General features: G+C 54.2%; 37 protein-coding genes and 1 pseudogene (1 of these 38 running past the window's edge). 20 read left to right on the forward strand and 18 right to left on the reverse strand.

Annotated features, from left to right (window positions below):
* From AAF465_09750 to AAF465_09770, 5 genes are all read left to right on the forward strand, one after another.
* The coding region (locus AAF465_09750; GenBank protein MEM7083006.1) for an aspartate dehydrogenase at nt 1-524 on the forward strand (524 nt) is incomplete at its 5' end.
* A 126-nt stretch (nt 525-650) separates the two neighbouring features.
* The gene (locus AAF465_09755; protein MEM7083007.1) at nt 651-1,496 is read left to right on the forward strand and encodes a tryptophan 2,3-dioxygenase family protein; all 846 of its coding nucleotides are present in this window, start codon (nt 651-653) and stop codon (nt 1,494-1,496) included.
* A gap of 435 nt (nt 1,497-1,931) precedes the next feature.
* Nucleotides 1,932-3,845, forward strand: a complete 1,914-nt coding sequence (locus AAF465_09760) for an EAL domain-containing protein (protein MEM7083008.1) — start codon at nt 1,932-1,934, stop codon at nt 3,843-3,845.
* 86 nt (nt 3,846-3,931) lie between these two features.
* Nucleotides 3,932-5,341 carry a TonB-dependent receptor gene (locus tag AAF465_09765; protein MEM7083009.1) on the forward strand — a complete coding sequence of 470 codons (1,410 nt, stop codon included), beginning with the start codon at nt 3,932-3,934 and terminating at the stop codon, nt 5,339-5,341.
* Nucleotides 5,342-5,640: 299 nt separating this feature from the next.
* Entirely contained in the window at nt 5,641-6,078 is a 438-nt protein-coding gene (locus tag AAF465_09770; protein ID MEM7083010.1) for a TerB family tellurite resistance protein, read from the forward strand.
* A gap of 73 nt (nt 6,079-6,151) precedes the next feature.
* On the opposite strand, the gene AAF465_09775 is transcribed toward AAF465_09770, so the two are convergent.
* From AAF465_09775 to AAF465_09795, 5 genes are all read right to left on the reverse strand, one after another.
* Nucleotides 6,152-6,586, reverse strand: a complete 435-nt coding sequence (locus AAF465_09775) for a hypothetical protein (GenBank protein MEM7083011.1) — start codon at nt 6,584-6,586, stop codon at nt 6,152-6,154.
* Nucleotides 6,587-6,791: 205 nt separating this feature from the next.
* Nucleotides 6,792-7,382 carry a PEP-CTERM sorting domain-containing protein gene (locus tag AAF465_09780; protein MEM7083012.1) on the reverse strand — a complete coding sequence of 197 codons (591 nt, stop codon included), beginning with the start codon at nt 7,380-7,382 and terminating at the stop codon, nt 6,792-6,794.
* 282 nt (nt 7,383-7,664) lie between these two features.
* A complete protein-coding gene (prsT, locus tag AAF465_09785) occupies nt 7,665-10,505 on the reverse strand; it encodes an XrtA/PEP-CTERM system TPR-repeat protein PrsT (protein MEM7083013.1) in 2,841 nt (946 codons plus the stop codon).
* Between the two features lie 86 nt (nt 10,506-10,591).
* Complete coding sequence (locus tag AAF465_09790; protein ID MEM7083014.1) at nt 10,592-11,299, reverse strand: alpha/beta fold hydrolase; 708 nt, start codon at nt 11,297-11,299, stop codon at nt 10,592-10,594.
* Nucleotides 11,300-11,338: 39 nt separating this feature from the next.
* Nucleotides 11,339-12,376, reverse strand: a complete 1,038-nt coding sequence (locus tag AAF465_09795; GenBank protein ID MEM7083015.1) for an ester cyclase — start codon at nt 12,374-12,376, stop codon at nt 11,339-11,341.
* Nucleotides 12,377-12,837: 461 nt separating this feature from the next.
* Between AAF465_09795 and AAF465_09800 the strand changes: the two genes are divergently transcribed.
* Together AAF465_09800 and AAF465_09805 are read left to right on the forward strand one after the other, a co-directional pair.
* Nucleotides 12,838-13,839 (forward strand): zinc-dependent alcohol dehydrogenase family protein, encoded by a 1,002-nt coding sequence (locus AAF465_09800; protein ID MEM7083016.1) that lies wholly within the window; start codon nt 12,838-12,840, stop codon nt 13,837-13,839.
* Between the two features lie 92 nt (nt 13,840-13,931).
* Complete coding sequence (locus AAF465_09805; protein ID MEM7083017.1) at nt 13,932-14,879, forward strand: MBL fold metallo-hydrolase; 948 nt, start codon at nt 13,932-13,934, stop codon at nt 14,877-14,879.
* 29 nt (nt 14,880-14,908) lie between these two features.
* Here the strand turns inward: AAF465_09805 and AAF465_09810 are convergent, their stop codons facing one another.
* From AAF465_09810 to AAF465_09825, 4 genes are all read right to left on the reverse strand, one after another.
* Entirely contained in the window at nt 14,909-15,967 is a 1,059-nt protein-coding gene (locus tag AAF465_09810) for a putative sulfate exporter family transporter (GenBank protein MEM7083018.1), read from the reverse strand.
* A gap of 252 nt (nt 15,968-16,219) precedes the next feature.
* The gene (locus AAF465_09815; protein ID MEM7083019.1) at nt 16,220-17,233 is read right to left on the reverse strand and encodes an amidohydrolase family protein; all 1,014 of its coding nucleotides are present in this window, start codon (nt 17,231-17,233) and stop codon (nt 16,220-16,222) included.
* Nucleotides 17,230-20,391, reverse strand: coding sequence for a patatin-like phospholipase family protein (locus tag AAF465_09820; protein ID MEM7083020.1), 3,162 nt, complete (start codon nt 20,389-20,391; stop codon nt 17,230-17,232). The genes AAF465_09815 and AAF465_09820 overlap by 4 nt, the downstream gene beginning before the upstream one ends.
* A 302-nt stretch (nt 20,392-20,693) precedes the next feature.
* A complete protein-coding gene (locus AAF465_09825) occupies nt 20,694-21,089 on the reverse strand; it encodes a MerC domain-containing protein (protein ID MEM7083021.1) in 396 nt (131 codons plus the stop codon).
* A gap of 179 nt (nt 21,090-21,268) precedes the next feature.
* Here AAF465_09825 and AAF465_09830 point away from each other — a divergent pair, with 179 nt between their 5' ends.
* From AAF465_09830 to AAF465_09845, 4 genes are read left to right on the forward strand one after another with little or no spacing between them, the layout of a single operon-like run.
* Nucleotides 21,269-22,150: a DUF2796 domain-containing protein gene (locus tag AAF465_09830; protein MEM7083022.1), complete on the forward strand. Its 882-nt coding sequence runs from the start codon at nt 21,269-21,271 to the stop codon at nt 22,148-22,150.
* 10 nt (nt 22,151-22,160) lie between these two features.
* Nucleotides 22,161-22,799 (forward strand): DUF3299 domain-containing protein, encoded by a 639-nt coding sequence (locus tag AAF465_09835; GenBank protein MEM7083023.1) that lies wholly within the window; start codon nt 22,161-22,163, stop codon nt 22,797-22,799.
* Nucleotides 22,789-23,496 carry an ABC transporter ATP-binding protein gene (locus AAF465_09840; GenBank protein MEM7083024.1) on the forward strand — a complete coding sequence of 236 codons (708 nt, stop codon included), beginning with the start codon at nt 22,789-22,791 and terminating at the stop codon, nt 23,494-23,496. Before AAF465_09835 ends, AAF465_09840 begins: the two co-directional genes overlap by 11 nt.
* Nucleotides 23,493-24,764, forward strand: a complete 1,272-nt coding sequence (locus tag AAF465_09845) for an FtsX-like permease family protein (protein MEM7083025.1) — start codon at nt 23,493-23,495, stop codon at nt 24,762-24,764. The genes AAF465_09840 and AAF465_09845 overlap by 4 nt, the downstream gene beginning before the upstream one ends.
* Nucleotides 24,765-24,814: 50 nt before the next feature.
* Here AAF465_09845 and AAF465_09850 read toward each other — a convergent pair whose 3' ends face one another.
* Nucleotides 24,815-25,126, reverse strand: a complete 312-nt coding sequence (locus AAF465_09850; GenBank protein MEM7083026.1) for a hypothetical protein — start codon at nt 25,124-25,126, stop codon at nt 24,815-24,817.
* A 163-nt stretch (nt 25,127-25,289) separates the two neighbouring features.
* On the reverse strand, nt 25,290-26,996 hold the full coding sequence (locus AAF465_09855) for a hypothetical protein (protein ID MEM7083027.1): 1,707 nt from the start codon (nt 26,994-26,996) through the stop codon (nt 25,290-25,292).
* 154 nt (nt 26,997-27,150) lie between these two features.
* On the opposite strand from AAF465_09855, the gene AAF465_09860 reads away from it, so the two are divergent.
* The 4 genes from AAF465_09860 to AAF465_09875 all read left to right on the forward strand — a co-directional run bounded on the left by AAF465_09860 (nt 27,151) and on the right by AAF465_09875 (nt 33,575).
* Nucleotides 27,151-27,873: a hypothetical protein gene (locus AAF465_09860; protein ID MEM7083028.1), complete on the forward strand. Its 723-nt coding sequence runs from the start codon at nt 27,151-27,153 to the stop codon at nt 27,871-27,873.
* 126 nt (nt 27,874-27,999) lie between these two features.
* A complete protein-coding gene (locus tag AAF465_09865; GenBank protein MEM7083029.1) occupies nt 28,000-30,126 on the forward strand; it encodes a TonB-dependent receptor in 2,127 nt (708 codons plus the stop codon).
* Between the two features lie 12 nt (nt 30,127-30,138).
* A complete protein-coding gene (locus AAF465_09870) occupies nt 30,139-30,987 on the forward strand; it encodes a hypothetical protein (GenBank protein MEM7083030.1) in 849 nt (282 codons plus the stop codon).
* Nucleotides 30,984-33,575: a fused MFS/spermidine synthase gene (locus tag AAF465_09875; GenBank protein ID MEM7083031.1), complete on the forward strand. Its 2,592-nt coding sequence runs from the start codon at nt 30,984-30,986 to the stop codon at nt 33,573-33,575. The genes AAF465_09870 and AAF465_09875 overlap by 4 nt, the downstream gene beginning before the upstream one ends.
* 141 nt (nt 33,576-33,716) lie before the next feature.
* Here the strand turns inward: AAF465_09875 and AAF465_09880 are convergent, their stop codons facing one another.
* Complete coding sequence (locus AAF465_09880; protein ID MEM7083032.1) at nt 33,717-34,661, reverse strand: thrombospondin type 3 repeat-containing protein; 945 nt, start codon at nt 34,659-34,661, stop codon at nt 33,717-33,719.
* Between the two features lie 257 nt (nt 34,662-34,918).
* Here AAF465_09880 and AAF465_09885 point away from each other — a divergent pair, with 257 nt between their 5' ends.
* Together AAF465_09885 and AAF465_09890 are read left to right on the forward strand one after the other, a co-directional pair.
* Nucleotides 34,919-35,395 carry a transcriptional repressor gene (locus AAF465_09885; protein ID MEM7083033.1) on the forward strand — a complete coding sequence of 159 codons (477 nt, stop codon included), beginning with the start codon at nt 34,919-34,921 and terminating at the stop codon, nt 35,393-35,395.
* 250 nt (nt 35,396-35,645) lie between these two features.
* Nucleotides 35,646-36,155 (forward strand): class I SAM-dependent methyltransferase, encoded by a 510-nt coding sequence (locus tag AAF465_09890; GenBank protein MEM7083034.1) that lies wholly within the window; start codon nt 35,646-35,648, stop codon nt 36,153-36,155.
* Between the two features lie 200 nt (nt 36,156-36,355).
* Here AAF465_09890 and AAF465_09895 read toward each other — a convergent pair whose 3' ends face one another.
* Both AAF465_09895 and AAF465_09900 read right to left on the reverse strand, forming a co-directional pair.
* Entirely contained in the window at nt 36,356-39,151 is a 2,796-nt protein-coding gene (locus AAF465_09895) for a hypothetical protein (GenBank protein MEM7083035.1), read from the reverse strand.
* Between the two features lie 277 nt (nt 39,152-39,428).
* Entirely contained in the window at nt 39,429-40,121 is a 693-nt protein-coding gene (locus AAF465_09900; protein MEM7083036.1) for an aspartate/glutamate racemase family protein, read from the reverse strand.
* Nucleotides 40,122-40,335: 214 nt separating this feature from the next.
* On the opposite strand from AAF465_09900, the gene AAF465_09905 reads away from it, so the two are divergent.
* A complete protein-coding gene (locus tag AAF465_09905) occupies nt 40,336-41,640 on the forward strand; it encodes an alpha/beta hydrolase (protein ID MEM7083037.1) in 1,305 nt (434 codons plus the stop codon).
* 240 nt (nt 41,641-41,880) lie between these two features.
* Here the strand turns inward: AAF465_09905 and AAF465_09910 are convergent.
* Nucleotides 41,881-43,034, reverse strand: a protein-coding gene (locus tag AAF465_09910) for an IS3 family transposase (GenBank protein ID MEM7083038.1) whose coding sequence is annotated in 2 segments (ribosomal slippage) — nt 41,881-42,794 and nt 42,794-43,034 — 1,155 coding nt in all. Because the reading frame shifts where the segments join, the coding sequence is not laid out codon by codon here.
* Between the two features lie 303 nt (nt 43,035-43,337).
* Between AAF465_09910 and AAF465_09915 the strand changes: the two are divergent.
* Nucleotides 43,338-43,556 (forward strand): annotated as a pseudogene (locus AAF465_09915) (transposase).
* 153 nt (nt 43,557-43,709) lie between these two features.
* On the opposite strand, the gene AAF465_09920 reads toward AAF465_09915, so the two are convergent.
* The 3 genes from AAF465_09920 to pip all read right to left on the reverse strand — a co-directional run bounded on the left by AAF465_09920 (nt 43,710) and on the right by pip (nt 56,566).
* On the reverse strand, nt 43,710-44,255 hold the full coding sequence (locus AAF465_09920) for a hypothetical protein (GenBank protein ID MEM7083039.1): 546 nt from the start codon (nt 44,253-44,255) through the stop codon (nt 43,710-43,712).
* Nucleotides 44,256-44,272: 17 nt separating this feature from the next.
* Nucleotides 44,273-54,907 carry a SpvB/TcaC N-terminal domain-containing protein gene (locus tag AAF465_09925; protein ID MEM7083040.1) on the reverse strand — a complete coding sequence of 3,545 codons (10,635 nt, stop codon included), beginning with the start codon at nt 54,905-54,907 and terminating at the stop codon, nt 44,273-44,275.
* A gap of 630 nt (nt 54,908-55,537) precedes the next feature.
* Complete coding sequence (gene pip / locus AAF465_09930; protein MEM7083041.1) at nt 55,538-56,566, reverse strand: prolyl aminopeptidase; 1,029 nt, start codon at nt 56,564-56,566, stop codon at nt 55,538-55,540.
* Between the two features lie 541 nt (nt 56,567-57,107).
* Here pip and AAF465_09935 point away from each other — a divergent pair.
* A protein-coding gene (locus AAF465_09935) for a response regulator transcription factor (GenBank protein MEM7083042.1) crosses the window boundary here: on the forward strand, nt 57,108-57,671 show its 5' portion. 111 nt of this gene lie beyond the right edge of the window; 564 of the gene's 675 nt are visible here — the first part of the coding sequence; the start codon lies at nt 57,108-57,110; the stop codon falls past the right edge of the window.

Genomic DNA, 57,671 nt, shown 5'->3' on the forward strand with positions numbered 1-57,671 from the left:
CCGTCGGCGCACTGGCAGATGACACGCTGCGCCAGTCGCTTCGAGACCAAGCGGCGCAGCACGCCACTCAACTCCAGGTCGTGTCCGGTGCGGTGGGGGCGCTGGATGCCTTGAGCGCCGCTCGTGCCGGCGGTCTTCGCTCGGTGCTTTATCGTGGAATCAAGCCGCCGGTGGGTTGGCTTGGGTCACCGGCCGAAGAGCGGCTTGATTTGGCAAACCTTAAAACGGCTTCGACGCATTTTCGAGGTACCGCCCGTGACGCGGCGTTGGCGTATCCCAAGAACGCGAATGTCGCGGCGGCCATTGCCTTGGCCGGTGCCGGTTTTGATGAGACGCAGGTTGAATTGATCGCCGATCCTCGCGCTCATCTCAATCGCCATGAGATCAATGTCAGCGGTGAATTCGGCCGATTTTCGTTTGTGATCGATGGTCAAGCGCTACCAGACAACCCCAAATCATCGGCGCTGACCGCTATGAGTGTGGTTAGCGCCTTGGGTCGACTCAATGCCGCAATCGTCGTCTAAACGCACCGGCCAGCGGTCGAAACCGTGACCTTGGCCACTTGTACTTCACTGTAAAGACACTAAGATAGCGTCCATACGCCGCCACGCGAAGCACGTCAGTGCGGCGATCATCGATGGAGAAGAACCGTGAGCGAGCGACGCGGCAATTATCGCGAAGTAGAAGATACCGTTCATACGGACCTCAAAGGCCGCATGAATTATGGCGATTATCTCGATCTTGATCGCATTCTAAATGCTCAGCATTTGCTCACCGATGAGCACGACGAAATGCTATTTGTCATCATCCACCAAGCCAGCGAACTGTGGCTCAAGCTGGCCGGGCACGAAGTGGCGTGCGCGATACGTCACGTGGACAACGAGCGATATGGGCAATCGTTCAAAGTTATTTCTCGAGTGAAGCTAATATTCAATCAGCTCACTCAATCGTGGAATATATTGTCGACGTTAACACCGGTGGATTACCTGAAATTTCGCAAAAAGCTGGGTCCGGCGTCCGGACTCCAATCCTATGAATATCGAAATATGGAGTTTCTACTCGGCAATAAGAACGCCCGACTCGTTGAATTGCATCGGCGTGATGAGGGCATCTATTCCAAACTCCGCGACACGCTTGAAGCACCGAGTCTGTACGACGTCGTTATTCGTAAGCTTGCACAGAGTGGGTTTGACATCGATCACGATAAACTAGAGCGAGATTTCACCCAACCTTACGAACCCAATGAAAGCGTTAAACAAGCGTGGTTAACTGTCTACCGTAACGCTGATACGTATTTTGATTTTTACGAGTTGGCCGAAAAGCTTGTTGATATTGAAGATGCCTTTCAGCAGTGGCGGTTCAAGCATATGTATACGGTTCAGCGAATCATCGGCACACGTATGGGCACTGGCGGCTCTTCGGGTGTCCCATTCTTGCGTAAGGCTCTCGATATCAGTTTTTTTCCTGAGCTACTGGATTTACGTTCCGACTTGTAAGCCTAAGGATGACGCCAAGGCGCCAGGAAACGATGGGATTGGCCGGAATAAAGACCCCATAGTCACGGTGATCCCATCCAGCCGGCAACGCGCTGCCGCCGGCTGCCGGTTGTTGCCACGCCGCGCAGTGGCTCGGTCGCGGTTTTGGATATCCCACGACTGGCTTTTTGACGATAATCGGCCCAATCGTCAAATGACCCGCACAAAAAGTAGTCAATACTCTTAGATCTATCTGCCATGAGGCGGCAAACGTGTGGCGGCCATGCCGAAGATGGCGAGTTGGCGTGCGGTTTGCGGCATACCGGTTCGGCAATTTCTCCCAAAAGTGTCGACCCGGTCTCACTTTCACCACCCAAACCACCACGATCGGTCAGTCTGCGCCCGAGTTGGCGTCCTTTTTGCACCATGGGTACCAAACAACCTAAGGAGTAACCCGTGAGCGCAGTACTGGAGCATTACAAAAATCCTGAAACGAACGTCGTTGATTCGTTCAGGAACACGCCTGTTGGCCGCTATGAAATGGACAGGCCTGGCACGGAATGGCCAGGTGATCTGCGCCAAGCGGCGCTCAATTATGGACAAGATAAAATGGAAGTGTTGTTGGTCGACGACGACTCCCGTTACGCTGAGCTGGTTGAGCGAGCGCTCTCTCGCCATAAACACTTGCCCATAAACATCACGCGCGTGACCACTCTCGCTGCGGCGCTGGCCCGCCTAGGTTGTGAGCGCTTCGATGTGATTCTCATGGACCTCAATCTCCCGGATACCAAGGGCATCGAGTCAATTGAAGGTATAACACTCTCTCACAATCGGATTCCGGCCATTGTGATGAGCGACGACAGCGACGAGCATCTCGCAATCAAAGTCATTCAAGCCGGTGCTCAGGACTTTTTAATGAAAGGTCCCGAGGGGCTGGCGAGCCTCCATCGGACCATTTGTTACGCCATTGAGCGAAAGTCCGCGGAATTTCGTCTGCGACAGCTGGCGTCTTATGACAGCTTGACCAATCTTGCCAATCGACAAGAACTGTACTTTCAGTTGGAGAAAGCCTGTGCACACGCGGATCGCCATGGCGATATGGTCGCGCTGTTCTTATTCGATTTGGACCGTTTCAAACAGGTCAATGATCGCCACGGACACCATGCCGGCGATGCGGTTCTTCGCGCATTCGCCCGTCAGCTGCAAAAGTCTATTCGTACCGGTGATACGGCAGCGCGTTTAGGTGGAGACGAGTTTGCGGTGGTGCTGGAGGGCATTCCCAATGCCGCGTCTGCGATCGCCTGGTCCGAAAAAATACTCAAGCGCCTCGACAAACCGTTTCTATTTGATGGCCATGAGTTTTCATTGTCCGCGAGCATCGGAGGTGCCTTCTATCCAGCCCACGGCGGCGACGTCAAGACCCTCATGCACAGCGCCGATTTAGCGATGTACAAAGCCAAAAAAGGGGGTCGACGTGCGGTTGAATTTTATGATGAGCAACTCGAGCAGAGTGTGATTCGCAATCGTAAACTTGAAGAGTCCATGAAACAGGCACTTGATAACAATGAGTTTCAACCGTTTTTCCAACCTAAAGTCTGCTTAAAGACGTTTGACGTAGTGGGCTATGAGTTGTTTTGCCGCTGGGTCAAACCGTGTGGTGATGTGGTGATGCCCAGCGAATTCTTGCCCATTGCACAGAAGCTCCGCTTAATGTCAAAGATTGGCGATCAAATGCGCTATGGCCTCATACGTGCGGTGAAACATTGGGAAATTGATCTAGATCGCGCTTTGCCGGTGTCGATTAATGTGTGCGCAGAGGAACTGACTAAAGAGGACTACTGGTCACGGGTCGTCACTGATTTGCACCTGGCCAACATCGATACATCGTTATTGCGTATTGAAGTCGCTGAAACGCTACTGCTTGAGAAAACACCGACCACGCTGCGCAACATTAATAAACTCAGAGCGCACGGTATCCGAGTGGATCTCAATGGCTTTGGCGCAGGCCATGCCTCGCTCTACTACCTCAAGAAGTTCTCGATCGACGGACTAAAGCTCGATCATTCCTTGGTTCGCTCGCTCGGAGAAGACAAAGACGGCCAGGTGATCTCGCGAACAATCGTCAGCTTGGCAAATGAGCTTGGTCTGAACGTCATTGCAAAGGGTATCGAGACAGCGCACCAACTTCGTTTATTAGCAGACATGGGATGCGCAACGGGACAAGGTTATCTCATCGGTAGACCGATGCCATTTGACGCCATCTGCGACTGGCTCCAGGGTCCGGCCCAGCGCCTGCAGTTGCGACTCGATGAATTTACCGGTGCACATAAAATACTGGAGGAGCCGGCACGCCTGACATCAATCGGTTAATAACGAATTCGGCAGGACGGATTGACCACATCGTTCCCACTAGCTGTTGCTAATCCGTTGCGCCCGGAGAGTGTGCCAAAATCACTATGCTGACGACACTGGATAAAGCCCGACAAATCAACGTCGATACGAAACGTTACGGTACGTTTGCGGAGATCGGCGCTGGTCAAGAAGTGGTGAGGTGGTTCTTTCGTGCCGGGGGTGCAGCCGGCACGGTGGCCAAGAGTATTTCCGCGTACGATATGGAGGTCAGCGACGCGATTTATGGTGACTGCGACCGATATGTGAGTCGTGAACGACTCGACGCGATGCTCATACACGAGCAAGCCCTTAATCGAGAGCGACTCGCCGACCAACGTGGCTCAGATCACAGTTTCTTTACCTTTGCCGACACGGTATCAGCACGCAATTATCTGGGCACTAATGAATGCCACGCGTGGATGGGGATGCGTTTTCAAGCGCGACCCGGCGCGGAAGACAGCGTCATCATTGTGCACGCGAGGATGCTTGACGACACCAATCCTGCTCAGCAGGAGGCCCTCGGTATTGTCGGTGTAAACCTCATTCATGCGGCGCACACGTGGTCCGACAATGTGTATAAGCTTGTCGAATCACTGGTCGAGAACCTCGGGCGTGATCGAATTGAAATCGATATGATCGATGTGAGCGGAGCGGCCTTTGAAGACATCGACAATCGTGTTTTGAGTCTGTATCTGGTTCAACTGGGGTTGACCGGTGCGGCCATGTTCTCGGCCAGCGGCAAAATGCTTCAGCCATCAGCGGTACTGCGAAAACGACCTTTATTGGTTCAGCGCGGGCGTTTCCGTCCGATTACGCACGTGAATGTCGATATGATGCGTGCCGCTCGAGATCAGTTTGAGCCACATTGCGCCCCATCCGAGAATGGCCTGCTGCCGATCATGGAGATTTCAATGCACAATCTGACGGACACCGACACGGTGTGTCTCGAAGATTTCGTGAGTCGCGCCGAAGTCATTGCGTCCACGGGCAGCGTCGTCATGGTGTCCGATTTCCAGGAGTATCACCGGCTGGCTGCGTACCTAACGCGCTATACAGATCGGCAAATAGGGTTGTGCATGGGCCTTGCGGCGCTGCAAGGATTGTTTGATGAATCCTACTATCGCGATCTGGACGGTGGCCTGCTGGAAAGCGTGGGGCGGTTGTTTAAAAAACAAATCAAGCTGCTCATTTATCCCTATAAGTCGACCAATACGGGTCAAGTACAGTGCCTACGCAACGTGGGGTTTGACGACGCTCGACAGCATCTCATCGACTTCCTGACCGCTCGACGTTCACTCATTTCGCTCGAGAATATCTGCTACGACTACCTCGATATCCACTCGCCAGCCGTACTCGACATGATCGAACGCGGCGACAACAACTGGTCGGCACTCGTACCAAAGAGTGTCGAGATGATTATTCGAAGCAAGCGTCTGTTTGGCTATCAGTCGAGTAGCCGATCAGCGACCGTTTAACGGACTCAGAACCGGGCAAGAAGGACATGGCGCCCCCCCGGGGACGGGTCCTCGACACGCGACTCAACGGCAATTGTCCGGTGTGGTGATCAAACTTTACCCAATAAACGTGCCCTTAGCCGGCTGGAATGACTCAACTGGCTGCCAGGTTTAACGCAATTGAGGCGCATTCGGCTGGTGAGACGTGTTCCACAACGAATTCTGTCGTATGATTAGGCACTTAACTGCGCTATCATGCGGTTTAGCTAGGGCACGACGAGCCAGTCCGGCCGTCCATTTACGAAAAATTGGGGAATTCGATGAGTAACGAAATTTTTTCAATGGTATCCAGAATCTTTGGTGGAAGAACCATCAGCGAAGATCAGGAGAGCGAACTGTTCAAGGAAACGCTCATTATGGCGCTGTCGCGCATGACGCGTGCTGACTTGACCATCGAGCCCATTGAAGTGCAATCGGTCATCGAATTTGTCAAACACGCGACCGGGGCGGAAATCAGCGACAACACCATTCGGGTGGCCGCCTCATCGGAGCTTTTCGAATCGGATCCGCTCGAAAAACACCTAAAGAAAGTCTCTAAGCATCTGAGCGCCGAGCATCGCGTCAAGATCATGGAGGGACTGAAGCACATCATCGGTAGTGACGGCAAAGTGACGTCCAATGAGGCGGATTTTTTCAATTCGCTTATCGACGCGCTGGGCCTGTCCGCAGCACAAATTGCGGGTCTGACGGTCGAGTAAATCCGCTCACGCACCAGGCGAAATGTCCGCGTTCAATCGGGCCAGAGGCCGAAGATCCGATTGAATGTTGTCGTTATCGCTCGCCCGTAATTTTCTTGGCCAGTTCATCGAGCTGATTCTTGGAGCGTTCCGACAGCTTGCCCCGCGTTTCGGGATCCAGTAACGATTTCTCAAGCCGTTTAACCAGCGAGTCAAAGTCGATGGGATTGGCGCTGTCTTCGCCTTTCTGATCAGTCGCGGGCTCCTCATCGTGTTCGTAGGCGGCTGAAAACAAACCCAGCCACCGTTCAAAACGCTTCCCCAAGCGCAGCAGTTCGTAAAGCGGTACGCCAGGATTCCCTCGGCTGAACAAGATACCGACCAAACCCGCCAGTAGCGAAAGCGGGCTCAGTAAAATGTCCTTGATGCCGTCGGTAAACAGTTTTACCTGAAAAACCAATGCATCGCGTGCTACTTTGCGGCGATCGGCATGCGGGAATGGGGGGTCATCATGGAACGGCTTGCTCATGGCGGATTCCTGAAGAAGCGGGTGATCCATAGTCTAATCAACCGCGTCACGCATTGAAACGCCACCGCACGGTCGCTACCGGCGCTGAATCACGTTTCAATTTGGTGTGATCAATGTGCCACTAGCGGCACGCGAAAAAATCGCCAACAAAAAAGGCCCCCGACGAGAGTCGAGGGCCTGCTTGTTCATGGCTGTCGGCGTGGTGCTACGAACGCTTCAGACGTCGTACACCGATCAACAGCATGCCCATACCGATCAGCGCAAGGGTGGCCGGCTCCGACACGGCCATGGCAGCGGCTCGGCCAGATAGCACGATGTTGTCAAGAAACGCGCGCTCGCTGCTCGTGCTGACGCTTGTGTAAAAGCGAAATTCGATGTTGGCCTGATTGGCCGCAGCAAAACCGAGACTCAACACGTTGTTGACCAAGCTCGAGCCCCCAAGCGCGTGTTCAACCAGTTCCGTCCAGGTCGACGAACCCGATACACGCCACTCGACGAACAGTGAGTCGTTGCTTTCGGTGTTGTTAGACGCACCCCAATCGTAGGAGAGGATAATGTCGGTGAGCCCGATTGTGCTGAAGCCGCCCAGCTGGGACGCCGCGGCGTCGATACCGTTTTGGGTATCGCGCAGTCGCAGCACGCCATTGTGGACAGCCACGTCATTGTGATCGTCTTCAATTTCGGACCAGCCGTTCCCGACGGTGTTGCGGTTTCCACCGCTGAAATCGTCCGAGAAAATAATGACCGCGGAAGCTGACGGTGCGGCGAGGCCGCAAATCAGCACGAGTATTGGCATTAAGTGTTTCATTTTCATTGTTTTGCTACTTACTTCTACGGGTAATTACCCATTATAAAGCAAATCTCATGCCAATCTAATAATCCTATTATATACAACAGGTTATGAATCGTAGCTGACGCTCTATCCCGATGACTGTAAGAAAAGCCGACGCACCCATGGCGAGAACCTATCGAACGTGCGTTCCGGTATCGATTTGCACGCGAAGCCAACGGCGCGACCTCGGACGATGGAATGGCGTGTTGCCGGGTGCAGGCCCTTGGCCAACGGGCGCCTAGGGTCCTACTCTCGATCGACGGTAATCGTGTCGAGTAAGGATTGCGCCGCACGGCGGCTCGGAAAACGTCCTTCGGTGCGCAGCGCATTTTCTAGAACCGACTGTGCGGTGGTCCAGGCGCCATCGTGCGCCAGCACCGACGCGTAGTGAAACGCGATTTCAGGGCTGCCGGTTGCGGTGACTTGATCAAATGCATCACGCAGAACATGGCGGCTATCGTCAATCTGTCCGGTTTGAAACAACAACCAACCGTAGGTGTCAGCCACGCCGGGTGATTCGTCCGATAATTCAAAGGCCGTTCGCGCCAGCTCGATGGCACGGGTTTGGTCGCCGCTTTGGTTACGCTGGAAGGTAAGCCACGCCAAATTGTTGTGCGCAATGATGGAATTGGGATCGATGTTGAGCAGATGCTCGTATTCGCGGATCGCGCGAACATGGTCACCTTGTTCGTGGTGATATTGTGCGATTTTTAACTGGGGCCGACTGTCTTCGGGAAAGCGCTGTTGCCAGCCCACCAGTGTTTGGGTTGGGTCATCGAGTTCATGCGCCTTTCGCACCGTGAACAAGGCCTGGGCCACCGCCCAGGAGGGCCCCAATGCCTGAGCGGCCTCAAACGCTTCAATGGCCTCCAGCGCCTTGCCCTGTGCCGCTCGAATTTCACCGACCGCCACCAAGGCCGGTCGATTTTTGCCAAAATTTTCCTCGATGTCGTCGACGAGCTTATCGGCTTGGATGGTTTTACCCGCATTGGCCTGCAGTACGCCCATTGAGCGCCGCGCCGGTAGGTGATTATCATCGTTGCGAATCACCGTGGCAAAACTGGAGCGTGCCAAGAAAAACTGACCGCTCGCGAGCGCCGAGCGCCCTAGGAAATAGCGGTATTGAATGGTCTCGGGGCTCAGCACGACGGCCCGCTGAAAACTCATACGCGCCTCAGAGGTTTGATTGCGATACATCAACGCAAATCCATGCAGTGCGTGCGCTCGCGCGGACGCCGGGTATTCTTTTACGGCGATGGCCGTGAATTCTTCCGCCGCTTTGTAGTCCCGGTCGCGCAATGCCTGACTGGCCAGCATGAGGTTGGGGAGCAGGGCGCTTGGATCGTTGCTGTTCGCAATTTTTATCATCTCCAGCGATCGCGCCGAATCGCCCGTCGCTTCATAAATTCGTGCGAGCACCAACGTGGGAAGAAGATCGCTAGCGTCCTCAGCGTGCGCGGCTTCAAACAGCGCACGCGATTCGGTGTAGTCGTCGATCCGTTCATCGAGGTTAAGAATGTTAAGCATCGCGGAGCGATTACCGGGCGAGTCGGCAAGCAGTTTACGAAACAGTTTGCGCGCCTCGTCAAGCTTGTTGATCGCCGCATAAAAACTACCGGCGAGTCCGATCACGTAGCGATCGTTGGGTGCATCGACGAGCAGCGATTCGATTTGGCGCTCTGCGCGCGCCTGATTGTTGTTATCAAGCTGCGCTACGCGGATGAGGATCGACCGCCGTTCATCGGATAACGCCTTCTCAGGCAGTGAACGCAACACGCTGATCGCGCGTAGTGAATCACCTGACGATAAATAGGCCGACGCTAGGGCCAGACCGGCTTGCACGCTGTCGGGTGTGCGTCGATACGCTTCCTCAAGATTGTCGAGACCGGCGCTTTGATCACCACCGCGCAATCGAGCCCTCCCAAGCATCGTCAGCAAATCGGTGTTGGTGTCATCGAGGCTCAGGCCATCACTAAGCGTGCGAACGGCCGCTTTGTCCCGGCCCATGCGTAGACGTGTTTCGGCCAACAATCGACGCGCTCGGGCATTGTCGGGATTATTGATCACGGCGTTGGCCAAGTGCATTTCGGCCTGATCGAAATCCTCGAGCTGAATCATAGCGATGCCCATCAGGGCGTGCGCCGGCGAGTAATTCGGATACGAGGCCAACACCTGCTGGAAATAGTCGATGGCGCGATCGTTGTTGCCCGCATCAAACGCCACTCGACCCTGAAGATACAGCGCCATCGGATGGTCGTGACCAATGGCAACCAAACTTCGCGTTGCCTCACGAGCACCCTCAAGATCATTGAGTCCTAACAGCGCTTCGATGTATTGCGCTTCGAGAAAAAACCAGTCTTCTCTTCGCGCTCGAATCTCCTCGGTTCGCGCACGAGCCAACAAGTCGCGCGCGTGCTGATATTTTTCTTGTTTCAGATACACCCGGCCAAGGGCGAGGACAGTTTCGGGCACGCCGGGAGCGAGTTCGATCGCCTGTAAGTTAAGCGATTCCGCCTGTTCAAAGTCTTCCTCATTGGCCGCAATCGAGGCCAGTCCCATTAGCGCAATGCGGCGCGCTTCGACACTCTTTGCGGCATCCAGCTCTTCATTAAACGAGGCGACGGCACGATCAATTGAACCAATCTCGAGCATGGATCGAGCACGAAGGGCCTTGAGTGTGCTGACCAACTCCTCGTTCTCGATATCGATTGTTCGAATTTCAGAGAGCACTTCAACATGGTTGCCCGTCCCTTGTAGCGCTCGTGCCAACATCTCAGCATAGCGTTCGGGGGGAGCCCCCAAATCGCGTGCGCGCTCGGCCTCTTTTTGCGCGGTGGCGAAATCGCCGAGCGCTAATAACGCTTCACCGAGCAGCAGCCGTGCTTCGCTGTTTCGGCTGTTATTCAGAAGTAGATTGCGCATCTCAATTATCGCTTCGCGATAGCGCAGCTTCTCGATGCTCGTGCGTGCATCGGCCACACGCTGGGCTTCGGTACGCGTGTCTTGGGCGCAACCGGTTGGAATCAGCACGGTCAATGCAAGCAGCACAAGCATCCATGGCGGGAGACGAAAAGGCATTGTGTTCATGCGACATCCGCTGTTTGGGCAATGGCCTCTGAGTGTAGTCAATGCCGTGATCGAATGCACCGCGATCCGTTCACAGATCGCCCATGTCACGTATCGGCGAGCCAGCGTGCCAATAGGCGATTTGTTGCGTCAGGCTGTTCCAAAGTGGGCAAGTGACCGGCATCGGCAACGATATGGAGCGTCGACGATCGGATCAGTGCATGCATGTCTTCATGCATGCCAGGCGGACACAGGGTATCGTGTTCACCGCATAGCAAAAGCGCCGGTGTCTCAGCGTTGCGCAGTGTCGAACGGTAATCGCGTCGGCACTGAAGCGCCCGAGACTGTGATTCGAACACAGTCGGCCCGAGCGTCTCGGCCATCGCCATACACACATCAAGAATTCGCCCCGTGTTTGGGCCATCAGCAAGGTAGTTTGGCTTCATTTCGTCACGCATCACCGAGCGTAGTTGACCCCTCGACACTCGCTCGATCTGTGCATCTCGCATACGCACTTTTTCGGGTGTATCCGCCGAGGGGTTTGTATCCACTAGAGCGACTGCCGACACGCGTTCTGGTGCGACATCCAGAATGTGCATGGCCACAATACCGCCCATCGACAAGCCGGCCAGCGCAAAAGTCTCGGGTGCGGCGTCCAGTACGCTGTGGGCTAGCGCCTCGATAGTTGAATGACCGACTAACGGCGCGACCATCACCGCTCGATGCCCTGAAAAATACGCAATCTGCGGTGCAAACAAACGCGCATCACACATCATGCCGGGTAGTAAAACCAGCGGGGGAGGTTGGCGTGTCATGGGTGCTTATTCACCGCAAAGGAATGGGTATGGCTTCATTCACGGCACGAGGGGGTCGGGAACCGATACAGCCCCTCCTGTGCGCGCCTTATTAAACTCTTGAAGTCGGGCCAGTACGTCCACGCCGACTTGACGATACAGATCCAGTAAATCAACGAGCACCCAATTTTCACGGATCAACCCATTCTCCAATCGCCAAAAATCAAGGCTGCGCAGAAGCACTTCTTTGCCAACTGGGGCAATGCCCATCCAGCCATCATCGCTTAGTGTGAGCCGCATATTGGGCCAGCCGGTTTCGCAGACGTAATTCCCTTGGGCAACCCAATGGGACATGAGGTCGCCCATGGCATCGAGTTTTCGATCTGGCATCGCGCGCAAGAATGGCATTTGGTGCCAATGACGAAATCCGGCAATGCCGCGCGCAGTGCCGATTCCCGCCGGCCCATACCAGTTAAATTGTGGGTGCCAGTATTTTTCAAGCTGCATGATCGCCGGATCGGGATTGGCCGGGTATTTGCACAGATCCGTGAGCATCGCCAGCACATGCTCCATGGCACCGATCCCCGAGCCATGAGCGGTCAGACCGTCGCCACTCATCGGCGCGGGCGTACACAAAAACGCGCCAAGTTGCGGCGCCATTGGCCAGGCGTTGGCTTGCATCATGAGTTCCGGCAGATCCCAAATGACGTGCATTTGTACGACCCGATCTTGCTCGATCTGAAAGAACTCGTGATAGCGCATGTGCACCAGATGCCCGGTCGGCGGTATGCCCAATAACGGCGCGGTGAAGGTGCCCATGTAGTTGCCCATGGTGCCGATCCATTGAGCGCCTTCTGGCGTCGTGCCAGCCAATACGATCAGGTCGCGCCGCTCGACATCCGGGAGCGAATCGCGCAGAGGATTTAAACATGTCGTCAGAAAGGCGTCGGGCCCGATCAAATCCCCAAACGGATGACAAACGCGTATGTGTGCGTCCGCGTCGATTGCCGCATGGGTCGCCGCGTCCAGTGCCGGCCACTGAAATTCCAGTGCCGCGCGTTGGAAATCCTCAATCACAGAGATGAAAGCGTTTGACATGATGTTGGTCCCGAAAGAGTGGACAGTCACGGCGATTCTTTGACGAGTAATCACCTTGGCCTTGCATTCGAAGTCAGGAGTATAGGCTGGTCTAGTAAACGGTGTCCAGCTTCAACGAAATACGCTTTTATTCTATATTATTCATATATTAATGAACGCTTTCTAGACTTTACTTACGTTTATGTTCTGCGCCCGAATGGCTCAATCCACATGCGGCCTAGCCCAGGAAAATGGCGGTCGGATCAGCCGACGGGTCTTTGATGAACAAGTCGGCACGAACCATATCGATCATCATCGCAAACGGTGAAGCCAACCGGCGCTCGCGGGTCCTTCAATCGCTCGGTCATTCGGTGATTTATTATTCGGCAATTCGAAAAACTTAATCAGTTTCTATACGGTTTATTCGGTTGGCGGCCTACGTACCATAAGGGCTCTTTGCCCCTGAACCTGGAGAGCGACCCATGAAAGCAATGATCCTAAATGCTTACGGCGACGATGCGACCTTTGAGCCGGCCGAGCTCAATACGCCTGAGCCGGCGGCTGGCGAGGTACGCGTGCGCATCGCGGCCACCAGCGTCAACACCGTGGACACAATGATTCGTCAATTGGGGCAGGAGAATTTGCCGCTATCACCCGACTTACCCGCGGTCTTGGGCATGGACTTCGCTGGGGTCGTGGATGCCGTCGGGGAGGGGGTCAGTACGTTTACGGTCGGCGACGAGGTGTATGGTTGTGCAGGTGGATTGTCTGACTTGCAAGGCGCGCTCGCCGAGTACATGGTCGCCGATGTGCGGCTGATCGCGCTCAAGCCTAAATCGCTTTCGATGCGAGAAGCGGCGGCCTTACCATTGGTCGGCATTACCGCCTATGAAGGACTGTCCCGCGCCAAGGTTGGGGCAGGGCAAAAGGTGCTAGTACACGGCGGAACGGGTGGCGTTGGCCATGTTGCGGTTCAACTTGCCCGCCATTTTGGGGCCGACGTTTACGCGACCATTTCCTCCGACGATCAGGCCGACATCGTACGCGGTTATGGGGCCACACCAATTAACTACAAAACCGAGTCGGTCGCCGATTATGTGGCCCAACACACTGACGGGCGTGGCTTCGATGTGGTGTTTGATTCGGTGGGTGGTGCCAACATGCTCAATTCATTCGAGGCCGCGGCGCTAAACGCGCACGTCGCGTCCACGGTGTCCCTCCTGGAAATCGACTTGACCCAGGTGCATTTCAAAGGCCTGTCTCTCCATGTGGTCTTTATGCTCATCCCAATGCTCCACAATGTGGCACGAGAAGCGCACGCGACGATTTTATCAACTATGACGTCAATTGCTGACGCGGGTCAGCTCAAACCACTGGTGGATTCAAACCGCTTCGTGTTGGCGCAGGTGGGGAAGGCGTACGCTCACCTCACCAGTGGTGCCGCCATTGGCAAGGTGGTCGTCGAAGTCGAATCCACCAACTGACCCGCTTGACGCCAGTGCGGATGCTTAGTCAGCGATATCAAACCGGGAATGGTATGGTCTTGTCTCGCGTATAAAAGAAGCGGGACATGGGAATGACAAGGGCCTCTATTGCGCCTCGCGCACGATTGACCAGGATGCTATTCGCCGGTATCTGGGCCTGTTGGCTCAGCTTATCGGCGGCGGCGACTGAATGTGGCGCCACGCACCAACAGGCGCTGCAGATACTGGGTTCCGGGGGGCCCATTGCCGATGACGGGCGCGCCTCGTCCAGTTATCTGGTCTGGTCAGGCGGAAAAGCGCCAGTAATGGTCGATACGGGCAGCGGCAGTTTTTTGCGTTTTGGCGAGGCCGGCGCATTGGTGTCCGAGCTTGATTTTATTGGGCTGAGTCATCTCCATACGGATCATGTGGGCGACTTTCCGGCGCTGATGAAGAGCGGCTCTTTTCGCCATCGTCGACTTCCGCTCGTGGTCGCCGGTCCCGCTGGTTCGGCGTTGTTTCCCAGCGTTAGCGCCTACCTTACGCAACTCTTCGACTCAACCACCGGCGCCTACCGTTATCTTCATTCTTACGTGCGCGACGAGGACGCGCCTTTGATCGTGCAAGAAGTTGACTCGCGCGATGTCGTGTCGGTGTTTCGCTCCGACTTGATGCAAATCGATTCGCTCGCCGTGCCGCACGGTATCGTGCCCGCACTGGCCTTTCGAGTTCGAATCGGCGGTAAGACTCTTGTCTTTGGCAGTGATCAAAACGGCAGTAACGACGCTTTTATCGATTTTGTGCGCGACGCGGATGTCTTAGTGATGCACCTTGTTGTCCCAGAGGGCGTGCGCGGCCCCGCTCGACGGTTGCATGCCGCACCCAGTCGCATCGGCGAAATTGCCCGCGACGCCAATGTGTCGCACTTGGTTCTAAGCCATTTGATGGCGCGCAGTTTGTCGACACTTGACGACAATTTGGCGCAGGTGCGCAAACGCTACAAGGGCCCGATCACCGTGGCACACGACCTACTCTGTATTGATCTGGATTCGTCCGGTTAGTGATCGTGTACAAAGCATCGAGCAGATGTTTAGTGCAGCACCGAAATAAGGGCGATCGCAACACCCCCAACAACCAGCGCAGAAAACAAGCCCACGGCAAGCGGACGCATACCGATCGTCAGCAGTCCACGCACGCTCGTACCCAACCCGACCGCAGCCATGGCAACCGCCAGACACAGTTCGGCGAACGATTTGGTGTAGCTCACAATTTGTCGCCATTCTTCGGGCGACCAGATACCAAAGGCGAGATCACCGGCATCGCCGAGGGTGCGTAGCAAACTCATCGCCGCAAACCCTAATACGAACAAAGGAATCATGCTATACCAGGGGGCCGTTTCGGTGTCTTGCCCTGCATTTTGTCGGTGATAAACGATACTCATGAGGGGAATAACAACGAGCATGCCCAGATTGCGCACGAGCTTGGTCACGGTCGCCACGTCTAGCGCCTCGGGACTGCCGTAGAACTGCTGATACACCAGCCCCGCGCCCGCCACCTGAGCCGTCTCATGCACCGACGTACCCAGAAACAGGCCAGCGGCAAAGCCATTGCCATCAAACAACCAGTGGCCGATAAACGGGTACGTCAGCATCGCTAGCACACCGAACAGTGTGATACACGCGACGGCGTAGCTGACCTCGTCGTCTTTGGCTTTGATGGCCGGCGCCGTAGCCACAATTGCGGTGGCGCCACAAATGGCAGTGCCCACGGCAATGAGTGTCGACAAACGACCGTTAACACTGAGCCAGCGCCCGAGAAGATTGACCAAGACCAGCGCAGCGATCACCGCGCCAATGATAATCGGCAGACTCTTAAGACCGATCGATCCGGCTTCATACAGGCTTAAGCGAATGCCGAGCAGCACAATACCAAGACGCAACACGCGCACCAGTCCAAACCGAATGCCGGGTAGGAACAATGCCGGCAGCGGCAATGTATTGCGGACGATAATACCGAGCACAATGGCCATCATGATGGCACTGACGGGGCTTTTTGCCAGACCCATCAAGTCGGTTCCGATCCAATCCGAACTGGCGTGTCCGGCCAGTGCAATAACCAACGCCAAGAGTAAGCCAGGGAGCACTTTCATAGGGGGGAGCCTGCGTGAAAAGTCGGTAGTATAGAGGCATCCGCAACCGCGATGCCAGTCTCATGCATCGTGCCGAATAGGCTCACACTGAGCGTAAACGGCAAGGCAGCGTTAAACCGAAAATTGGATCCACTCAGCGCGTAAAATTGGTCTTACCCCGCGCCATTACGTGCCAGTATCGTTAGTCGTGCCCCGATGCGCCTCGACCAAGGATGCGATTCTCAAGCGATCGCGCTGTATTCGACAAGAGAGTTATTTCGAGTTGGACGAGGATGCGAGATTAAAAAATCGCGTGGCGTTGTCATGAAAGATTGCGCGTCGCTGCTCGACGCTTAAAAAATCAAACGTGTCGTAGCGTTCTATGATCTTATCGGCCGGCCAATTGTCCGTACCGAGCATAATGCGATCACCAAACCCGCGTTCAATAAACGCATGTAGCGCGGCGGCGTGCACAGGCGCGGGCAAGGCCGCATTCAGTGCGGTCATATCCACATAAATAGTGGGGTACTCGTAAAGTAAAGCGAAGGTTTCTTCCAGATAATCGATGTTATCGAGCATGGGCACCGCTGGAAATCCCGCGTGCTGCAGCCAGATCCGAAGATCAGGATACTGACGTAAAACCGGTCGAAGCTTGTCGGGGTTACCCAGGTCCGCATTGAAGTTGGGGCAACACCCGTCGGGTCGCGAGGGGCTCCCTGCGGGCGGTCCACGATTGATATGAACGGCGACCGGTATATCCAGTTCACTGGCCAGTGCCCAGTAAGGCATCATGCGCGGATCGTCGTAGGGGATACCGGCATACACATTAAACAACTCGCCCATCACCTTCAGCGTGCCCGTTTCGTAGTGTTCACGCAGCCACGCCAGATCCGGCCAGGCACTGCCGCCCCAATGACACGGGCGTCGCGCATCGCCTTGTGGAGTCCAGCATGGAAACGAGGGCCCGGCCAGAAAGCGTTCTGGTGCACGCTTGACCCAGTCCTCGACATCGCTTTCCTCATTGAGGTGCAGCACTGATAAGCGAATATTGTGTCGATCCATCTCGTGCATCACGTCAGTAAAGTAGTTCGCATCATCCATATGAAGATACGCCGCGTGAAAATGCGCATTGATTATGGCCGGTGGCACATTCGAGTCAGACACGCGAACAGACGATGGCTCGGTAGGCTCTGCCGAATCGATTTGAGGCGAGCTGGAGTCGGTCACGCAACTGCCAAGCACGAGTGTCGCGACGACGAACGGCAGGCGCCACGTGGTGGCGCTCATGTCGAATCCTCTTTTTCTTGGTTCGACGGGGTCGACGCATGTGCAACGCCTTGTGTTCTTTTTTCGACGGTCGAATCCGTGACCTGCTCGCGGACGGCTTGAGCGGCCCTAATGGAGACGGCCAGTTCGCGGACGCGAGCGTGATTGAGGCGACCCGTTTGCGGATCGAATAGCCCCCAGAGTGTGGCGCGAAAACGATTCGCAACGCAGTAACCGAGGTGACGATAGGCTTCAAACTGATTTTCGTCGAAAAATTGGTCGCCGGTCGTTTGGTGGGGGAACGCGCTGTGCTCTGCCGCGTACTGCCGAATATCCACGTAGTTGCTCACCACTTTTTCTGTTAGCGAGTTCTTAAGGTATAAGATCAGTCCATACTGATGTCCGTCATTGCCCTCGACGTCTGAGTATTCAATGACACCCATGGTGCCGTGCTTGGCCGCATAGCGATCACCGTCCTCTTTAAGCCCCACATCATCCAATTCAGGGAAATACAGATGCACACCAAAGTCCGTCCAGCACTTGCGTATGGCGTTTGCAAGATCCTCAAAGCGATGCTGCGGATCGCAACCGGCGTCGGTCACCACGATCAGTCGACACCGTCGGCGTATCAACTCATAGATACCCAAATTGTCGAAGTGGCCGCCATCCGTCAGGTTGACCCAGTCCGATGACCCGGTGGCTGAGCCGGTGAGTTCAGAAAAAAGCGGGCGTCCGGACCAAAAGGGGCGTTTGCGCCACCACGCCGTCCAGTCGGCAGCGTCTTGACCCGACGGCGTCGGTGCCGGGTTGCCAGCCCAGTAGCCCAGCCTCATATTAAACGCGGTGAGCAGGGCAGCGATTGCCGGAGACGTGTGATACCCCATATTTGGGCTAGCTGCTGCGCCAGATATGGCCAGTGCGGTGCCTAAGGTCAGACCGCGATCGTGGCGCTGCAGTGATTCACCCGACGTCACCCGTGTACGGGGGACTTTTTCTGGATCCTGACCGGACGAGAACACACGGGTTACGCGATAACCGCCCACATCGATACCATGACTGTTCTTACTCGAAAAGCCAACAAAATTGGGGGTCAACGTGAAGGACGCGGCGCGCCGAGTCTGCCACGCTAGGTCGTCCCCGCCCGTCATGTTAACGGTGGCATTCACCAGCGGCAGGGGGCGCTGTCGATCGAGTGCGGACAGCGGTATATCGTCGGCGGTATCGAATCCGGTGAAGGGGTGCGGCCGCCGTTGCTCAACCAACGAGGCGCCTAGATACGCACGCACCAGTCGATTGCGATACATCGCGTGAGCCGAAAAAATATTGATGTCCAGACCGATGGTGATGAACCCAAAGGCGGCGAGCGCCACGAGAAAGGCCACTCCAGACTGAACGAACGAAATGGAACTCAATTCAGTGGCGGCGAGACCGATCGCTTCGGCCAGAGTTAGATCGCCCCGCCAATACGCGGCGTCGCCCATCGACACCATGAGCGTGTTGAGTCCCCACGCAACGAGCATGGCCATGCCGATTAAAAACAGCCAAGGCGCGAGCAGCATGATGACGCGCTTGATCCAAGAAGACCGGGTTGATTGGTTGCTCCCAGCGAGGCCGCCGCTGGCATTACTCGCGATCAACGCACCGGCCCCTGACGCGCCCACCCAAGCAGCCAGCATCGCAAAACCGCCGTTGCCAAGCCAACGGAAAAGCGGCGGCGTGTAAAACACCAGAGCAAACACCACGAACCAAATTAAGATGGCGAAGAGTACAAACCCACCGATTCGTGCCCACCATTCGCGGTGCATCTCCGAAAACAAATCGCCGGATGTGCCGATATGAATGGTAACAATGAATGAAATTGCCAAAAGCAAAACAGGGGGGCCGGCGGTAATCAATGTGTGCAGATGGGTGGGTTGTCCGGCCCAGTCGGCACTGAGAAGATGTGCGCAGCCATACGCAATTCCGCCGAACACCAAACCGGAAACGATCAGAGCGACTAAAGCGTGCAGGGCCTTAAGCGGCGCGCGAAAGAGTCTCTTGCGTTGCCCGCCAACCCGGCGAATACCGAACCGATACGCGCCGTACCCACACGCCCAGGCGATCGAGTAGGTGATGACACCTAAAAGCAAGTAGCTCGATAAGGGGGCCACGCTGCCAATAAGAGGCGCCGATACCACGATCAACCAGCACGCCACGACGCACCCAAATACCAGAGCGGAATTGACGATTCGCATGCGAAAAGAGGCGTCACCGACTGCCGTAGTGAAGTCGACACGCGACGTGCGTTCATAGGTGTCTGGCGCCTCGCCGCGACCCCTGGGTTGGCGGCGTGCGCGAGTCGGAACGTTCGCGATCTGGCTGCCAAACACACCCAAAATGAACAGCAAAAGTACAATTCCGGCGGTGAGCAGAACGTCAGGCAACGTTGATCCAAACAGTCTTGTAGACACACGGAACGCAATGTTCTGCGCAACCGAGGAAACAACATAGGGTACAAGCAGTAAACAGGCGAGCATGGAAATTAACGCCAGTTGGAGCAGTACAAGGTTGCGAATAAAGATGGAAACCAGCGCCAACATATCGCCGGACAAACCAAGCTTCGGCACCAGATAATTGCTGTAGCGGCGCAGAAAACGCACCGCCGCGTGTTCGAGCGGTGGGAAACCACTGTTGGTGGGCGAAGCCGTCATGCCAGATAACTCGTTCCACGTTGCGCCGGTGGTCGACTGTTCCTCATCGCACGGATGTGAGGTTACGCGGCCACTCATTTCGTTGACAAAGCTCGCGTCGGCGACACGTTCGGTTTTCGTCGCTTCCCGGTGAATCCAAGCGCTGAGCCACGACCCGATATAACCGCCACCCGAAACGGTGGACAGATAATCAAACCGTGAGAGCAGACTGTGACGCCGCTCGGCTTTATGATCCGGCGTCTTTTTGGCGAGCGCTTGGATAACGCCTAGATTGAAGGTAGCGCTACGAATGCCACCACCTGAAAACGCCAAGCCAACAAGGTTACGCGAGTGCGCCGTCGTGTAAGGGGAACTTCCCTTATCGATTCGAGAAGGATCAACGTTTGCATCCGTATGGTTGGTCGTGTCATCCCGAAGCGACGCAATGGCCTCTAGCTCACGGGAGAGCACCTGTTCAAACGAGTAACTGGCCTTATCCGAAAGACTCATCGCACATTCCTAATGCTAGTTTAGCTTGAGAGGTGAGAACGGCTATCACCTTGAATCCTAACGCGATGTCGATCAAAATTCACGGCTAATTGCGCCCGACATGCGTCAACGCAAACCGCAAGTGGTTGAAATTAGCCGTGTGAACCCGGGATAAGAATGAGCCGCCTGCACCGTCTGACGACGTCATTCCTCAGACTCAATACCCATGCGCTACGCACGAACACGCGCACTCGCGCAAAAGGCGGGGAAACGTCGGTCAATACGACGCCACGCTTGCGTTCATCGAAATGTGGGCGTGCAGCTTAACTTCGGTGACAAAGCCAATAGTTACGAACGTGGGCCGTAACAATCATGAGTGACGCAATCACCATTAGGCGACGTTCCCAGTCGTGTCCGAATAAATCGTGGCCGACCGTTGCGAGTGTAATGAAGAGGGTCAAGCTGATGGCACCCAGGGTGAGAACGAGCCAATCTCGATGATGTCGAGATCCGATAAAAAACGCGATAAAGGCACTGGGCACAACAACAAACAGCAGCAACCAATGGAAGGCATCCTCATTGAGCAGCAGTGGGGGCAGGGAGCTGCCCGTTACCAACAGCGTGGGGAGTAGCAAACAGTGAACCGTGCAGACAATGGAGCCAAAGGCGCCAATGCCGTCGGCGATACGTTGGATAATCCCAGAATCGGATGCAATCATGGTGGTCGGTAAGTGGAGGCCAACGGATGAATATACGGCATTTTGGCAGGGGCGCAAGCGCTTTGGCGGGTCACCATTCAATTGTGCCGATACGCGCGACGAAACGTTGGATTCAGGGCAGATATTGCGAACCCAGCGGGGTATTATAGTGTCAAAGAGCACTGTACCTCGATGACTTAATGAATAGGGCCAAATCTATGCGGACAATCGATACGAGACTCCTTCCATTTGTTCTGATCGCGTTTGGTCTCAGCGCATGCGGCGACCAGCATGACCATCATTCGCACGAGAGTTCGGACAACCACGACGCCGTGGCTGATCATGACGCGCACGCATCAGGCGACCACGAAGAAAACCACCACGACGGGGATCATGACGATCACATTAGTCCTGGCGAAGTTGGTGAATCCGCTGACGCGGGTACCGTACGGCAAATTGGTGCACACCTACATGGTGATGCGAAGCTGGCCATCGCGCTTGAAAACAACACGCTTTTTATCGAGTTTGAAACGCCCGTCTATAATCTCACGGGATTCGAGTATGCCCCGGCAACAGCCGAAGAACGCGCCGCGGTTAAAACCGCCGAACAGCAGCTCGCTTCGCCCGGCACGCTCTTTGAACTCAACGCCGAAGCCGACTGCCGAGCTGCAGAGGTTAACCCGAAGCTGACGTTCGATGATGATCATTCGGACGATCACTCAAGTGATCATGATGACCATAGTGAAGATGGTCACGATGACGAGCATGACAAAGACGGCCACGAAGAGGATCATCACGCGCATGAGGATCACGGCAAGGACAGCCATGACAAGGACCATGAAGGCCACGATGGTGACCACGCAAAAGAGGGCCACGATGACGATCATTCCAGCGAACATCGAGATACGCGTGTCACCTATCAGTTTCGTTGCGGCCAACCCGCGCGACTGACGGCGATCACGGTGCGCTTGTTTGAGGCGTTTCCGCGACTTGAAGCGCTCGACGCCATTTATCTTGATGACGATCAGCAGCTTTCAAAATCGCTCTCGCCCTCGGATAACACTCTCAACCTGAAACGTTAAAGAGCTCTGTATGAAACGTGTGATCCCTTTTTTGTGGCTCGTCATCGCAGTCTGTCTAGCAGGCTGTTCGAACGATGCGAGCGACGCCACCGATATGACGCCCGAGCAACAAGCCGCCAAACTAAAAACCGTGGAAATCAGTTGGGAGCAGCTGATGCCCAAAGGTGAGGAGGAACGCCTCGAGGCACTGTATTCGCAATACTACGCTGAGCTGGAAAGGCAGTTTCAAGAAGACGCTGAGGCCTTAGCGAGTGGCAATCTGCCCGAAGGCGAATCTCAGGATTTGGTTGCGGCGATTGTCGAGGGCAGTGCAAACGACACGATGGAGCAGATCGGCACCTACAACACGGTGCCCGAACTCAATGGTCAGTCGGTCAGAATCCCCGGTTACGTCGTGCCGTTTGATTTCAGTGCCGACGCCCTCTATACCGAGTTTTTACTTGTTCCGTATTTTGGTGCGTGCCTGCACACGCCGCCGCCGCCGCCCAATCAAATCGTCTTTGTGAAGGCTGAGCCTGGCGCTTTGATCGCCGATTTGTATGAGCCGGTTTGGGTAGAGGGTGTACTCAAAACGGGACAGTTTGATTCGACGCTGGGCAATAGTGCGTATGAATTGACGCTGAAGAAAGTCGAGGCCTATGCCTACTGAGTCGGTCCTTGAGCTGCAAGCGGTACGATTCGGTTGGGAAGCCGGCCACGAACTCATACACATTGATCACTTTGCCATCGCGTCCGGTGAAAGCGTTTTTTTGCAGGGGCCAAGTGGTTCGGGCAAGAGCACCTTACTGGGTTTAATCGGCGGGGTGGTGTCCCCTCAGGCCGGTGAAATCACGATTCGAGGAGTCAAACTGGTTTCTCAGGTGCCCGCGGCACGTGATCGTATTCGCGCCGATCATTTGGGCATTATTTTTCAACAATTTAACCTGTTGCCCTATTTAACCGTGATCGACAACATCACGTTGCCTTGCCTGTTTTCTCGTGTACGCCTGGCGCGCAGTCGTCAACACTATGGCGATCCTCGGAAGGAAGCGTTAACCCTACTGGATCGCCTTGGACTGCCCCAAGCGGTGGTTCAGCAGCCGGTGAGTAAATTGAGCGTCGGACAACAACAGCGCGTGGCCGTCGCACGAGCGCTCATCGGTGGTCCGAGCCTGATTATTGCCGATGAACCGACGTCAGCGCTCGACACAGAAAATCGCGATCGATTTATTGAGCTACTCAACCAACAGCGACGGGAACTCAACTCCAGTTTACTGTTTGTGAGTCACGATCCGACGCTAGCAAAGCACTTTGACCGCGTGGAGGCCATTGATCAGATCAATGCCATCCGGGTGGCCGAATCATGAATCGTTTTCCTGTACTGAAGCTGGCGCTGGAGTCGCTAAAGTCTCGGCGAATGACCGCGCTACTGACGATCATTTCTATTGCGACCGCCGTCGCATTGTTTATCGCCGTCGAAAACTTGCGGCATGGTTCTCGCGAGAGTTTTGAGCGAACTATTTCGGGCACGGATTTAATTGTTGGTGCGCGATCAAGCGCCATTAATTTGGTGTTGTACTCCGTGTTTCAAATTGGTGATGCCACCAACAATGTGAGCTGGGAAACATACGAAGAGATCGCCGACCGTGACGAAGTGAAATGGACCGTACCGATCAGTTTGGGCGACACCCATAAAGGTTATCGTGTCGTGGGCACGACCGATGCGTATTTTGCGCATTATCGCTACGCCAGCGATGAATCGCTTCGGTTTGCCGAAGGCGGCATATTCGATGACCTATTCGACATCGTCATCGGCGCCGAAGTGGGGCGGAGGCTCAACTACACGCTCGGCAGTACACTGACACTGTCTCATGGAACGGGCGGAACGAGTTTTTCAGAGCACAAAGACAAACCGTTTCGCGTGTCCGGCGTACTCGCACCCACCGGCACACCGGTGGACCGCACGGTCATCGTGAGTCTACCGGCCATCGAGGCCATTCATCTTGGTTGGAAAAACGGCACACCGACCGGCATGAGTCGGGCGTTAACGCCCGAACGCGTTCGCGAGCTCAATCTCCAACCTGGAGATATAACCGCCATTTATTTGGCGGCCACGTCACGCATCCAAACGCTGAAGCTGCAGCGCGATTTGAATACGTATCGTGCTGAGCCACTCCAGGCGGTTATACCAGGCGTGGCGCTCAGTCGACTTTGGCAAATGATGTCGGTTGCCGAACGCGCGCTAGCCACGGTATCCGCATTTGTCATTTTCGTGGGACTCGTCGGCATCGTCACCTCCATTTTGACCAATCTCAATGAGCGCAGACGCGAAATGGCGATTCTGCGCTCGGTCGGTGCGCGACCTCGTCATATCGTCGCGCTGCTGGTCAGCGAAGCGGCCTTGCTTGCCTTCATCGGCGCAACACTGGGCGTTATGTTGGTTTACGGCGTGAGTTGGTTGGTCAAAGACTGGCTCTCCTCACACTTCAACCTCGGTACCCTAGCATTAGCACCCGGTGGCTTTGATATCGCCGTCGTGGCGGTGATCACGCTGTTGGCCGCTTTGTTTGGTATCCCGCCCGCGTTGGTTGCGCTTAAGCGATCGCTCGCCGACGGCCTGTCGATACGTGTGTGAGTGTCGGTGCCGATCTTTAAACAGGGGCACCGTTGTAAGACGGCAATCAGCTACTGATTACGCGCGGTATCTTCCGTCGTGTCGTCTTTTTTTTCATCGAGCTGACTCTTTGCCGAATTCGATGCACGGAGGGCGGTGTTAGAGAAACTGGGACGCGTGCGTTTCGCCGCCTTGGCCGCCGCATCGGCACTTACCGACGAGTAGGTCGTTGTCTCGCCATAGGCGTTGGCATCTGGATTGTAGGGTTGCCACTTCATACCGTAAGGGCTTCCACCAAATCCGTCATGAAACCCGCACGCCAGCGCGCATGGGGAGAGGGCGAGTGCCGCGACGAGCGCCGCTGCATGGAGTCGAGAGATCATGGCGTAAGTCTATGAAACCGACCGAGAAAGTCAAGTCGCCGCCCATTAGCTCGAAATAATATATCCTTAAAAATCAGAATGATATTATTGATATTTAAGAGACAGCTTGAAGCTGTGTTAAACACATTTTACGTTTTGGGCGGTGCTCCACCTCCCAATTCCGCTAATCGTTGAAGGCACCAATGTTGCCGCCGTAGCGGCCAGTACCGAGCGTAGCGGGATTTTGCGGAGTGAAGTCCCCGTTTGTTTCGTTCACAAAATCCGGATCAGCCCAGATCGTTGACTGATCGGGATTGATGCTCAACTCGCCGCCCTCAAAGTCTGACAGCGCTGTTTGCCAAGCCGGTAGACCGACAAATCGGTATGCCGTCAAAGTCCCAAGATCCAAGGTCCAGGCTGGGCCTGATCCTTGCCACACCATATTGTTATCGCTGTACGCAATCGAGTTTTGAATCGATGGGCTAAACGGGCGCTGTGACACCAGCAAATCGGCGCCGGGCCGAACAAACAAATTGTTGTAGTTCTCGAAGAGCGCGATGCCGTTCAAATTGAGCGCTGGTCCGGTCACATCTACAAACGTGTTATTGAAGACTTTCACGCCCTGCGACTGTGTACCGGCACGATCAAGATCGGAGTCCAATACCGACTCACTCGTGCGAACCAGATTGCCGAGAAATTCGATGTCCTGCATCTGCCCAAGTCGATTGGCATCGGCTTGGAGGTGCAGGGCGCGCGCAACGTTTTCAAATTCGTTTTGTCGAACGCTCACCGCGTTCATCGCGCTACCGGCCGTACGCAATGTCACGCCCGCGTCGACCGAATGAATGACATTGTCTTCAATACGGATATCGCTCACTGCGTCGTTTGCGACGGCCGGCGAAGACGTGACGGAAGACGATGAATACACGTCATGAATGCGATTTTCTTTTATCTGCGACTCGCGTGTATTGGCCAGTCGAATGCCGCCGACATCATGATTGCCAAACACGTTTCTAATCAGTGTGCGCTCAATCGTAATGTCGGAGGTTGTACAGCCTGATAGAGACGTCGTGATACCGGCGTCGTTGGTCTGACGAATTTCGATGTTGCGCACGATGACGTGGCTCACGCAGTTCAACAACAACCCCACCACTGGCTCATCGCTCGACGCTGCCGTTTTACCTTGATCGATCACCGGCGTCGGAAAATCGCCCACAATCGTGATTGGCAGGTCTAGGAGGCCGGACTGGTTGAGCACAAATCCTCGAACGCCATCGACCGCCGTGCTGTCGTTATCGCGATACGGCGAGGCGGCCGGTTCGATAATGAGCGTATCACCGGGTTCAAGGATATCGAGTCCTCGCTGTAGCGAGGCAAAGGGCGCCGTAATGCCGTCATTGTCATCGGACGCAGTGGGATCATCCGCATCGACTACGTAGGTTTTGCGCCCATCTGCAGTGCCACTGTCGCCGGTGCCGCCGTCCCCGGAGCCACTGTCTCCCGAGTCATTGTCACCCGAGCCATCACCGCCCGAATTATCACCCCCCGAGTCATCGCCGCCAGAATCGCTGCCGCCGTCGTCGCCACCGGAATCACCGCCGCCGCTGTCATCGCCGCCTGAGTCGCTGCCACCTGAGTCGCTGCCGCCGTCACCGGTTCCGCCGTCGTCACTGCCCGCACCGCTGTCATTGCCCGACGAGTCATTATTGCCCCCATCGCTCGCGCCCGTGTTGGTATCCGCAGCGGGATCGATTTCGGCCCGGTCGCCACCGCTCACGGAATTACCGCAGGCGGAGAGTGATAGGCACACCAAAAATACCAATAAACCGTTGGTTAACTGACGAACAAATCGGGACGGTCGGCTACGACCAATCAGGGCGGAGAAAAACATGGTGACAAAGCTTGCTACTGCGTTCTGTAATGTTGTAACGTTACACTAATTCGGGTCATGGCGTCCAGGCAAAAGCCGTCGTGATCAGGATGCAAAAGTGCCTGTCGGGGAAGACGAAAGACAGGTAGCATAATTAAATCCAAGGGGAACTACGATGAAAGTCATAAGCAAACTGGCAGCGGCGCTCCTGTCCGTGGCGGCATTAGCCGTGTCGGGCCAGGCGCTGGCGCAACACTCAGACGTTGAAATCGGCGTCGAAGGTGGCTCGTTGGTTGTTGAGAACGGCGAAGCCATGGCCAACGGCGGTGTCTTGTTTGAAGCCGAGTTCGGCGAACTGGGCTCACCATTTGGCACTGAAGATCCAGGTTTTGAGCTGGACGACGGTCTTTTTAACGAAGACGAGATACTCGCATTCATGGCGGTGGGTTCGCTGCAAGCTTGGGACGGTGCCAGCTGGTCTAGCGCGAATGTGCCCAGTGCTGTGGAAATTGCTGCGACCGATGTTCTGGGTATCGATACCGTATGGACAGCCGGCGGCGTGAGCAACAGCGGCGGACTGATCGACGCAGCGGATGATGAAGGCGGTGTGCACAGCCACATTGATTTCGGCATCAGCAATCCAGCCGGCGGTGATCCAGCTAACGGCGCCTACATGATCGAAATCATGCTGTTCGGCCTCGCGGCTGACCAAACGACTCAGGTCTACGGTGCTTCTCAGTCTCTGTTCTTGGTATTCAACCTCGGCCTTGACCACGAAGATTTCGAGCTGGCTGTCGACGCGCTGCTGGCTCAGCCTGTGCCAATTCCTGGCGCTGCCGTGCTGTTCCTGTCCGGTCTGCTGTCCATGTTTGGGCTGCGCCGTCGTAACAACGCGTAAAAGGCTTTGAATTCGCTTCGCAGACAATTTGCGAAACGTGAAGCGCCCATCTTTCGCCGATTCAACTCGGCGGGGATGGGCGCCGTCTTTTTGTGTGCGGTGGTCTGCCTCACACCGCCATGGACTATGGCGCAATCGACCGATCCCGAGACCAAGGCGCCCAATGGCGATGATGTCGAAGAGGTTGAAGTGGTCGGCACGCGCGATGAGGATATTTCTGGTGTATTGGGTCAACCGGCCGATTACATCAGCGGCGACGATCTGCGCCTGAAGTTAAGTAGCACGATCGGTGAAACCATCGCCACCGAAGCGGGCGTGCACAACGCCTCGTTTGGCCCTGGCGTTGGGCTACCGGTGCTGCGGGGTCTGTCCGGGGTGCGAGTTCGCGTAAGCGAAGGCGGAATCGGTGCCTGGGATGGTTCGACCATTAGCCCAGATCATGCGAGCACCGTTGAAGCCGTGTTGGCAGATCGTGTTGAGATTGTTCGCGGGCCGTCGACGCTTCGCAACGGCAGCAGCGCTATCGGCGGCGTAGTGAATGTCGAAACGAATAGAACCCATAGCCGATCATTGGATGACCCGTTCCACAGCAGTGTCGAAACGCGCTACGAGGTTCTGAACCACAACCAGCGCACGGTCGCGGCTAAGCTCGATCTTCAAATGTCCAAATTTATTGTGCACGTCGATGGTTTTCACCGGGAACATGGCGATGTGGACATCCCCGGTATGGCCATCGATGAACAGGCGGTGGCTGAGCAATTTTTCTTTAACGCCTCGCAGGACAACACGGACGGCTTTATCGCCAACACCGATGCAGAGGCGTACGGCGGCGCCGCTGGCATCTCCTATATCGCCGATAATGGCTATCTTGGCTTTTCGGTCAGTCAGCTCGACAACAATTACGGCATTCCTCCTGGCGCGCACACCGAGCCTCTCGATGCGGGCCCTGACCACGTTCATCTCGCAAATGGTATTGGTGGATCGCCCGACATTCGCATCGATTTGGCGCAGACACGCTATGATTTTAATGCCGGTCGTGTATTTGAGCGCGGTCCGTTATCGGCAATCGACTTGCAAATCGGCGAAGTGGACTACCAACACGTTGAGTCAGAAGAGGGTGCGGCGGGTACCTTGTTCGAAAGCGACGTTACCGAAATGCGGGTCAGCATTGAGCATGCCCCGATATTTGGCCTTACCGGGGAGTTTGGTGTCCACCGGGTAGACAAATTTTTTGCCGCGGTTGGCGCGGAGAGTTTTATTCCGCCCAGCGACACAGAATTAATTGGGGCCTTTTTGATCGAGCGGTTGCAGCTCGACGAGTGGACACTTGAGGCCGGTGTCCGGGTTGAGAACGTCACAGTCACGCAGCTTGAGCCGACGGCGCCACTGCGCCCAAACCTGCAGCAGTTTATGCACGATGAGATCGACTACGATCTATTTAGCTTTTCAGCGGGTCTGACTTACGCGCCCGATAAAACAAACACGTTCAGTCTCTTGTTAGGACAGTCGGCACGCGCGCCGGACGTTCAAGAATTGCTGGCGTTGGGTCCGCATTTAGCCACCCGGTCGTTTACCATCGGATCACTCATTCGTGGCCAACATGCGCTGAATCCAGAAACGTTTAATAGCATCGATCTTGGCTGGCAATATCAAGGTGCCGCAGGCAACGTATCGGTCGAAGTGTTTTACACAGAGGCCGATGATTTCGTGTTTCAAAATAACACGGGCGTGTTTTACGACCTGTCGGAGCAGTTCTTCCGCTTTAACTGTGCGCGCATTGAAGAGTGCTTACCGGTATACGAATACGAACAAGCCAACGCGACGCTCCAAGGTGTGGAGTGGCGCTGGGAGTTTCCGCAGTGGGCGTTGGGCGAGGGACAGCTGGGTGTTGAGCTGTTTGGTGATCGAGTTCGTGGCCGCCTGAAAAGTGGCGAAGACTTGCCACGCATGCCGCCACAACGATGGGGTATCGGTGCGAACTGGACCTCGAATAGTTGGGCGACGAGTCTGCGTGTTACGCACGCGGTGGCGCAACGCTACCCAGGGCTTAACGAAACCGAAACACCGGCGTACACCGATCTCAGTGGCAATATCAGCTATGTCATGGCCGGTCCGCGCGACGGGCGTACACTGTTTTTCGTGCGTGGCAAAAACCTGATGGACGAGCAAATTCGGCACGCCGCTTCTTTCCTACGCAACTTCGCTCCGGAGCCTGGCCGTACGGTGGAAGTTGGCCTGCGCTTCGATTACTAAGTCTGCTAAGTCATGATCCGAACATCCGCTTTCTGTGCCTGTCTGATGGCCGCGTCTATCTCAATCCCGGTCTCCGCTCAAGTAGCGACCTGTAACGACTTTGGTCACTTCGATGTGTTTATCGACATCATTGAGCGTGATGATCACAGCCGACAACTTGCTGCGCGACGAGACACCCCCGACACCAATGCCTTCATCTTTACCTTAGACGCCAATGATCGACAGCTGTTGGTACCGGCCGACTTTGGCGATTTTGGGGGCGGCCCTCACAAGACAGACGACCCCGGCTGGGTTATCGATCAAGGTGGATTTGAAGCGAACGACGTGCTCTGGTTTCGAGCACTGGGATCGTTGAACTACTACAATCCGCAGACGAGCGCCTGGCAGTCGGCGCCACCGTCGGGCGAGCGGGTGCGCTTTTTCGGCGCGATTCCGCCCGATGTGTTCTTCAATGGTGACCCAGATGAATTGGCGTTCTATCAGCAGGGTACTATCTGGTCATCCGAGGGATTGGCCGGACCCACCGAGTCGGCCATTGAGCAAGCATCGTCGATTGGCACCGTGCACACCCATCTTGATTTCTGCATTGAGGACAGTACCGGCGATTGTTCAGAGCCCGGTATTGGTAATACAGGGAACCCGGCCGTCGGAGCTTATCTAATCGAGCTGCAGCTCTTTTCGGATGCAACCGATGGCAACGATGATGCACGCTATCGAGACGCGGATCCGGTCAAGGTTATTCTCAACAATGGCCTGGTTGCCGATGAGTGCGCGAATGCGATCGAGGCGTTGTCCAACCGCCGTGCTGAGCCTCAGGCGCCAACGCCTGCTTCCGGTATTCTCGTGATCGGCGGCGAGTGAACGGCACACGCTGGGCGCTGTATGCGCTCCTTTTTCTTTCCGGTAGTGCAGGCCTTGCCTACCAGTCCATTTGGACCAAATTATTCACCGTGTCGCTCGGTCACGAGATGCCGAGTCTATTGGCGGTGGTGGCCGCCTTCTTCGGTGGCGTGTCGCTAGGCGCCTGGCTGCTCAGTAAGACCATTGCACAGTCCAGGTATCCCGGGCGCTGGTACGCTGGATGCGAGTTAGCCATCGGTGCCTGGGCGCTGGTAACGCTCGCCTTACAACCGGTATTTAACTCGCTGGCGCTGTCGCTAATTGGCGTTGAACCGCATCCGTTATACCAGTGGACAGTTGCGTTTGGTCTGTTGTTTTTGATTTTACTACCAGCCACGTTTGCAATGGGTGCCACGCTACCGGCGATGGAGCAAGTGATCGCTCGTCGTTCAAGCGACACACGGGTTGTTGGCGGCGCGTATGCTGCCAACACGCTCGGTGCGGTGGCTGGCGTACTGGCGAGCGTTTTTTGGCTGCTTCCGACATTGGGTCTGCGCTTTGCGCTGCTGTTGTTTGCCGCGGTAAACGTCCTGTGCGCCGTGGGCATTGTCCTGTTTAAGGAGCGGCCGCCGATCGATTCGGAACCGGTGGCCAAAGAACGGTCTACGGCGGCGAATCAATGGTTGGTCATGTTGTTTGCCACGGGTTTGCTGGGCATTGGCTATGAAGTGTTGGCGGTGCGCGTGCTGTCGCAGGTGTTCGAGGGAACCTTGTTTAGTTTTGCGACGGCACTGGCGGTGTACTTGGCCTTTAGCAGTGCCGGTGCCGCGTTTATTCAGCGCCGTATTGAGCAGGCCATGGCCCGCAATTGGTTACCGCGACTTATCCTCGGACTTGGTTTTAGTTGCTGGCTTGGATTGTTGACGATGTATGCCGCTGTGGCGGTGTATCGTCGACTCAGGCTCGCGTTCGGCGACACGATGTTGGATGTGTTCCTGTCGGAGATGATGCTCGCGTTAAGTGTTTATGGTCTCCCGAGTCTGTTTATGGGCGCCCTGTTTGCGCTGCTTGCGCAACACTACCGCGAGGAGCGCGGTGAGGTGGGGCGTGCGCTGAGCATCAATACACTCGGCGCCGCGCTTGCACCCATTGTGTTCGGCATCGTGCTGTTGCCGTTGCTGGGTGCCAAATGGTCTCTCGGCGTGGTGTGCGTTGGCTATTTTGCGTTGCTGCCATTGGCGTCTGATCCCCAAGATTTGCGAGGCCGTTGGGTCATACCCGCCACGCTCATTCTGCCGGTGGTGGCACTGCTTCTGATTCCGCCTCTGCAAATCGTTACGCTGCGCAAGGGCGAAATGCTGGTGACGTTTAATGAAGGGGTGATGGCGACAACTGCCGTTGTGGAGCAGGGCGGAGCACGCAATTTACGTGTGAATAACCGTTATCAAATGGGCGGCACAACCACGGCAGCGCTGCTCTTTCAGCAAAGACAAGCCCATCTGCCGATTCTATTTCATGGCGACCCCCAAAACGCTCTGATCCTGGCCGTAGCCAGTGGCGCAACGGTCGGTGCTGCGGCAGCCCATACAGATTTACAGGTCGATGCGGTTGAGTTGGTCCCCGAAGTATTGAACCAACTCGACTATTTCTCACCCCACAACGGCACCCCGCAACGCAAAGACAACGTTCGCTTCATTGCGGCCGACGCGCGTCGCTTCGTGCGCACAGCCGCCGATCAGTACGACGTCATCGTCGCCGATTTATACCATCCAGCCCGCGATGGGGCGGGCATGCTGTTTACCGAAGAGCACTACACGGCCATTCGTTCGCGACTGTCGGCGGATGGGTTGTTTTGTCACTGGCTGCCTTTCCATCAACTCGATATGGACGGCGTCGAGCTGATCACTCGCACCTTTCTAGCTGTGTTCCCCGACGCCAAGATGATAATCGCCAGTGATAATCTCAATTACCCTGCGCTTGGCCTCGTCACTGGTTTGGACGAGTCGTTACTCCGAGAAGGCTACTTGCGCGAGCGGGTGACCGACACCAAAACCAGGCAAGCGCTTCAGGCCTCGTTGATTCGTAATGACTTACAGCTTTTCTCAAGCGTCGTCCTGGATACCGATGCACTGATCGATCTAGCCGGTCGCGGTCCATTGAATACGGATAATCGGCCGATCTTGTCTTACGCGGGGCCGCAATTCACGTATAACCGCAAGAGTCAGCCCTACGGACGCATGATGGCGCTCATCGATCGGTACGAAGAGCCCTCAACGCGACTGTTTTCCGATGAAGTCAGTAATCGGTCCGCCTTTCTTCCGCGGTTTCACCGTTACCTCAAAGCCCGCAATCAATACTTGCGAGGTTTGCAGCGTCACGTCGAAATCGGTCAAGAAGCGGCCATTCCACTGTATTTGGACGCCGCACGCTTAAGCCCGGACCACGAGACCGTCATCGCTCAGCTGTTTGGCTTGGCAACCCGCTTGGCGAATACTTCGCCGAACGAAGCGCGCGCGTTAGTGGATGAGCTAGTACAGATCCGGCCGGATCTTGAACCGCTACGTTCACTTCAGGAGCAGCTTCAGAATCGCACCCGTCGTCGACCCTAGCGCAGTCAATTGGCGTCGATGAAACGTCAGACAATGCCGAGTACGGCACCGTCGTTACGGGTGTGCAGGATGAACGTGGAGTTCAATCAATTAAACGTGCCGATGCGTTCTTCAACGCACCGGCACGCGATCGAACAAGGCCTAAAGACTACACGCAGCGCTGGTGCCGCTTGGCCCCGGTGTTGCCAGGAAGAAGGGGACAAACTGGCTGATGTCGAGGAAATTGACCACACCGTCTGAATTCAGATCGTAAAGCGGTGACGTCGTGCTTAAAAACTGGCTAGACAGCGCCGAAAAATCGATAAAATTGACGACGCAGTCGTTGTTGAAATCCGGATCACACGCGTTACCGTATCCATCGCCGTCGGTGTCGACCTGACTGGCATTTGCAACGACAGAACAGTTGTCGACGTTATCGCCGACCGAATCGCCGTCCGCATCGGCTACCGTGAGTAGCGCATCAACCGCCACATCAAAGTCGCTATCGCTCAAACCCAAATTGAACGCGATCATGATCGGTGCTGAATCGTCGTACACCTGAGTTACCTGATCGCTGGCCACGCCAAAGAGTTTAAATTGGATGAGGTAAGCTCCGGCGGACGGATCGCCCACGCCAAGGGTGTTTTCAACCTCAAAATCGATGTGCGTGTGAATACCGCCGCTGGAATCGGCTGCGTCGACGAACCCGCTAGCATTGGTGACACCGGAGGTCTCAATGAGACTCTGGCTACCGAGAATATCGGTAATGACCACGCGCTCGTTGTCCGGCACAGCGTTGATCCAATTGGCGCCGTCCCAAAACTGCAGTGCATTCGTCGCTGAGTACGTCAAAATTTCACCTTGGATGAAATTACCGCTGTCAAAATTAAAGCCAGGATCGTCGGTACCAAACGGTGTGCCCAATTCGCCAAAATCGGCCGCGTACAAGTGGCCGCCATCCGGCATGGCCATCCCATTAAGAATGTTGATCTGAGACTGCTCTACATTCCCGATAACATCCTGATGCTGGGCCGTAGCAGAACTCGAAAAAGCCAGAAGAATTAGCGCTATTATATTGTAAAATAAAGTATTAGTATTAGGTTTCATCACCACAATCCCCACGTCGAACACAGTATTGTTACATTATAGCATTTTTGGGCGTACTATGCTGATAACGACGTGCTTGGTGACCCGACTGAACAAGCGAAATTGACGGCCACTATTGGCACCCAATTGCCGCATTAAGCCGTCGTAGAAGTGAGCGCTGTTACGCCGACAAGCGCCCCACGAATTGGGCGCGGTGAGGTTAATCGAAGTCGCGTTCTGCGTTAGAATAATATGGTGCAAAAAATGGAAAAAGCCCCATGAGCCGAGCTGTTCCCGCATCTGCTCAGCTGCCCGATAAGTGGCGCAAACTCGCCGAAGATCGGTGTGCCGAGATGGGCGCCCGTCTTACGCCGGCTCGACTGGCCGCCTACGCCGAGTTGGTGGCCTGTGACCGTGCTCTGTCCGCCTATGAGCTGGTGTCGCTGCTTGAACAACGCCAAGAACGCAAAATTGCACCGCTCACGGCGTATCGTCATCTTGAGTTTTTAATTAATGTCGGATTGGTACATCGACTCGAATCGGCACAGTCCTATTTACCCTGCGCTCATCCTGGGCACGATCATGTTAGCCAATACCTCCTATGCACCGACTGTGGCATGGTCAACGAGACCGATTCGGAAAAATTTGAGACGCTACTCAACGAAATTACCGAAGAGCAGGGGTTTGTCCCACACAATTCGGTGATTGAAGTCGCCGGATTGTGCCGCAACTGCGCGTCCAAGCCTGAATCATAGCTGAGCCAATCAACGGCTAGCTGAAAAGGGCAGCCCCACGATCAAGAGAAAGGGGGATCATGTCGAGCCCAAGAACACCCTTCGACTCGCTGTTTGATGACGTCACGCACGCGGCGCGCTATGCGGAAGGACCTCACCGATTCGTCCCAGGCTTTGATGCACTCCATCGTATGACCAGCGTATTGATCGACCAGCATGCACCCCGGGACGCTCATGTTTTGGTGCATGGCGCCGGGGGGGGGGACTCGAGATCGAGGCCTTCGCCAATGCCCATCGTTCCTGGTCCTTTGTCGGCGTTGACCCTGCCAAACCGATGCTGGACGAGGCCAGCAAACGACTCGCTTCATTTACTGATCGCGTAACGCTCGTTCATGGTTTCGCAGACGACGCGCCAAACGGGCCGTTCGATGCCGCCACAAGCCTACTGACTCTGCATTTTTTAAATGAGCGCGAACGGCTAAGGACGGTGACCGAAATTGTCCGGCGTTTGCGACCCGGCGCACCTTTTGTGGCCGTCCACTGCAGTTTCCCCCAGGATCCGGCTCATCGTGGTGTTTGCCTGGACCGACACGAGGCGTATTCTGTCGCGGCGGGCATGGATCCTAACGTGGCGCGAGAAGGGCGCGCTTCGATCGCTGAATCGCTAAATGCGCTCGAGCCTGAACAAGACGAACGGATTTTGACCGAATGTGGCCTGACCAACGTCAGCCTCTTTTATGCGGCCTTTACTTGGCGAGGCTGGGTAGGTTACGCGCAATAAGTCTTGATTTCATGGAAAATATAACAGCAAGGTGAATTTATAAGTACCGAACGGATTAGTCCCACCTATTTTCACGACTGGCTGCGGCCTGTCACTACGCTTACGCAACTTCGTCCTCGACCGGCGAGTATGATCCGCCACCGATTTACAATGCAGCCGCCGCAGTGATCCTCATGCTGACCGATGCAGGGACGACAATGCTACGGGCAACTACTCGGTCTAACCAACGCGAAGGCTTTGGTCAATTCGAAACCAAACTCAAAATGCTCACGTTCTCGACCCATCCAGCTTTCTTTATCGCTACTGTAACCGCCGATTTCAATCATAGCGACACCCCATGCAGAGAGGATCGACTGTAGCTGCGCGCGAAAGGTCGGGCAGGATTCAGGGTTGTGTAAAACATATAAAGACGCCTCGTGAATACGTTCGTTTGCCGACAAAGTGCATTCCGCGACTCGACTATTGATATTCCGTACCATACGCACACATTGATCCGAAACAATGTGCGGTACGAGACAATTGAGTGTTTTCGAAAAGTGTCGATCTTGAGCGGCCTGGAAGCAGCGCTGCGTTTCGGTCTGAACAACCCGTCGCAAATCCTCATAGCGCTCCTTGATATCGCCCGTTTTGCCCGCGCGAGAGTCGCTGACAATTTGAGCCTGTCGCCGCGCTGTCTCGCGTCGAATCTGTTTATCTCGTTCAATTCGCAATCTGCGACGTTCTTCCATTTCCGACAACCGCTGCTGTCGAGCCTGCGCTTGCGCCTGAAGATAGCTTGCGCAAATCGTGTCGAGCTCTTGCTGCCGTTGCGCCGCTTCATCCAGACCCACTAACAATGAACTCAAGGGGGCATGAACACTGCAATCGCCTGCGTGCGCGGTATGAAAATACCAGTAGCGGGCATCAGCCGGGCTTTGCGGCACATGATTGCCGTTGTCGTATCCTTGCGCGACAATTTTCATGGCGTCGACATTGCCTGAGCGTGCCGACTGCATGGCATAGTCGAATGAGTGAAACAGCGTCTTATAGTAGTTCGACAAGCCGAGTTGAGCATGGTCATGCTGCAAAAAAGCGGCCGCGTCTCGCCAATACCGAACCGTGGCTAACAAGGTGGGCTCATCGATCGCGCTGGATCGTGAAACGGCGTCGAATACTGCTTTGACACTGTCAACCTCACCTAATGACGCCGCGACGATGGTCTCTTTACCGATTGTTGAGCCTGCCAGCAAGACGGTTTGATCCAGTCGTTTCTCGTGCGCATCGGGTGCTAGAACCCGCGCCAGTTTGGTGTACGCCACATATTGCGCGCGTGTTTGATATCGAATCGGTTCAAACACGCTGGCGTCTAACCGACCCGCAGTGAGGTCGTCTATTATGGCTTGCTCATGTTGCGCCAAGTATTCCGACAAGAAGAACTTCAAATCGCGAACAAGATCACTGGTCCGACCCCTTGCGAAATTCCGATAAGGATCGACACATAGATTCGAGACAGCGAATTTTTCGTATTGGCATCGCCCCAAAATTCTCGCCCAGTGATTATTGACACGGAGCAGGTCATCGACAGCCTTAGACGTGTCGCTGATGACTGACGATTGATCATTGGGTGTGTTGTAGCCCATCAAGTCAACCACATTCTCTACGCTATACGGCAACTGGCTAATGAGCTGCGCGTAGTAATACAAAATGGCGTTGACAGATGGATAGAACGCGCTCTGCACAAACAGCGTTTCGGATTGGGGCAATGGTAGATAGCTAAGCCCTCGACCGGTCGCCCTGCGATGAGCGTAATCCGCCCGTTGCCCGTCACGGTTGAAACGATCTATCTTCTCACGAAGCGCACGCCAGGCGGCAAGTTGCTCTTCACTATTCATTGCTTTAATGGCCGGATTGCCGTCGGCGAAAAACTTCCTATGCCCAATGAAGATATCCAGCGCAGGTACCGGGGGTAAAACTGAGCTCGCCTCAACATTGGCTGTGGTCGATCCCGAGCCAGTGTACTGCTCGTGAATCGTTTGCAAATAGCTGATGGTGTTGTTAATCCCTCGACCTGACACCATTACGTTGCCCGTATCGATCAACTTGAAGCCTTCGTTACGATTAAACTCGAGGCGAAAAAGCGGCTGATCCACTTTGCTCTCGCGTGCCACAAAGACGATTTTATTCAGCCCTGGACACGATTGGCGCTCCTGATCAGCAATTGTTTTAGCCATTCGAGACCACGTGTGTCGGATGTTCCAAATCTCGGTACTGCCATCGTACTTGTTGCGACTATTCACTACCGAATAAAACACCGATACGCCGTCGTCACATCGACTGAGAGGAGAGTAAGTACCATCACCGCCTGGCAAAAAGACGCGGCGAAAATCAAATATTCCGCGATAGTGATCGGGGTCGTAGATGGGCGGCTTTACCTCCTCAAACTGAACCGTCGCCGTATGCACAGCGGGTGGGGAAGTGGACTCGGCAACTTGCGTCTGCGAATTAGAGGGCGCGGACGAATGTGGCGCCGGCTGGGCAACACGGTTGCCCGATGCGGCATCCAGCGTTGGCAATGAGTACAAACGGCTAGCCGTGTCGTAGCGGCTATTGGGCGTGCTGTAAAGCTGCTTATAAAGGCGCGTGAATTCGTGGTGCACCGGAAAGTCGGTATCGGTTAAGGCTTTATCGCGCCACACCCGCTCATCGTAATTGTCACCACTGCCGATTTCGCGAAGTAACGCGTTGAGTCGCATGTGTAGCCGGTTAGTCAGGTCGGTATTCTTTGTTTTTCTTAGTAAACGCCGAATCAAACGAAGCTCTTTTTTGGCCTGGCGCTGTTTTTTCCGGAATCGATCATCGGTGTACCCGGCGATTAATGCATCCAACGATGCCTGTGCCTCGAGGATCTCGACATACTTCTGCTGCTCATGGGCTGTGAGGTTTGCCGCAGCCGCGAAATCGGAACTCCCGAATGCGACTAGGCTTGCGAGAAAGAAGCCGATCCAACTTGGGAACATCGAAGATACTCTTGGAGATTGCGTAAACATAGTCACTTCTATCTGTTTTTTTTGTCAGAACGCAAGTGCATCGGTGCTTATACTTATTAGTCGAAGAGTCGGAGTCTTCAAACGGCTACCACTCGCTTCACTTTACCGCACCGTCTCCTTAGCTGCCACATAACGCCGTGATTTAACCGCAAACTGGACAGTGCCACTGAAAAAACACTCCCCATCTTCATCGCACTGCGTAAAGTCGTCTGTCATTGATAGGGGAGGGACCGGCAAGCGACCGCCTTTACGACTCAAGAGCGTTATCCAGCGCGGCCGAGCAATGGATCAGCGTTGTGTCAAACACCGGCACCGATACATTCGATTCGTTTAAAAGCATACCGACTTCGGTGCAACCTAGAACGAGGCAATCAGCGCCAGCGTCAACCAACCGACTTGCAATGGCAACGTAGGTCGCCGCACTCGTTGGTAAGATAATTTCCTTGCAGAGCTCCTCGTAGATAATACGATGCGTTTCTGCGCGGTCTTTTGCGTTGGGAATGATCGGCGCTAAGGCGGCCGCCTTTAGTCGATCGACATAGAACGATTGCTCCATGGTGAAAGCAGTAGCCATGAGACCCGGACACGAAAATCCGCCGGTGACAATCGCTGCAGCTGTTGCGTCCGCAATGTGAATGACTGGAATGTCGACCGCCGCTTCGATCTGATCGAAGAGCTTATGCATGGTATTAGTGGCTAGAATTACCAGGTCAGCCCCGCCCCTTTGCAATGCGCTCGCTTCTTGCTGAAGAAGGGAAGCGGCACCATGCCAATCTCCTTCCATTTGCAGCGCTTCAATAACGGCAAAATTAAGTGACCGTATAAGCAGCTCTGGAGAATGTAGTCCGCCGAGGCGTTCACGCGTTTTCTCGCACAAAACACGGTAATAAATCTGTGTAGACGCGGCGGACATGCCGCCGAGGATGCCAATCGTTTTCATACGGGTAAGTCTCGGCGTTACGTGATCAGAAAGTGGTCTTTATGCGTGTCGATTGATACAAGCTTCAATTAACTGGCAAAGGACTGTGGTAGGGTTTACCGACGACGGATCTCGACAATGGTAAGTGCACCAATGAGCGATTGCCAGTCGATGGCTTTCCAGTATTAATCAATTTGACTCATCAATAAATTACGGCATTGAAGTGATAAACCCGATGACACCACACACCTGTATACGTGTGCTAGCGCTCTTTGTGGCAGTACTCGCCACCTCATGCTCGAGTCAACGCGGTGATAAGGCGGAAGAGTCTGCGCCGGTAGCGGCAGCGCCTTTTATGCAGGGATTGTGTCGTGTCGGCGTATATGGCACCTCGTCGAGATTCGTAGTGATTACACGTCGAAACAACACATTTCGCTATTCGATGAATGACGGTCGATTGGGCCGCATCGAAGACACTGGACCGATCGAATGTGGCAACGATTCTATTCGCCTTCAACAAACAACTATCCTGCCACGACAGACTCTGGCGGTCACGAATACGCGGTTCGAATCGGACGGTGTTACGTTAGCTGGGCAATTGATTGAGCCCGTTGACGCAAGCCCGGCGTCCACATTAATCGTGCTGGCACATGGTTCAGAAGAACGCGGCTGGATTGAAGATTCACGCTATCCGTATCATTTCGTGGCGAGGGGTGTGTCGGTGTTCGTCTACGACAAACGGGGTACAGGGAAGTCCGGCGGGGCGTACTCACAGAATTTTCCTGAGCTTGCTGACGACCTCGTCGCTGCGGCGGCAGAAGCAAAGCGCATCGCAGAAGCGCGTTATTCTCGTTTTGGACTGTTTGGTTTTAGCCAAGGCGGTTGGATTGCACCATTAGCGGCGGCAAGAAGCGACGCAGACTTCATTGGTATCAGCTACGGACTCGTGGTTGATATTCTTGAAGAAGACGCGGCGCAAGTCGAGCTGGAACTGATAGAAGCCGGATACGACAAGGCTATACTGAGCAAAGCGAATCAAATAACGGACATCACCGCGCGGCTTGCCGTCTCACACTACCAAGATGGCCTTGACGATCTAGCGGCTGTTCAGTCGCTGTACGGGGATGAGCCATGGTTTTCAGCCATTCGCGGCGGCTTTACGGGCGTATTGCTTGGTATGTCGCCTGATAAATTGCGCGAAGAAGGAGTCCCCATGTTTGACCGGCTGAATATCGATTGGTCTATCAAACCGATGAATGTGCTGCGTACAGTGAACGTACCGCAACTTTGGGTGTTGGCTGAAGCTGATCGCGAAGCACCGGTCACGAAAACGCTCAGTCGACTTCAGACGTTACGGCGTGAAGGAAAAGACATCACTATTGTGATGTACCCAAACACCGATCACGGCATGCGAGAGTTCATGCAGTCAGCAGACGGCACTCGCCAATACACCCGGATCACAGACACTTACTACGATCTCATCGCAGATTGGGCCAATGGGCGCTTGGAACAGCAATATGGCACTAGTGTTGATCGGTAAGAAAGAGCGGTTTTCGACAAATTCCCAGGTATTTTCAGGCCTATTGCCCCTTCTCCGCAGTTACACTACTGCGTATAATATATATTATGTTAAATATAGGTAGTTTAGTGATACCCGGCATCCGGCGAGACTGTGGAACTCCCCGCAAAGCAGTGTTCAACCTCATAATTCCAAGCACTTTTCGACAACAAATCTGAGTACTGGCAACTTAAAATTAAGCACTCTTGGATCCCAAGGGTTCTACCCCGATAAAGCGGACGGTTTGGTTAAGGATATTTCTTCCAGTTTCTGCATTTCAAGTCTTCGTCGCCGTCTGGGGTTGTGAAGCCTCTCGATGTAGTGGAACACGTCGGCTCGTACGTCATTGATCAACGTGTAACGTTTACGATTGATCCACTCTCGTTTCATCATGCCGAAGAAGCCTTCTATAGCCGCGTTGTCGGCACAACTCCCCACCGCACTCATAGAGCAGGTCAGGTTGTGACCCGCCAGGAAGTGCTGGTACTCGTGACTGGTAAACTGACAACCACGATCTGAGTGCAAGATGACCGGCGAGCGATCGTCTCGTTGCCACAGCGCCATGAGTACAGCCTGCAGAACCAAGTGTTTGTTCTGAGTCGTACTCATCGAACATCCAACGATCATCCCCGAGTACAGATCCATCACCGCGCACAGGTAAAGCCATTTTTGACCAACGCGGATGCCGGTGATGTCGGTCACCCATTTGGTGTTGGGTGCGTCGGCTTTGAAGTCGCGAGCCAGGTGATTACGTATCCCATTGGGACGGGTGCCAGGCTTTCGCTTCGGTGATCGTCGTTTGACGGGCACGCCTTTCAAGCCGTTTACTCGCATCAAGCGAGCCACACGGTTCTTGCTGCAGGATTCGCCCTCGTAGCGCAGGTCCTCCCAGATACGCGGGCTACCCAGCACGCCGTCACTCTCAGCATGGAGCGCTCTGATCCGTTCTGCGAGGCGCAGGTTGTCGATCTTGCGGCGGCTAGGCGGGCGCTTACGCCAACTGTAATAGCCGCTAGGCGACACGCCCAGCCGGCGACACATCATCCGTACAGAGTAGGCTTCGCGGCAGCGCTCGATCATCTGATATTTCACTTCCGACCCTTCGCAAAGTACGCTGCCGCTTCGCGTAAAAAAGACAGTTCCTTTTTTGCGCTGGCAAGCTCACGCTTCAGCGCGGTGACCTCTTCATCACGCGACTTGCCTTGGCCTGGAAAGGCGTTGGAACCAGATTCTGCAAGCTCCTTCTCCCAGCGTCCGATCATGTTGGGATTAATCCCAAGGTCTTTGGCGATCTGAGTCTTGGTTACGCCGGGCTGTTTTGCCATCTCAATGGCTTCAAGTTTAAACTCCGTAGAGTACGATCTTCGTTTTGGCATGACACTCCTCCGCGAGCATTATCGCTCTTTTTTGAAGTGTCCGCTTTATCGGGGTAGAACCCGTTCGTGAATTTGCGACCTCAAAATTCCTTAGGTGATAGTACGTTCCGCAAAACCATTTCTCGATCATATCTATTCCGAATTACAGCCACTTAGAGAACAAATCCCAGATCCGACCGCCGTACCTAGCGCCGGACCGAACGTACTATCAGTTATGCCGCAGACTACTGAATGACCTTACCCCCTCAAGCATGAGTAGCTCAAGTTAGAGTTTTTCCATTACACTGAAGATGAAGGAGAAACATCTTAGGCAAGAGACACAACCCAACGGAGATCGCTTCGATCCTGAAACAACATGAGGGCGGATTAACGGCGGCAGAGATCTGCCGCCAGCACAACATCAGCCAGCAGACGCTGTATCGATGGAAGTCGAAGTACGGCGTTTTGGGCTCATCGGAGCTCAAGCGGCTCAAGCAACTGGAAGATGAGAACCGTCGACTTAAACAGATCGTTGCGGATCAGACCTCGGATATCCAGGGCATGAAGACGATTATCGAGGGAAAGTACTGAAGCCCGCTCAAGGCTCCGCGTCCACGGCTCCCCAAGCTGTGACTGTCCAGCGCTTCACTGCCCATGGCTTCGTCGTCCACGGTTTCGGCAAGACGCCTATCGCACTCACGGCCCACAATTGTCCCTGTACGTTGAAGATTCGCTCAGCGAAAATTCGACTACTTGGCGGAAATGTTCCAAGTTACGCGGATCGTAATCCTGTAGCGTTCCAGCTTCTTGAATACCATCGAAATCGGACAGATCATAGACGATCTTCTCTGAGAAAAAGGGAATGCAATACGTACGCTTGAGATCCGCCAATGTACAACTGGCGACAAACCCTCCCGTACATGTTGCGTTGCGAACTTCATCCTTGCTTAGCCCGCGACTGCCTTCAATATCGACGCCCTGATATTCAGCAGCTTGCAAGAAAATCGTATGTAGACGTTCTATTGGGTCATCGATCTGGAGACTGTCATCGTAAAGTACAAAGCACTCTCCGCCAGACCAAAGACTATCCCAACGTATGTCGCATGTCCTGTAGTCAATTTCTTCATCGGGTTCGTTATACGACAAGAACATTGCATGTAAACCATGCACTTCCTCAACCCTAGTGACCTGCTCTACTCGCGCGCATGACGACATAGCTAAGAGAGCAAGAAGCACTAGCATGCACAATCCGTTATAAACTACTGTTCGCAAAATTTACTCCCTCCAGGACAAGGCTTACCATAAAACTTACCGCCTTCACGAAGTATGCGCAACTTATAACTTTTACCTTTCTTCTCGACCATATATGTTGCAACATAACTGTCATACTTCCCAAATCTAAAATCGCTAAACGCCACATCGGGATCTGAGAACCGGTTTGGCTCGGAAAACTTAACCGAAGGGTGTGAATGTATTGACGCCACTAATTTAAATCCGGACTCAATCAGCCTCTTATAAAATTCAGGATTAGTCTTCGTACCAATCGGGCTTTTGCTTGTCTCCGAAGTAGTTCGGAAGTATATCGTCTTAGCATTGCCATGCTCATCTTCTACTTGCTTTGACACGACATAGCCAATATATTCCCACTTCCTGTTCGTATTTAAGGTTTGCTTCCATACATCACCTGCCAACTCATCCACCACTTGATGATAATCGTCGGAACCGCCATTGGATGTGTCCACTTCCGGCATAACTTCTTTCTCAGGGGGGGCTAGCTGACCCTTTGAAGCAGCAGAAGTCCCTCCGGTGGTCATCACCGACGGCTCCGCGCCGCCTGTAGAGTTGGCACTCCTCCCTCCGTTTGTTTCTTGAGACACTTCGCGTGTCATATTTACAACTTCTTTTCCAGCCTTGGTAATGGTTCGATTAACCTCGATTACCGTTCCTTTACCGTCTGGCGTTACTTCAACAGTTAGCGTGGTAGATATTTCTCCCTTAGCAATTCGCGAACCGGTTTTATACACTTTCTTGGATGTAGACACAGTAACGGTCATATTTCTAGCACCGTTGGGGACATCTTCCGCTGAGTATCCTGTAGGATCAATTCCTGCTAGCGGGTTATTCATGATGTACGAATACGGATTCATACTCTGGCTATTCGTTGGCGCTTGAATTATGGGGTCGACACTCAAGAATCGCCCAGACTGATAATCATAGATTCGACCGTTCATATGAATCAGCTCAACACCGTCGAGATGTTCGTGCCCTGTGAACCCGCGATTGGTCAAGGGACTTTCGATGACAGGTGATATTTTGTCCTGCCAAGATCCTTCCCTGGGTTTACCAAACGGATCAAAAGATCTACGCTCAGCAATCTCACCGACTTCATCTAGCACCGTTGAGACACTACCAAGGCGATCCTTGTGCAAGAAAGATATCTTATTGCTTAGCGTCGTGAGATTTTGGAGCCCTTCAGCTGTAATTTGCCCGGTCAACTTTTCCGTGACAATAGCGTAATCAGCAATGTAATTACGGAACTCAACTTCATCTCCGGTCTGCTTAATCTCAGACAGCTTATCCACGTAGTACGTGTATGTCGTTGTAGCCCCTTGAGTCAGAACCTGAACGTAGCGTTGTAGATTTGCTCCGTATTCGAAGTATGAACTTGTGTTAGTCGAGCTGTTGGATATATTTGTCGGATGATTGAACGCGTTATAGGAAACATCGCGCCCATCGCCGCTGGTCTGATTGCCTCGCCGATCGTAGCAGTAGAAAGCGGTTGAGCCGTTAGTCTTGTCAATTCTTGACACGGCATTTGGACCCGCGTGGCAATTGTCACCGGCATTTAGATCGCCGTAAGTATACAGCGAACCGAAATCGGATTTTTGCACAATATTACCAACGGCATCGTAGTCGTAGTTAACTAAGACGTTCGAGCCACCGTCGTCCCCATTTGAGGTTGAAATCGTTCGAGTCGATGACGTCAACCTATGAAGGTCATCGTAGCCAAACGTTTCCGTGGCCTCTTCGCCAGGGAAGTGCTTGGTTTGAGTCGTGACATTGCCGAAAATGTCGTACTCGTTGTAATCAATATGGTGCCGAGTCTGGCCGTTCGCCGACGCGTTGATAAACGCCATTTGACCGGTATTGGCATGGAATCCGGCCGATTCAACAATTACACCATCGGCCAACATCGTACTTGTGGGATTACCGTGCTGATCAACCATGTCAAACTGTCGGTACACATAGCCCGTTGCGACGTTAATGTCACGCAATGGATAGCCATTGTCTGTGTACTCACTTGCAACAGTAAGTCCATTTGGATACCGCACTGATAGCTCTCTACCGTACACAGGGTCATAGGCCGTACCGACATGATACGTGGCGCCATGTATGGTGTGGTAGGTATCTGTGGTTCGACCAAACTCGTCGTAAAAGAATCGCTTACTCATCACGGGCGTTATTGCTTCGCCTTGGTACTTTTGCTCTTCAAACACCGCACCAAAGAATGCATGACCGCCCAAGGAGTCGTAGAGCCACTTCGCATCGAGTCGAAGTTCAGGCGATGTGTGTGTTGGATCCAGTACGTGGCGCTCTATTACACGACCAAGCAAATCGTGGGAGGATTCAACGATGTAGCCATCCGCATCCGTTTTCGAGATCAACTCACCGGCCAAGTTGTACGCAAAATCGGTACGCCCTGCATTCGGGTCGTCCACATACACTTTGCGGTTCAAATCGTCGTGGTTTGCCACAATGGCATTGAGGTTCGCATCCTGGATGACAATGGGATTTCCGCTGCCGTCATAGGCATATCGCGTATAGCCATCGATGGCATCGCGTGCGCTCACCAAACGCTTTTGGCTGTCATAGACACGCGACAGTGACAACGTGTCTGCCGTGATATCGGTTCGGAAGAATACATAGTTGTACGCGGTCGTAAACTGTCCGGCGGTTGCCTGATCCACTGACTTTGACAGCAATCGGCCCAATGTGTCGTAGTCGTTGTAGCGCGTGCCAATAGAGGCCTGCAGACTACCCTCATAGTGCGGTATCGACTCGAATCGAGTGTACCCGTTTCGGTCATACTGCATAATCTGCACAACGTCACCCGCCAGCACATGGTTGGAAGGCCCCTCTTTCCACGAGCGGATAGTACGACCAGCAAGGTCGGTATCCACCATCACCAACGGTGTCCCGGCCGATGCCTGTCTGGAGCGAATGACGCCACCGGCAGGACAAGCGTCCGTTTCGTCGGCACACCAACTTAACGCAGTGTGCATGCCAGGAAGAGTGGCCGATCCCGTTGCGGTGGTTTGCTCCACGTAGATTGCCTGTCCGAATAGATCCAGCGATGTGGCAGTTGTAATCTGATTGGGGTCGGTTGCCCGAACCGGCACACCAAACCTCGGGTCTGTCTCTATTGAGGTAACGTGTTGCAGCGCGTTTTCGGTCTCATAAGGAAAATACCCGTCTAGATGATAGCGCGATGTATTGGTGCGGTTATGCGCCGCATTACCGTTAACCGCGACGGTTACGCTCTGAGCCTGACCGCGATCGGTATACGTTGTCGTCGTTGTCGCACCGCCGGTAATCGCCACCTGGACGGGCTTACGATGACTGGCGTGCCATTGATAGGACGACGTCGTCACCTTAGGTGCGGTATCCAGTCCATTTGCGGCGACAATGTCGCCTAGCTGCGCACGATTAGTCACCGGAAATCGGGTCACGGTCGTTTGGTCGAGTTTATCCGTCCAGAGTGCGGCCATATCCACCGGATAATACTCATGGAATTCTTCCGTTTTATAGTTGCCGATCCCTAAATCTGAAACGGTGATTGTCTGTTTCTTGAGATTCCCGTAGTCAGGATAATATTCATGTAATACAGTGCTCGTTGTCATGGGCACCATACGGAGATTCAAGTCTCGTGTAATCGTTTCCTTGACGATTGGTACCGATATATCCGTACCATTTACCAGGCTATATCGTTCATAGGTCAGCGTTTGCTCAGAGAACGGCGTTTGGCTACATGTGACGCTTACAACCAGATTATCGCCTGAGCCACTCAACACCGTCTCAAAAGCATCGCTTTCGTCGTTTTCCCAAGAACACGTCTTAACGATATTACCGGTGAACGGCCATTTTTGATCAAATATGGTACGTGTTTTTACGCCTTGACTGATGTCTTCGGCGACAATACTACGAAAGCCGAGAAAACCGCGGCCCATCTTGTTAAAAGTAGCACCCGAATACCGATAGCGATACACATTAAATGATTGATCAAACGATTGTGGCGCCTCATCGTACAACCCGTCACTGTCGTGATCGAACGTTCCGCCATGACTGCTTCGGTGCTCAGCCACCACATAATAACTCGAGCCAAAGTGGTGATGGTCGCCATCGGTGCCGTCAATCGAACCGCTGTTTACATAGCCGTGGTCGGTGTTGTAAAACGCTTGACTGTTCGCGCCGTCTATACCGCCACTCGATAGGGGCCGGTACTCCCAGTGATACTCCATACCCAAACCATCGACCACGCGCTCCATCATATCGGGCTTGCGATAACGCTCGCCGTTACGCGCCGCGCCAAGGTTTCGGCTTATGTAAGCCCCCACTTTCGCCCCACTCCCGTCAAACGCCATATCGGTGGGACTGACACCGGGCATGTCGGTTAACGTGCAGTAGGTGTCACTGGGGTCACATCCAACGGTTGTGAGCACATCGCCCAAACCGTCACCAAAAATATCGGCTGCGACGCGATGGCTCGCGGATGCGTAGATATCGGTCAATTCGTCGCTGACGATCACCTGCCCGTTTTGATCGGGTCTGAGCATGAAGGCGCGATACCGGCGTAGCGACACATCTTTATGGCTGCCAGGTAAAGCCGAGCCGGCGGCATTGTTGTTATCCGGACTAAAGTTGACGGCTGAATACAGCGCATCATCGCATGCCTCATGCAGTTCCGCGGACAGATCATCGCCATAGGCCATGAACTGTGAGCACCCAGACGCGACAACATCCTCCGCTCGCAGAATATCCGTCCGACCGTCGCCATTGTAATCGGCAATGATTGTCTTGGATAAGATAGCCGAAAAATACGGCGCGCCGTCCCCGGGATCGGTGTTGGCAAACGGCTGGAATCGCATAGCCACAGGAATTTCGATGCCAAGATTTTGCCAGCCTTGCTTGAAGGACGTGCCTGTGTTGAGCCGGAATCGAAGCTCCGACGTATAGGTCCGTACCGTGCCTTGATCCGACGTGTGTGTCTCAGACGTCGGATTCGCACCAAATATGGTTAGCCAATCGACCAGCCCGTCGCCATTTGCGTCCATAAAGATATGCGAGTTTTCAAAACCCGCGACCCCGCCGGGCCAGAGGTTTGGGAGATCAAATCCGTTTTCAGCATAGTCAAAGAATGAAGTGCTAGATATTGCGATGCTTCCGTCGACTGAAGGTCTTACAAAGTGAATGTTCTCCGGCGTGTCTCGCATACTCTGAGCATCATTAACCGAACGATTGGCTTTAAACTCGAGAAAATCAGTGGTGCCATCGCCGTTCACATCGCCAACGAAACTTACCGTACTGGTAAATCCTGTAAAGATATTCGTGCTCACATATTCAAACGGTAAAGCCACCTGAGAATTGCTCGTCGTATAGGGAATGGCGGGATCGCCAGTATGAAGATAGAACACCAGATCGTATTGACCGCTGCGTGTTTCGGAATCTTGCCGTACGGCGAAATCGATCCAACCGTCGGCATTGAAATCTTGCACCGATAGAATCGTGACTTTGCCACTTCCAATCGGCACGGGTGTCGACACCGTACCCAGCGCGGGAACAGTGGTATTGCTCACTTGAGGCACAGAATACGTAATATTGACCTGCCCTGGAGTACTGTCACTTTCGAAAAAGTGGTCGGTGAGTCCATCGTTATTGAAGTCGCCACTAAAGCATTCGATGTTGAAGGTGGCGATGGGTTGAATACACGTTTCCAGATTTTGATACGTGCGAACACCGATTTGGTGACCTTCGGCGTTAATAAACGCTTCTTCAAAATCGGCGACGCCGTCCCCATTTTCATCGCTGTGCGGAATCACGTCCTGGATATGAAATTGATTTTGACCAATCCAGTGGTGCTCGTTGTTAGTATCCGTATAGCTAAGCTGCTCAAATTCGTATTGAATCTCAGACTCCGACCAGCTAAACGCCGTCGCCGGTCGACAGGCGCTCTTACCGGTATCGGAATGTCCGCACTCCTGAACCGATCGCAACAGCGTTCGGCCACTGTATTGACTCGTATCACCATAGTTGAGTGTGTACGACCGAACCAGCGTGTTTGCTTGCCTCGAGAGGCCATAATGCGTTTCAACACGCGCGAGCCGTTGCGTGAGCTGGGTGAGGCCGCCCGCTGAATAACCCGAATGCACATCGGTGACAGACCGATCCTCGTAAACAAACGCAACCCGTCGATTACCTTGGTTGTCGCCGACTCCGGTGTAGATAATTTCCGACAGGAGATGCTCGCCCTTTCCATAGCTGGTCGAGTCATACACGTAGTGAATCGCGTTCTCAGATGGATCGTTCTGCCTGGATATCGCCCAGGTCATGGTCTCCGTGCGACCATCGGCTGCGTGCCGGGCGTTGTCGGTTTCGCCAAAATGGGCGATATGACCGTTCTTATATCTGACCAAAAACGACGAACCGGCGTCATTCCTGGCGTAAATATCGCCCGTTAGCTGTTCCACTCGCGTCAGGCTGTTACCCTCTGTGCGATAGGTCGCGCCACCCACACCATAAGCACTACTTCCCGTCTCAAGCAGAAGCCGCTGACCATTTAGACACAAACGGTCTGATTCTTCATATTGAACCGAACGCATAACACCGTCATGCACGACCGTGGAGCCACAACGGGAGATCGACTGATTCGCCGATAGCGACCAACCGACACCCACTAGGCCATTACCACCGCTAGACGAATAGCTCAAGCTCACATTCGGCTGCATTTCGCTGCGACCGGGTACAACGGTGATAGGAATGTTGTAATAGGCACTCCCGCCATCGGCACCGCCCTCACCGGCTAACGCTCCGACCGTCGGGTCGTGGTTCGGCGCACGGAAGTCATAACCGGGCGCTCCTACTGCACTTCCGCCTTTTGCTGACCAGGCCTCCGAGACCTGAACGTTGAGCTCGGCGGTCGCCGATACACTGCATTGAGACTCGCCGAGGAGCCGGTTACACGCCATAAGATCGAACTGGTAGAGGCCCGATCCGGGGACTGACGTCAACAGATTGCTGATCGCGTCAAGCTCTAATGGATCCTGGGCAAGCTCGCCATTCTTGTAAAGCGTCAGGAGTAGATAGTCGGTGAGCGTCTCGTCAATCGTCCAGGTTAAGTCGATTTCAACACTATTTGAAGCTTGGGTTGCTGCAAAACTGGCCGGCTGATCCGGACTGAGATGATCAGGCGTTTTGTCAATCTGGACTGTCTCGCCGCACGATCCTTCATTGCAGGCCGTAATGTGGATACTGTGATTCGTCAGACTAATCAGTGGCACAGAAAGGCCAAAGGTGTTCGCACCGGTCGATACCGTTGCCGAGTCGAGCGACACAGAACCCTGGTAGTCCGAATGCGACTCGCCATTGGCGCGGTACACAAGCTCAAATCGATCGGCCGTGCCCGATGCATGCTGCCAGGAAAGCATGAACGTGTCTTCGTCTTCGCCACTTCCTTGAATCGCCACCAATCCAGTAGCGGGCTCGGGCGGCAAAAGCACTTCTACCGATTCGCTCGCAGACGATAAGGCACTGACGTTCCCCTCGTAATGCGCCCTTACTTTAAATTGATAGAACCCATTACCTTCAAGATCACTCGCCACAATTTGCCGATCGGTTCCTGAGTTGTCCATTCGAACAATCTGTTGAAAACCAGAACAAGGAGCGTCGATGCTGTCTGCTCTGCAGTAAAAGACTTGATAGCGCACATCAAGATCAAAGCCCTGCGCCACCGGCGGTTCGGCAATTGCGTTCCACGATAAACCGAATGACGCATCGGTGCTCACACCCTGTTGATCGGTCACCACTCCCACGGGAATCGCAATGGCCTTCACGACCTTGAATTCCGGCGTTTGAAGCGCCGGATTTTCCGACGCGGCGTTCACTTCGTTGATGCCTCTTATCTCGTAGTAGTAGTGCCCATCAAGACGTGAGTCCGGTGCAAACGCCTTTTGAGTCAAACTCAAAACACTGACCGAGTTGTCCGTTTCGGAAAACTGGGTTGCGCCAAACGGTTTATGAAACTCCCGAAGCTCGTAGTTCACTAATCGACCACCGGTCACTGGTGCCGACCAATCGACAACATAACTGCCAGACGTATGCGTGTTGTCGCCTGAAATATCGCTAAAGGTGTAACCAGAGAATATCGGCGCGCCGGGCGGTGCGAGCATTCGCACGTGGTACTCGTTCTCGCCAAGTTCAAGCGAACTGACGGCGTAAGCCGGGTCGGACTCCGGTCCGTTCTCCGCGGTGATCCTAAATTGCCAGTCGCCATCTTCCAGTCCGCTCACATCACAGGACGCGCTCGTGACGACTGCGGTGCCAGCTGGCTGACACGCTTGCGGCGCATAGTCAGTAAACGCACTCCCATCGATATCTTTGCGACGCGACTCTACCCGGTAGCGCGCGACCGGTCCGCTCGAGGCCGTCCACGACACCGAGGCATCGCCACTATTGGTATCAAAGCCAATCGGCGATACATCCTCGGGGTAGCTGGGAGGCGCCAACAAGATAGTATCCGGCGATTGCGCCTGCTCATAGGCACCGGGATAGTAGGCCCTGACCACGACCTGGTACTTGCGATCTCGTCGACCTTCATCCACACAAGTTTTGACGCCACTTAAATAACCCACATCCACATCGGGCTCGCCATTACTGGGAATATCGTCACACACAAACTCAAACGACGACCACAGGGCCCCGGCCGATTCGCTTCCGTCTGGATCAATCGATATCCAGCGCGAACTAACCACGTATCCGTTATCCGCTTCATCGATGTAGTCCCATCGATAGCGCACCTGCTCAACGCCTTGATGCATGCCCTCATACTCGATACGTACGTCGAACAAATCGGGCACATCGCCGACTACATGCACATCCACGGCAGATGGTTCGCTACACTGATCACCTGTAATTGGAAGATCGTTACACGCGACCACCGCGAGTGTGTATGAACTGGCGTGCGTCACGCCACTCGGTGGTGTCCACTGTGAGTCGCTCAACTCGGTAGACTCGATATTCAAGTCCCCCATTGATGGAAACTCAACAAGCGTGGCCTTGAAATAATCGCTGCCCGTGACGTCGGACCAATCAAACGAGACATTTAGGCTTCCACCTGGACTGGTGTTTACAAGCCCTACTGGTGAATCCGGCACAAGGAAGGTCGGTGTCCGGCTCGCCACGGCAGTGGGCGAACCACAGTCATCAAATCGATTGCACGCGCGAACAACATAGTGATGCGCGTTCGAATTAACCAAACTCTCAGTAAAGGACAACGTGGCGCCGAACGGTTCCGAATTTCCTGTCTCGCTCCAATTTGCGTTCAGTGGCGTCGAATTGGCCGTTGCGAGTCGCTGGTATTGATAACGCTCCGTGGTGCCACCGACATGACTCCATTCCAGCGTTATTTTCTCTTCATCCGCGCCGCTACCTTGTGTTAACTCCACAACGGTCATGTCCGGCGCGGGTGCCAATGCCGTCAGCGACGTGGTATTAGAAAAGCCGGATGGAAAAACGTCGCCCTCGTAGAGGTTTTCAGCCTCTACTGCAAAGAACCATTTGCCATTCCCTAGGTTTTCAAGCTCACATTGATTAGTTGTGACAAACGACTCGTTCGCTGACGCACTATTCGCACAGTGGAATAGATCAACAATATTCGGTTCGCTGTCGTCTAACCCCACCATGGCAGCGTAGACGCGATACTGAGCAGGTGCGACCGGCGTTGGCGCATCCCAAACCAGCGTTGCACTACCGTTGTTGGTCGACGATTGACCGCCGCTGACACGCAAGTTACTGGGCGGGTTTGACGACTGCATCAAGACAACAACGTCGCTGGTGACCGGATCGGCGTTAGGCCCATCCACGGTAAACCGGTAGCGCTTGAGTGGCTCTACTGCATCACAACACTCTGCGTCACTGTTCACGCAGTTGTCTTCGACCGGCGTATCGACACCGGCAACCGGACCCTCGCGTTCATCTAAGCAAAAGAGTTGATTGGTGACACAGTTTCCGGCGCTGTCGCCATTCCCATCAATATCACATTTTTCGTAATGCACTGTGTAGCCCAGCGAGCTGCCACTCGATACGCCATAGGTGACGGCAATTTCGTTGGCGGTTGGCGCGGTTCGAAAAGCCGAAACGTTTGTAATCGACGCATGGGAAAACACCTCCACAGAGGCTGGGTACTCGTAACACTGGGGCTGGGAAGAATAATCGATATTGCAACCTGCCACCGTAAACACATTGCTGCCCGTAACAAGAGAATCGGTGTCGTAGGAAACGACAGACGGACTGAGCAGTCCGCTGAACTCAGCCCCATTCCTGAGCACTTTGAATATCTTATCGTTATATTCAGCGTCGAATTCGCCGCCATGCTCAGTTGTGCCGTCGGAGGTCCATTCGAGTCTTACCGTATCACTATCCAGCCACTGATAACTCAGCTCAATTGAACCATGGGGTGGATTAATTGGCGGGCAATCCGATTGGGTTGAACCGCCTTTTTGACTAGCACGAACATCCGGAATACAAGGCCCGTTAGCGCGATCCCCGAGAGTATCTGCATTCGCTTGAACGGTTCCCAAAAATAGAAGGCTGAATAGCGCGACGATCCATACTCTTATCATTCTGACTTCCCTAATCGATTACTCAATCAGCGAAGGTTAGTGGATTGCGGTTTTTTATGTGGTGTCGATTTTCACAGAAACCTCACTCATGCAAGTGGATCTCATAAACAATTTTCAACGCAAAGTGCGCATGGAAAAGAAAGTGTGATCAAGTTGTCGCGTTTGGAGTTTTTAGTGTGCGGTTGATCACATTGGGTGTGTCGAACTTCACGAATAGTCAAAGAGCACAAGCGGATTCGTCTTCTCCAACACAGAATCAGGCTAAGCGAATCCAGACTTAGTTTAGAGTAAAGGTACATCGCCAATGACCGCACGTTATATATGAGGCCTCAATAACGGTATACGCGTTGCCATGCCGGCGACTCAATGACGGCGCAGTCTGCCTACCAATTGATTGGGCCTGCACGGATTCGACGAATCTAAAACCACAGCAACAATGAGAAACTCGATTCTTTCTTTTTCCAGAAGGCCTACAGCGTACCCTTCCCTAACCCGACGACACCCATTGGTGACGGTCGTCGTCAAGCTGGCCTCGGTACGAATTCTTCTCAGTCACGCGACTGCGACCCTCTCGAGTAACCTACCTTAGAGAGCCTGTCGACCTTCTGTGGACACCTAACCGGACAACAATCAAGCAATCCGGTCTGCTTCCATTCTCAGCGCGCCGCCAATTCCGTCTTCGGCGTCGGTATGGCCATTGCCATCTATAAACCACAACCGGCTTTCGACACCTTCGGCGAGGAGTGCGTTGTGCAACCGCCATGCGGCGGTGGGTAAGCACACATGGTCTGCTCTTCCATGCACCATGGAGATATTGATATCGCGCAGGCGCGCGAGACACTCCGGTTGAAGTAGCTGCCCCTCCTGCATGAAACCACCGGCCAGCATGTAGACGACCTCCAGGCTCGCAAATGGAATCAGGGTGGCCGGTGTGGCTAAAGTGGCGTTGATTCGATCTTGATCGCGTATGGCGGACGACAACGCAAGTTCATAGGCCACAAAGGCAGCCGCCGCCGACTCCCGGGTGGCCGGATCGTTGAGCAACTGTTGGTAACCTTCGAGAAGGTCATCGGGTGCATTTCCCCCCATCGCCGGGTGCGTGATCACAAAATCGCGATAAGCTTCCCAAACGTCCGGATAGTGCATCGCCGTCGATCCGTTGCGGAAAAGATTATCGACCTCATCTCGCAGAAACGTGAAAATGCCCCGCAGAAGCAAATTGTTCATTCGATCCGGATGCGCCTGGGCGTAGGCGAGTGCTAGCGTAGAGCCCCAGGAGCCACCGAGCACCAAATGCCAGGCGGTCACACCGAGATGGTCGCGGAGCACTTCCAAGTCGGCAACGAGGTGATCCGTCGTGTTGTCCGCCAGTGCGCCATCGAAGTTCTCCGACACATTTGGACGACTCTTACCCGATCCGCGTTGGTCGAGCAATACGATGCAATATTTTTCTGGGTCGAAGAATTGACGCACACCCGGCCGCGTACCGCCACCCGGACCGCCATGTAAAAACAGTGCCGGCAGGCCGTCTCGATTGCCGGATAGTTCGTAGTAGAGCTCGTGCTTGGCTTCGTCGCCCACCGCCAGAAAACCGGTCTCATACGGCTCAATCGGTGGGTGAAGTTCGGTAGCGGGTTTGTCATTTCTCACTGCTTTCATCGGTTCTCTCAACAATTTGTCTTGCGTGTCGGTACGATGATGAGAAATCAGACCTGACTCTCCTCATCACTCATTCGTGTACATGCGATTGGCTTACAGGCTCCCTTTATGCCTCGTTCACGCGTCGACCGAACGTATTGAGGCAATTCCGTGGAATTAGTGCCGACTACCCTACCGACCCTGTGCTGCCTAAACACTCTTGAACGTTGCTCATAGTGTTAAACTCAGCTTGGGTAGTTTAACAACCTTATGGAAACAAAGAGCGCTTTTTTTCAACGACTGCTGGCTGTCCGTCTGCAGTTCGCTCCGATACTTCACTCTTAAGCGCGGCAACCTATATTTAGCCTCGTATCAAGCCGAGAATACGCCAGCGACTCAACAAAAAAGGCATGCTGTTGCTCAACCCATGGCCATGGAGCAGCCATTGTTCACGCCTTACTACCTCACCATGCTCCCTAGCTCGATGTATACAATTTTGTAGAACTCAATACTGGCTGCCTACGCTATACTAGGACGCGATCCAACCGTATGAATCGAAACCATGCATGTACTCATTATTGAAGACGACCATGAAACAGCCGCGTTTATCGAACGCGGCTTGCGGGAACGAGAATGCAGCTCTGAGCATTGCGACTCACTCGAATCCGCCTTGCTTACCGCGCCTTCCAGTCGTTTCGATGTCATTATATTTGACCGCTTGTTGCCCGGTAACTTAGACGGCGTCGACGCCGTCGCGCTCTTGCGCAAAGCCAACGTAGAAACGCCCATTATCATGTTAACCGCTTTGTCAGGCATTGAAGATCGGGTCAGCGGCCTCTCCGCAGGTGCCGATGATTACATGGTCAAGCCGTTTGCGTTTGAAGAACTATTTGCTCGACTTCAGGCACTCATGCGGCGCAAACCGATGCAACCAGAGATCAACCGCATCAAGATTGGCGATTTATCCTTGGACAGAACGACACAGCAAGTACTACGGGCAGGACAGGAGATCGATCTTTCTCGCCGAGAGTACAAAATTCTTGACCTGTTGATGATGCATTCCGGAGAACTCGTCACCCGGACCATGTTGTTAGAGAAAATCTGGGGCTATGGTTTCGACCCTAAG

The organism is Pseudomonadota bacterium, from assembly GCA_039028935.1.
GTDB lineage: Bacteria > Pseudomonadota > Gammaproteobacteria > Steroidobacterales > SZUA-146 > SZUA-146.

What these genes read in the sequence shown, in the direction of transcription:
- AAF465_09765 (MEM7083009.1), top strand. Translation starts at nt 3,932, where the DNA reads ATGCTGACGACACTGGATAAAGCCCGACAAATCAACGTCGATACGAAA.
- AAF465_09770 (MEM7083010.1), top strand. Translation starts at nt 5,641, where the DNA reads ATGAGTAACGAAATTTTTTCAATGGTATCCAGAATCTTTGGTGGAAGA.
- AAF465_09775 (MEM7083011.1), bottom strand. Translation starts at nt 6,586, where the DNA reads ATGAGCAAGCCGTTCCATGATGACCCCCCATTCCCGCATGCCGATCGC.
- AAF465_09780 (MEM7083012.1), bottom strand. Translation starts at nt 7,382, where the DNA reads ATGCCAATACTCGTGCTGATTTGCGGCCTCGCCGCACCGTCAGCTTCC.
- prsT (MEM7083013.1), bottom strand. Translation starts at nt 10,505, where the DNA reads ATGAACACAATGCCTTTTCGTCTCCCGCCATGGATGCTTGTGCTGCTT.
- AAF465_09790 (MEM7083014.1), bottom strand. Translation starts at nt 11,299, where the DNA reads ATGACACGCCAACCTCCCCCGCTGGTTTTACTACCCGGCATGATGTGT.
- AAF465_09795 (MEM7083015.1), bottom strand. Translation starts at nt 12,376, where the DNA reads ATGTCAAACGCTTTCATCTCTGTGATTGAGGATTTCCAACGCGCGGCA.
- AAF465_09800 (MEM7083016.1), top strand. Translation starts at nt 12,838, where the DNA reads ATGAAAGCAATGATCCTAAATGCTTACGGCGACGATGCGACCTTTGAG.
- AAF465_09805 (MEM7083017.1), top strand. Translation starts at nt 13,932, where the DNA reads ATGACAAGGGCCTCTATTGCGCCTCGCGCACGATTGACCAGGATGCTA.
- AAF465_09810 (MEM7083018.1), bottom strand. Translation starts at nt 15,967, where the DNA reads ATGAAAGTGCTCCCTGGCTTACTCTTGGCGTTGGTTATTGCACTGGCC.
- AAF465_09815 (MEM7083019.1), bottom strand. Translation starts at nt 17,233, where the DNA reads ATGAGCGCCACCACGTGGCGCCTGCCGTTCGTCGTCGCGACACTCGTG.
- AAF465_09820 (MEM7083020.1), bottom strand. Translation starts at nt 20,391, where the DNA reads ATGAGTCTTTCGGATAAGGCCAGTTACTCGTTTGAACAGGTGCTCTCC.
- AAF465_09825 (MEM7083021.1), bottom strand. Translation starts at nt 21,089, where the DNA reads ATGATTGCATCCGATTCTGGGATTATCCAACGTATCGCCGACGGCATT.
- AAF465_09830 (MEM7083022.1), top strand. Translation starts at nt 21,269, where the DNA reads ATGAATAGGGCCAAATCTATGCGGACAATCGATACGAGACTCCTTCCA.
- AAF465_09835 (MEM7083023.1), top strand. Translation starts at nt 22,161, where the DNA reads ATGAAACGTGTGATCCCTTTTTTGTGGCTCGTCATCGCAGTCTGTCTA.
- AAF465_09840 (MEM7083024.1), top strand. Translation starts at nt 22,789, where the DNA reads ATGCCTACTGAGTCGGTCCTTGAGCTGCAAGCGGTACGATTCGGTTGG.
- AAF465_09845 (MEM7083025.1), top strand. Translation starts at nt 23,493, where the DNA reads ATGAATCGTTTTCCTGTACTGAAGCTGGCGCTGGAGTCGCTAAAGTCT.
- AAF465_09850 (MEM7083026.1), bottom strand. Translation starts at nt 25,126, where the DNA reads ATGATCTCTCGACTCCATGCAGCGGCGCTCGTCGCGGCACTCGCCCTC.
- AAF465_09855 (MEM7083027.1), bottom strand. Translation starts at nt 26,996, where the DNA reads ATGTTTTTCTCCGCCCTGATTGGTCGTAGCCGACCGTCCCGATTTGTT.
- AAF465_09860 (MEM7083028.1), top strand. Translation starts at nt 27,151, where the DNA reads ATGAAAGTCATAAGCAAACTGGCAGCGGCGCTCCTGTCCGTGGCGGCA.
- AAF465_09865 (MEM7083029.1), top strand. Translation starts at nt 28,000, where the DNA reads ATGGCGCAATCGACCGATCCCGAGACCAAGGCGCCCAATGGCGATGAT.
- AAF465_09870 (MEM7083030.1), top strand. Translation starts at nt 30,139, where the DNA reads ATGATCCGAACATCCGCTTTCTGTGCCTGTCTGATGGCCGCGTCTATC.
- AAF465_09880 (MEM7083032.1), bottom strand. Translation starts at nt 34,661, where the DNA reads ATGAAACCTAATACTAATACTTTATTTTACAATATAATAGCGCTAATT.
- AAF465_09885 (MEM7083033.1), top strand. Translation starts at nt 34,919, where the DNA reads ATGAGCCGAGCTGTTCCCGCATCTGCTCAGCTGCCCGATAAGTGGCGC.
- AAF465_09895 (MEM7083035.1), bottom strand. Translation starts at nt 39,151, where the DNA reads ATGTTCCCAAGTTGGATCGGCTTCTTTCTCGCAAGCCTAGTCGCATTC.
- AAF465_09900 (MEM7083036.1), bottom strand. Translation starts at nt 40,121, where the DNA reads ATGAAAACGATTGGCATCCTCGGCGGCATGTCCGCCGCGTCTACACAG.
- AAF465_09905 (MEM7083037.1), top strand. Translation starts at nt 40,336, where the DNA reads ATGACACCACACACCTGTATACGTGTGCTAGCGCTCTTTGTGGCAGTA.
- AAF465_09920 (MEM7083039.1), bottom strand. Translation starts at nt 44,255, where the DNA reads ATGCTAGTGCTTCTTGCTCTCTTAGCTATGTCGTCATGCGCGCGAGTA.
- AAF465_09925 (MEM7083040.1), bottom strand. Translation starts at nt 54,907, where the DNA reads ATGATAAGAGTATGGATCGTCGCGCTATTCAGCCTTCTATTTTTGGGA.
- pip (MEM7083041.1), bottom strand. Translation starts at nt 56,566, where the DNA reads ATGAAAGCAGTGAGAAATGACAAACCCGCTACCGAACTTCACCCACCG.